The following is a 57,269-nucleotide window of genomic DNA, read 5'->3' on the forward strand; positions in this document are numbered from 1 at the left end:
CCCGGCGCCGGGGTCGTGGTGCCCGTCGCGGTCCTCGCGCACATCGGCAGCCAGGCCCGCTTCGAGCCCGAGCCGGGCTTCCGGCCGCAGTGGGCGCTCGCGGTGGCCGGCGGTGCCGCGCTCGCGGCGCTGTTCCTGCTGGTCACGGCGGTCGCGGCCGCGTTCGCCTGGCGCCGCCGCGCGTTGGCCGTGCCCGAGCCGGCCGCGCCCCGGCCGGGCTCGCTGGCCGCCGCCGTCGGCGGGTCGCTGGGCCGGTGGCCCACCCTGCTGCTCGGCAGCAGGCTCGCCCAGGCGGGCACCCGGCGCGGCGTCCCGCCGGTGATCACGGTCTTGGCGGCCACGGCCGCGGTCGCCGGGATCGTCGCCACGGTGACGGTCGGGGCGAGCCTCGACCGGCTCGTCGCGAACCCGGACCGGTGGGCGGGCGGCGCCGACATCACGATCGCCGACAGCCGGGAACCCGACGTCCTCGCGCTCGTCGAGGACCCGCGGGTCGCGGCGCTGGCGATCACCGACACCTCGTACGCCCGGCTCGCCTCCGGCGACCCGCTCGGCATCGTCAGCATCACCGCCCGCAAGGGCGCCCCGCCCGTCGAGCTGGTGTCCGGGCGACTGCCGGCCGCCCCGGACGAGGTCGCCGTCAACCCCCGGGTGGCCGCCGAGCGCGGGCTGTCCGCGGGGGAGTGGATCGACACGCTGGGAACGGACGGCGCCCCGCACGCGATGACCGTCGTCGGGATCGCGGTGGTGCCCAACGAGAACCACGGCCCGCTCGGGCAGGACCTCCTCGCCACCGGCGACGGGCTGCTCGCGGTGAGCCCCGAGCGCAACCACCCGCTGCTCACCACGCACGTCTACGCCCGGCCCGGCACGGCCGCCGCGCTCGCCGCCGAGCTGGGCGGCCGGCTCGAGCTGTCCCCGCCGACCGTGCCCGAGGCGATCCGCAACCTCGGCGACCTCGGCCGGCTGCCGGACGTGCTCGCGGTGGTGCTCGCCGTCGTCGCCGGGACGGGGCTGGCGCACTCGCTGCTGGTCGGCGCCCGGCGGCTGGCGCGCGAGATGGCCGTGTTCGCCGTGCTCGGGGCCACCCCGGGCCAGGTGCGGACCACGCTCGGCGTGCTGGCCGCGTCGACCGCGGTGCCCGCCGTGCTGCTGGGCGTGCCGGTCGGGCTCGGCGTGGCCCGGCTGTTCTGGTGGCAGGTGGCGTCGACGATCGGGGTCGGCGGCGACATCGACGTGCCGGTCGGGCCGATCGCGCTGCTCATCGCGGCGGTGCCGCTCGGGGCCGCCCTGGTCGCGGCGGTCCCGGCGCTGCGGGCCCGCACCCCCGCGGTCTCCTCGCTGGCGGCCCTCTGATGAGCGGGGCGGGCTGGCACGGGATGCGGGCCGTCGCCCGGGCGGAGCTGCGCTCGGGGTTCCGCGCGCTGCTCGTCCTCGGCCTGATCGCCGGTGTGGTCGGCGGGCTCCTGCTCGGTGCCGCCGTCGTCGCGGACCGCACCGGCAGCGCCTACCCGCGCCTCGTCGAGCGCACCGGGCTCGACGACGCCCGCGCCTACCTCCCCGCCGACCTCCCCGAGGTCACGGCCGGGTTCGCCGGGCTGCCCGGCGTCGAGGAGAGCTGGACCGCCTACGCGTGGATCGCGCAGATCGCCGGGCCCACCCTGCAGTACACCTCGGTGATCGCCGGCCCCGAGCGGCCGGACGACCTGGTCACGCCGGTGATCGTCGCCGGGCGCGCGCCGCGCGTCGAGGCGGCCGACGAGCTGCTCGTCGGCGAACCCCTCGCCGCCGCGGCCGGGCTGCGCGTGGGTGACCGGATCACGCTGAAGATGCTGACCCTGCGCCAGGTCGCGCGGTTCGACGTCGGGTTCGGCGAGCCGGAGGGTGCCACCCGGCGGATGACGGTCGTCGGCATCGGGCGGATGCCGTCGTGGAACGGCCCCCTCGGCGACTCCATGTCGACGCCCGCCTTCGCCGCGCAGAACGCCGGCGCCGCGGGTGGTCGCTCGGGGTTCGCGCGGCTCGCCTACACCGGCGACGCGGCGGCCGACGCCGCGCTGCGGGACCGGTTCGTCGCCTCCCTCGCCCGCAGCTACCAGGGCCAGCCGCGGCCGTTGATCGTCGGCAACTACGTCCCGGAGATCCCGGTCTTCCCGACCACGGACGCCGATCCCGCGGTCGCCGCGGCCGAACGCGTGCTCGGCATCGGGCTGTGGGGGTTCGCCCTGGTCGTGGCGGTGGGCGGGTGCGTCGTCGTCGGGCAGGGGCTGGTGCGCCACCACGCCCGCGGCGCCGTCGACCAGCGGGTGGAGAACGCCCTGGGCATGACGGTGGCCGAGCGCATCGGGGCCCGGGTGCTCGCCGCCGGCGTGGGCGCGGCCGCGGCGGCGGTCGTCACGGCCGGGATGACGCTGGCCGCCGGCGCCATCGAACCCATCGGCAGCCAGGCCCGCTTCGAGCCCGACACCGGCTTCCGGCCCGTCTGGGGCACGATCGCCGGCGGCGGCGCGGTCGTGCTGCTCTGCTTCCTCGCCCTCGCGGCCGGCAGCGCGGCGCTGGCCGGGCTCGAGGCCGTCGCCCGGCCGCCGGCCGGCCGGCACCGGCCCGCCCGCTGGGCCGTGCGCTGGCCGCCGCTGTTCGTGGGGCTGCGGCTCGCCCTGCGCGGCCGCACGGTGCCCGGGACCATCGGCCTGCCCGCCGCGATCACGGCGACCGGCATCGCGGTGACGGTCGCCGGGATCGTCGCGTCGACCATGCTCGGCGCCAGCCTGCAGCGGCTCGTCGACACCCCCGCCCGGTACGGGTTCACCTCCGACCTCACCATCGCCGACGCCCGCGAGCCGGACATGGCCGCGCTGGCCGCCGATCCCCGCGTCGCCGGGCTGACCGAGGTCGAGACCGGGCGCGTGACCATCGATCCGGCCCGGTCCCGGCAGATCGACGCCTACGCCCACGTGCTGCGCAAGGGCGACATCCCGGTCTCGCTGGTCGACGGCCGGCTGCCGGCGGTGCCGGGGGAGGTGGCCGTCGGGGCGCGGGTGGCGGTGCGCGAGCAGCTCGGCCTCGGCGACTCCGTCGAGGTCACCTCGTCGGACGGGCGCACGGCCCGGCTCACCGTGACCGGCGTGGCCGTCCCGCAGCCCGAACGCGGCGCGCCGCTCGGCGAGGGCCTGCTGATGACGCCGGACCAGCTGCGCGAGCTCTTCCGGCAGCCGCTGGCGTCGGCGCACGTCCTGGCCGCGCCGGGGCAGGCGGGCGCGCTCTACGGCGACCTCGCGCAACGGCTCGAGGTGCACCTGCCGGGCATGCCGCCGGAGATCGACACCCTCGCCGGCCTGCTCCGGCTGCCCGAGATCCTGGCGACGCTGCTCGCCGCCGTCGCCGTGGCGGGGCTGGTCCACACGCTGATCAGCGCGGTCCGCCGGCACACCCGGGACGCCGCGCTGCTGTCCGTGCTGGGTGCGACGCCGGGGCAGGTGCGCGCCGCGCTCGGGGTCCTGGCCGGCACGACCGTGGTGCCCGGCGTCGCGTTCGGCGTGCTGCTCGGGCTGGGCGGCGGCCGGCTGCTGTGGTGGCAGGTGGCGAGCCAGACGGGCGTGGCGCCCGACGTCGCGGTGCCGGTGTGGCCGATCGCGCTGATCATCCCTGCGGTGCTGGTCGGGTCGCTGGTGCTCGGTGCGGTGCCGGCGGTGCGGATGGCCCGGGAGCCCGTCGCCGCCTCGCTCCGGGCCGGGTGAGTCCCCGGCCGCGGGCCGGATGCGCGGCTACGCCGCGAGCCGGTGCGCGGCTACGCCGCGGTGCTGATCCGGTTCCAGAGGTCGAGCAGCACGGGGGCGCCGAGCTCCTCCTTGTGCAGGTAACCCGCGATACCGGGACCGCCGGGGTCGATCCGCAGGTCCTCGAGACGGTAGGTCGAGCACAGCACGGTCCGGGTGCCCGGCGCGGCGGCGGAGACCCGCGCGGCCGCCTCGGCGCCGTCGATACCGGGCAGGTTGACGTCCATCAGCACGAGGTCCGGGTGCATCTCGGCGACGGCGTCGACGGCGGCCTCGCCGGTCTCCGCGACGCCCGCGATCTCCCACCCGGGCATCCGCCGGATGACCGCGGCGGCGGCGAACCGGAACGGCCGGTGGTCGTCCACCACCAGCACGCGCACCCGCGCCGTCGACGCGGCTCGTTGCTCCATGCGGGACAGTGTGCCCCGCCTGCGTCCGGTCCGCCGAGGATGCGGCCCGGTGGCCGCCCGGGGTGTCCACCGCCTGGAGTGACTGTGGTGCTGGCCCCACCCCTGTTCACGGGTTGAACCCCTCGTCGCCGCGGGCCCCGCGGCGGGACAGTTCCCCTCGTCATCCACCGGGCCGGTCACGGCCCCCGGGCGAGGGCCGACGGGCCCGGACCGCCACATCCCGAGAGGACCACCCATGACCGGCACCATCGCCCGAGCCGCCGCCGCCGTCGCCGTCGCGGCCTCGGTCACCCTCGCCACGGCGGGCACCGCCCTGGCCGCCGAGCCGGGCGCGCCGCCCGGCCCCGGGGCGTCGCCCCAGCAGGCCACGCCGACCGAGAAGGCCGCCGCCGAGGTACGCCCGGCGATCGTTTACCTCACCGAGACCTTCACCGCCTACGTCGGTGACGGCACCGGCCTGTACTACAACAACGGCCAGCCGCTCACGCTCAACGCCACCTGCACCGGTTTCGGCGTGAACCCGCAGGGCTACATCGCGACCGCCGGCCACTGCGTCGACACGACCAGCCCCGACGGCGTCCGCGCGGACTTCATCGCCATGGTCGCGCAGGACCTCGCCGCCCGCACGCCCGGTGTGACCGTGCAGGACGCCATGACCTACGGCATGGCGAACTGGACCGTGGAGGGCCAGGCCAAGGGCTCGCCGATCGACGCGCAGTACTCGGCCGTGATCGGCTCCGGCACCGGCAGCGGCACCAAGGGCGAGGTCGTGCCGGCCCGCCTCGTCGACTTCCGCCCGCCGGCCCAGGGCGACGTCGCGCTGCTGAAGATCGAGAGCTCGGACCTGCCGTCCGTGCAGCTCGGGACCGACACGGACGCGGCCATCGGCACCCCGGTGCTGTCGATCGGCTACCCGGCCGCCGCCGACGCCGTCACCGACACGACCCTCGAGCCGTCCAACAAGGACGGCCAGATCAGCACCAAGCGCACCATGGGCAGCGTCCCGTACTACGAGACCTCCGCCTCCCTCTCGCCCGGCATGAGCGGCGGCCCGACCGTCGACATGGACGGCGACGTCCTGGGCATCAACAGCGCCCACCTGCCCAACGACCAGGCCTTCAACTTCATCGCCCCGGCGGGCGGGCTGAACGAGCTGCTGGCGCGCAACGGCGTGCAGAACCAGCTGGGCCCCAACGACACCCTCTACCGTGACGCGCTCGCGAACTACTACGCCGGCCACTACACCGACGCGATCGCGGGCTTCGAGCGGCTGCTGCTCGTCGACCCCGACCACGGGCAGGCGCAGCAGTTCAAGACCGAGGCCGCGAAGGCCAAGGAGCGCTTCGGCGACACCCCGGTCGTCCCGGTCGCGCAGCAGAGCGACGACACCGGCCCGTGGGGTCTCGCCCCGTGGCTGTTCTGGACGATCGTCGGCGGTGCGGCCGCGCTGGTCGTGGGCGGGATCGCGCTGCTGGTGGCGATGCTCCGCCGGCGCAAGGGCCGCGGCGAGGGCGTCGTGGCGGACATCCCGGCCCCGCGCGACCCGCGCCTCGACGGCTACGCGGACTGGACGTCCGGCGCGCAGGCCCCGCGCATGCCGCAGGCACCGTGGGGGAGCACGCCGATGCCCCAGCCGGCCCGGCAGGCCCCGCAGGCGCCGGCCTGGCAGCAGCCGGCCCGGCCCACCGGACCGACCGGTCCTGCCGACGGCCCGACCACGGTCGTCACCCCGGCCGACATCATGGCCTCGCAGCGCCCCGCGCCGGCCGCCCCGTTCGTGAGCCCCGGTGCGCCGGTCACGCCGGTCACCCCGCAGCCCCCGGCGGCCCCCACGCCGCCGCCGGCCCCGGCCGCCCAGCCGGTCAACGGGTCGGGTGAGGAGGCCGCCGCGCCCACCGCGGTCGTCTCGATCCCGAAGGCCGGGAGCTGCACGAACTGCGGCTCGACCGTCACCCCCGGCGCGGTCTTCTGCGCCACCTGCGGGACCCGCCAGAGCTGACCCCGCAGCACGGACCCGCTGCACCGACCCGAGGGCCGGCCCGGACATCCGGGCCGGCCCTCCGGTCGTCCGGCGAAAAAAATCTTCCGCGGCCGTGTCGAAAAGGCGGGTGCCTCTCCGACCACTCCGAGAGCGGCGCCCACGAGGGCGCCCCGGATGCGGGAGGAACCGCCGTGCGCACCCTGATCCACTTCGTCCACACCTCGCTCGACGGCCGCATCCAGGGCCCGCAGGGCGAGTTCGACTGGCCCGAGATGGGCCCGGAGCTGTCGGCCTACTCGATCGAGCTGAACGACCAGCTGGACACGCTGCTCTACGGCCGTCGGGTCTGGGAGATGATGGCCGCCTACTGGCCGAACGCCGACAAGGTCTCCGACCACCCGCACGACCGGGCGTACGCGCCGCGGTGGCGGGCCACGGACAAGGTCGTGGTGTCCCGCACCCTCGAGCGGGTCGACGCCGAGAACACCACCCTGATCCGGGACGACGTGCTCGCCGAGGTGGCGGCGCTGAAGGAGCGCCCCGGCAAGGACATCGTGCTGATGGGCGGGGCGGCCCTCGCGGGTTCGCTGGCCGCGGCGGGCCTGGTCGACGAGGTGCGGATCTGCCTGCACCCGGTCGTCCTCGGCGGACCGCACGCGGTGCTGGACACCGGCGGCACCCGACTCGCCTTCGACCTCGTCGGCACCCGGGTGTTCGACGGCCGCGTGGTCGAGACGACCTACCGCACGCGGCGGTGACCGTCGACCCCCCTGGTCAGGTCCGACCGCCGCGATCCTCGCCTCGCTGCCCGTCGACACCCGGGGACGCGCGGTCGTCGAGGTCCCGACGGCGGAGGACCGGCAGGAGCTCGCGGGCCTGCCGGGCGTCGAGGTCCGGTGGGTCGTCCGCGACGACCCCGCAGCCACGCCCGGCCGGGAACCGGATCACGCTCCCCGGCCGCCCGCCCGTCGTCGGTCCGGGGACCTGGCAGGCCGCCCGGGACGAGCTCCTGGTCCGCGAGAAGGCCCACACCCGCGCGGGCGACGCCCTCGCCGCGGCCCGCCGCCGTGCCCGGAACGAGGGTTCCCGGGCCTACGAGGCGCGGGCGTCGGGCTCCGGCGGGCGATGCCCGGGCCGCCGATCGGGCCGGGAATGCTCGGAGCGGTGATCAGGGCGGTGCTCGGTGCGCTGGTGCGCCGGATGCGGCCGGCGGGCGACGAGGACCGTCGCCGGCGGGAGGTTGCGCCAGACGACCGGCATCGCCTCGACCTCGGCGAAGCGGGCCGCGAAGGCCCGGCGCAGCTCGCGCGCCCGGTTCGGCAGCGCGGTGCGGGTGAGGACGGCGGTCGCCATCCCGTCGGGGGTGAGGGCGGCTGCGATCGCGTCGAGCACGGCGTCGCGCCGGTGGGCGGGCAGGAGCGTCCACGGCAGCGACGTCACGACCGCCTCGGCGCGTGTGATGCCGGCGTCGGCGAGCAGCGCCGGGAGCCGCTCCGCGTCGCCCTGCCGGACGTCGACGCCGGGCAGGTGCGCGGCGAGGTGCCGGGCGAGCACCTCGTCCAGCTCGACCGCCAGCAGTCGCGATCCCGCCGGCAGCCGCTCGTGGATCTGCCGGGTGAGCGCCCCGGTGCCCGCGCCCAGCTCGACGACGGTCGGGGTGCCCGAGTCGGGCAGCAGGCGGGCGAGCTGCGCGGCGAGCGCGCGGCCGGACGGCGCCGGGGAGCCGAACAGGTGCGGGCGGCGGATCGCCCGGCAGAGGAAGGCCCAGCCGGCGCGGTCGTGGACGCGGCCGGACGAGATCCGGGAGGTCATGCGCGCAAAATGCACCATCCGCGGCGTTCCCGCAGCGCGGAGGGCGGAACGATCACCTGTTCTGCACATAGACACTCCGGCGCCGAGACCAGGACAATGACCAGCGGGGACAGCCGGCGCATGATCACTCGGGCCGTCCCTGGGCCGTCCGAGCCTGCTCAGAGGCCTCCTGGCCCGTGCTCCACGCCGCGTCGACGGCCTTCCGCGTCCGGTCCTCCGACCCCGGCAGGAGGTGCCCGTACGTCGTGAGCACGAGTGTCGTGTTGTCGTTCCCGAGCCGCTCGGCAACGGCCACCACGGATTCACCCGCAACAGCGGCACGCTCGCGTGGTGATGAGGTAGTACGTGCTGAGGGGATGCGGGACCTGGCCGAGGACCTCGGCAGATGTTGAGGAGCCGATGAGCGGCTGGCCCGTCTGGAGAGAGTCGACCGATTGACGTCGTGGACCGGTGGACCCACGACGTCCCCACTGCCTGTCGATCCGGGCAACTGGCCACGCTGACCACCCGGGCTCGGGCAATACGTAGTTGTACGCATACGCCCCAATCGGGCAGGACAGGACAAACCTGCATCAAAGAGGCACTTCTTCTGGTTCGCCAGCGTGACGATCACATGACCTGGAGCGAACACTCTGACGCGCTCGCAGACGCGAGTCGCAGTCCTCAATGGAGAGGTCGTCCATGAAGCTCTCGCGTACCTTGCTGGCGACAGCCGTGGCCCTGCTCGGTGCCTTCGCCTTCACCGGCACGGCACAGGCCGCTGAGGTGACCACTTTCCACCTGCAGGGAAGGAACACCGCGGGTGACAACGGGTACTGCTCATTCCCCGTCACGATCCTCTACACCAGTAACCAGAAGCTGCGGCCGGGCCCCAACGGTCTGGTGACCGGAAACGCCACCGCCAAGGTCACCAACGACATAAGCGGCAAGACGCTCACCTACAATGTCAGCGGACCCTCAAGGACCACCATCAATTCCGATGGGACCTTGACCGCCGTCGCAGGCGGGCCGAACCTCCTGTTCACCACCGTCGCCAACAGCTACCCAGGGGTGCCGCAACTGGCGTACAGCACCGGCCGCGTGCAGTTCACGCTCACCCCGCCTGCCGCGCCTGGCTCGCCCCCGGAGGGCAATTTTGGAAGGACCACGAGCTACAGCCTGAGCGGCTCCCGGACGGATGTCTGCGCTGCTCTTGCGTAGGTGACGAGCGTCATCCGACCGCCAAGCCGCGCTTCTGAGTGAAGTATGGCGGGGTCGGCCCGGAGGTCTTCGAGGGCCGACCCCGCCTCGCGATCGAGGATGTCACGCAGCGGGATAGCGATAGCCGTCGGCGAGGGCGGCCGCTACTTCGTGGAGGAGACGCACGCGATCGTGCGGCCGTAAGAACCTAGTCCTCGTTGGGCCGATCGCCCTCGCGGTCCTTCTGAACCGGCCTGGCTCCGTCGGAGGCGTGGTTCAGGCCACCTCGGGTGTCGAGGCAGCCTCGTTCAGGTCACGGTAGCGCTGTTCGAACTCCGCGGCGGGACGTGTCCGAGCGCGGAGTGCAGTCGGGCGTGGTTGTACTAGTGCACCCACTCCGCGGTCGCGCGCTCGAACTCGGCCCGTCCGCTCCAGGAGCGGGGGGTGGCGCTCGACGAGCTCGGTCTTGAACAGCCCGATGGTGGACTCCATGAGTGCGTTGTCCAGAGCGTCGCCGACGGTGCCGATGGAGCCGGCGATCCCGGCCTCGCGCAGGGCTTCGTGAACGCCAGAGACGTGTATTGCGACCCAGCATCGGAGTGATGGACCAGTCCGGTGGCGGTGAATTCGGCATTCGCTCGTCTGCGGGGTGAACAGGGCCTGCTCGAGCACCGACAGCAACAGCGGCGTGCCCTTCGAGGTGCTGACTCGCCAGCCCAGTATGCGCCGGGAGTAGACGCCGGTGAGCAACGCGACGTAGCAGAACCCGGCCAACGTCCACACGTAGGAGAAGTCCGCCACCCACCACTGGTCCGACTTGGAGGTGGGCAACGTGTCCTATGTGGAACCGCTCGGGTCATCCCTGGGCCGCAGCAGGCTGCGTCACCGCCGGACACGCCGGGACGGATCAGGGCATCTTGTGGTCCAGAAATCGGCTAATCAGGCAAGTCGACTAATGAGTCGAGGTCCAAACCTCAACCCCGAATGCTAGTTACCTGTTCTGCAGGTAGACCAGCACCGCGGACACCCGGCGGTTGAGGTCGCGCTCCTCGGAGAGCCCGAGCTTGGAGAAGATCGAGTTGGTGTGCTTCTCGATCGCCCGCTCGGACAGCACGAGCGCGGCGGCGATCGAGGCGTTGCTCTTGCCCTGCGCCATCTCGCCGAGGACCTCGAGCTCGCGCGGGGTGAGCGCGTCGAGCTCCGACGGCTTCGCCCGCTGCGCCGCAACCAGGCCCTCGATCACGGTCGGGTCGATCACCGAGCCGCCGTCGGCGACGCGGCGCACCGCCTCGGCCAGCTCGTCCCCGTCGGCCACCCGCTCCTTGAGCAGGTAGCCGCGCCGGGCGGTGCCGTCGGCGAGCAGGGTCAGCGCGTACTGCGCCTCCGCGTACTGCGACAGCAGGATCACGCCGGTCTCCGGCTTGCGGACGCGCAGGTCCGCGGCCACGGAGAGGCCCTCGTCCGAGTTGGTCGGGGGCATCCGGATGTCGGTGACCACGACGTCCGGGTCGTGCTCGTCGATCAGCGCGGTGAGCGTCGGCAGGTCGGGGGCCGCACCGACGAGCGAGAGGTCCTCGGTGCCGTCGATCAGGCGCACCAGTCCGTGCCGGAGCAGGGCGTTGTCCTCCGCCAGGACCACTCGGATCTTCACACGCCCAGCCTAGAGGGGGCCCCGCGCGGCACGGGGGTGTGCCGACCACACCGTTGCCGGGCAGTGACCACCCGCGCGGACGCAGGGTGACACCGGTGCCCCGGCGGCGTCGTCCCGCGAGGGTTCCCGTCGAGCGATCCGAAGGAGCCGACGATGTCCCTGCACCTCTCGGCCGACGACTACGCCGGCCACACCCTCACCGCGCCCGCCCCGGCCGTGCCGCCCGCGACGGGCTTCCGGCGGCGTGCTGTCGGCCTCTCGGCGGCGGTCGGTGGCCTGCTCGTCACCGCGGGCTTCGCGACGACGGTCTGGGAGACCGGCGAGGGGACCCTCGCCTACCTGGACTCCCTGAGCGTGGACCCGCTGCGCAGCCAGGTCGCGGCGGTCCTGCTGTTCTTCGGCTACATGGGGATCACGCCGACGCTGCTGGCGCTCGCCGCGATGACCCGCCGGCGCGGGCGGGTGCTCGGCAGCCTGGCCCTGATGCTGTCCTGGATCGGGACGCTGGCCCTGCCCGGCCTGCTGGTCACGGACTTCTACGACCTGTCCATCCGCCAGCACCTCGCGCCCGACGTGGCCGTGCAGGTGTCCGAGGGCGCGCAGAACCTGCCGCTGGCGGCGTTCCTGGGCGGGCCGACGATCATGCTCGTGTTCCTCGGCCTGGCGCTCGGTGCGGTCGCGGGCCGGCGGGCCGGCTTCCTGCACTGGAGCCTCGCCCTGACGATCGTCGCATCGGTCGGCCTGATCATGGTGCCGGCGCTGCGCTACAGCGCGGCGGCCAACATCGTCGGCGGCGCGCTGCTCGGCCTGTACCTGCTGGTCGTCGGGATCCGCGCGCTGCGGATGAGCGACCGCGAGTGGGTCACCGGCACCCGTGAGTGCCGATAGTCGCTCTGGCGACCATTCGCACTCACGACCGGATCAGTGCAGGCCCAGCACCGGCTCGCGCGGGCGCTCCGCGCGGGCCGGGGGCACGGCCGCGAGCACGAGCGGCGGCACCCGCCCGCCGGAGCGCAGCGCGCGGCGCCGGGAGCGCAGGTAGAGCCACGGCCCGGAGAGCAGCGCCCGGTGCCGCCGGCCGGAGCCCGGTGCGGCGGGCTCGGCGCCACCCGTCACCCCGGCGTCGCGGTCGGCGATCGCGCCCAGCCGGCGCACGGCCGCCGGGATGCGGCGCAGCGCTGCGGCCCGGCCGCGCGGCGAGAGCGCGACCTTGGTGAGGAAGCCGGCCAGGCCGACCGCGTAGCCCTCGACCTGCTCCTGCAGCCCGACGAGGTCGCTGCGGTGGTGGTGGCGCACCCAGGCGGCCGGCTCGTAGGCCAGCACGTGCCCGGCGAGCACCAGCCGCACCAGGAACTCGCAGTCCTCGCCGCTGCGGGTGGGGGAGCCGGGGCCGAAGGCCTCGTCGAACCCGCCGATCTCGCGGGCGACGTCCGCCCGCACGGCCAGGTTCGCGCCGATCCCCAGCAGGCCGGGGGCGAACGGGAAGATCGCCGAGTCCGCGGGCGGCGCGGCGAGCGAGAAGGTCCGCGGGCGGAAGCCCTTGGCCCAGCCCAGCGTTGCGTCGGCGAGGAGTTCCTGCTCGGTGTCGAGGCGCGCGGCGAGCACCGGCCCGCTCACGCAGACGACCTCGGGGTCCGCGGCGAACGCGCCGGCGAGCCGGCGGGCCCAGGCCGTGTCGACCTCGGTGTCGTCGTCGGTGAAGGCGACGAGCCGGGTCTCCGCCTCGGCCAGCCCGCGGTTCCGCCCGGCGGACGTGCCCCGGCGCGGCTCGCGCAGGTAGCGGACCCGGGGGTCGCCGATGGCGGCGACGACCCGCTCGGTCGCGTCGTCGGCCGGGTCGTTGTCGACCACGAGCACCGTGACGGCGGGGTGGTCGCCGGCCAGCACGGCGCGCACCGCGCGGCCCAGGCTCTCGGCGCGCCCGCGGGTGGCGATCACGACGGTGACCGGCTCGACGGAGCTCGGCACCGGCCGCGGCTCCGGCAGGGCCCCGAGCTGCTCGCGGACCGCGTCGGCCACGGTCACGGCGTCGGCCACGCCGGCGCGCAGCGGCACGGTCACCTGCCCCACGGCGTCGCCGTGCGCGGTGACCAGCAGCCTCGCGGCGGTGTAGCGGGGCTCGACGTGCAGGCCCGCGACGTCGTCGACGTCGGTCTCGCCGACCCACGTGGGTCCGTGCTCGTCCGTCATCTCGCGTCCCTTCCGTCCCGGCCCGGCTCCCGGCGTTCGGGCGTCCCGGGTGGGACGAACACCAGTCTCCGCACGCACGCTGTGACCACCCTGAGAACGAGCACATCCCCAGGTCAGTGACGTCCTTGCGGGTGCACCACCGGGTGGTTCACGCGGTTGCGATCACGCTCCGTGTCGATCGCCGATCGACGCGCCCGGGCCGGGGTAGGGTCCTTGCGTGGGTGAGGGATCGAGGGTCCGCCGGCCGCGCGCCGGCATCGTCGTGACCGGGAGCGAGCTGCTCACCGGCGCCGTCCGGGACGCCAACGGGCCGTGGGTGGCCCGCGAGCTGGGCGAGCTCGGGTTCGAGGTCGCACAGGTCGTGCTCGTCGGGGACCGGCCGGAGGACCTGGCCGCCGCGCTGCGCCAGGTGACCGAGGGCGGCGTCGACCTGGTCGTGACCAGCGGGGGCCTCGGGCCGACCGCGGACGACATCACGGTCGAGATCGTCGCGGCGTTCGTGGGTGCGGAGCTGGAGCTCGACACCGCGATGCAGGAGACGATCGGCCGCCGGGTGGCGCGGTGGGCGCGGCGCACCGGGTTCGCCGGGCCCGCCCTCGACGAGGCCACGCGCAAGCAGGCCATGGTGCCGCGGGGGGCCGTCGCGCTGGAGCCGGTCGGGACCGCGCCCGGGCTCGTCGTCCGGCGCCCGGACGGGCCGCTCGTCGTCGTGCTGCCCGGGCCGCCGCGCGAGCTGCAGGGGATGTGGCCGGCCGTGCTGGAGGCGGCGCCCTTCGCGGAGCTGCTCGCCACCGTGCCGCGGGCCGAGGCGAGGTCCCTGCGCTTCTTCAACCTGCCCGAGTCCGAGATCGCCGAGACGCTCCGCGACATCGAGCGCGCCCGGGACCTGTCCGACGTGGAGGTGACGACCTGCCTTCGCCGCTCGGAGCTGGAGGTCGACCTGCACCCGTTGCCCGGCGCCGAGACGGTCGCGGCCGAGCTGGCCGACGAGCTGATCGCGCGGCACCGCAAGCAGCTGGTCAGCGCGGTCGGCGCGACCACGGACGAGCTGCTCGCGGAGGCGCTGCTCGAGCACGGGCTCACCGTCGCGACGGGGGAGTCGTGCACCGGCGGGATGCTGGCGTCGCGGCTGGTCGACCGCGCCGGCTCGTCGGACTACGTCGACGGCGGGGTGGTCGCCTACTCGAACGAGGCCAAGACCTCGCTGCTGGGCGTGCCTGCCGAGATGATCGCGGAGCACGGGGCGGTGTCGCCGGAGGTGGCCCGCGCGCTGGCCGACGGGGCGCGGGAGAAGTTCGGCGCCTCGATCGGCGTCGGGATCACAGGGGTGGCCGGGCCGGGTGGCGGGACGGAGGCCAAGCCGGTCGGGTACGTCTGCTTCTGCGTCACGACGGCCGACGGGCAGGTCCTCGCCCGCGACCCCGTCCTGCCCGGGTCGCGGGGGGACATCCGGGAGCGCTCCACCGACCTCGCGATGCACCTCCTGCTCCGCGCCGCAGGCGGCCTCCCGCACTGAGTCCCGGCACCGCGAGTCGGGCTCCGGCACCGCGAGTCGGGAGTTCTGGCACCGCGAGTCGGGAGTTCTGGCACCGCGAGTCGGGAGTTGTGGCACCGCGAGTCGGGAGTTGTGGCACCGCGAGTCGGGAGTTCCGGCACCGCGAGGCGGGAGTTCCGGCCTCCGGCGAGTCGGGGTGTGGGTTCCCGTGATACGGGGCCGGGCCCGGGGGTGCGGGCCCGGCCCGGCGGCTCAGCTCGCCCGGGCGGCGGCGAAGCGCTGCTGCGCGTCCGCCCAGTTCACGACGTTCCACCACGCCTTGACGTAGTCCGGCTTGACGTTCTTGTACTGCAGGTAGAAGGCGTGCTCCCACATGTCCAGCAGCACGATCGGGACCTGGCCGGCCGGCAGCTGGGACTGCTGGTCGTAGAGCTGGTGCACCAGGAGTCGCTTCCCGAGCTGGTCCCAGCCGAGGATCGCCCAGCCGGAGCCCTGGATCGTGGTGGCCGCGGCCGTGAAGTGGGCCTGGAAGGCGTCGAACGAGCCGAAGTCCTCGTCGAGCGCCGCGGCGAGCTCGCCGTCCGGCTTGTCGCCGCCCTCGGGGGAGAGGTTCTGCCAGAACGCCGAGTGGTTCACGTGGCCACCGAGGTTGAACGCCAGCGTCTTCTCCAGCCCGACGATCGCGTCGAAGTTCCCGCCGGCGCGTGCCTCCGCGAGCTTGTCGAGGACGCCGTTGAGGGCGGTGACGTACGTGTTGTGGTGCTTGGAGTGGTGCAGCTCCATGATCTCCGGCGCGATGTGCGGGGCGAGGGCGCCGTAGTCGTAGGGCAGGTCGGGCAGCGTGTACTGGGCCACGAGGGGTGCTCCGTTCCGTGTCGGGGTCGGTCGTGATCGACGCTATCCCTTGTTGCAACTTCTTCGCAGGTCGAAGTCATCTGCGATAGAGTGATCCGCGTCCGCCCGATGCGGACCCCGGCGTAGGTGATCGTTCTGGCAGCTCGACATCCGTGCGCCACGAGAGGGCCGTCCGGCACGTCCGGCGGCCCTCTCGTCGTTCCGTTTCCGTGTCGGACCGGCTGGTCGCGCTGCCCCGGACCTGCGACGATTCCTGCGTCGCCACCGGCGCTCCCCGCGGTGGCGGGGGAGGTGGACGACGTGGACGACGGCAGGATCTTCGGCGACGGCCTGGCCGTCGGTCCCGATCTCCGCGGAGCCGCGGAGGTCGCGACCGCAGAGGCGCTGGCCGGTTTCGAGGGGCGCGCACCCGATCTGCTGGTGGTCTTCGTGGCCACCGGGCGCGGCGGCGATCCCGACGCGGCGGCCGCGGCCGCCGTGCGCGCCATGGAGATGGCGGGCGCCCGTGCCGCGATCGGCACGACCGCCCACGGCGTGATCGCCGACGGGCGCGGCGTCGAGCAGGAACCGTCGGTCTCGGTGTTCGCCGCGGCCCTGCCCGGCGTCCCGCTCGACACGTTCCGGCTCGGCGCGCGGCGCAGTTCCGGTGGCATCGAGGTCACCGGCACGCCACCCGCGGCGGCCGCAGCCGCCGCGGAGGCGGCGATCCTGCTGGTCGACCCGTTCTCGTTCCCGGTCGGCGGCTACCTCGAGCGGTCCGCCGAGCTGCTCCCGGGCCTGCCGTTGATGGGCGGGCTGGCGAGCGTCGGCGCGGCGCCCGGCGGCAACCGACTCGTACTCGACGGCGAGGTGCTCGACGGCGGCGCGGCCGGCGTGCTGATCGGCCGGGGTGCCGGGGTCCGGACCGTGGTGAGCCAGGGCTGCCGCCCGATCGGGCCGCCGATGATCGTGACCGCGGCGGAGGCGAACCTTCTGCTGGAGCTGGCCGGCGAGCAGGCCTACGCGAAGCTCGGCGCGATCGTCCAGGCGCTGCCGCCGGAGGAGCGGCACCAGGCGGCGCAGGCCCTGCATCTGGGCGTCGCGATGGACGAGTACGCCGACGAGCACGGCCGCGGCGACTTCCTCATCCGTGGCGTGATGGGCATCGACCCGGAGGCGGGCGCGGTGGCGGTCGGCGACGTCGTCGAGGTCGGACGGACCGTGCGCTTCCAGGTGCGCGACGCCGCCGGCGCGGGCGAGGACCTCGCCCACCTGCTCGACGATCTCCCGCAGGTCCGCGGCGCGCTGCTGTTCTCGTGCAACGGCCGCGGCGCGGGCATGTTCCCCGACGCCGACCACGACCCGCGGATCGTCCGGACCGAGCTCGGCGAGATCCCGGTCGCCGGGTTCTTCGCCGCCGGGGAGATCGGGCCGGTGGGTGGGCGGAACCACCTCCACAGCTTCACCGCCTCGGTGCTGGCGTTCGAGTAGTCGGCGGCGCAGCGCTCGAAGCGTCGTGCTCGGCGGGTGCGGGGGTGCTCGGCGGGAAGCGTCGTGTTCGAAGGGGTGCGCGGCGCTCGAACGGGTGTGGCGCGCGTGAGCGCGGGCGCGGCGGTCCGCCGAGGTGCGTCGATCGGGGCGGGTAGAGGCGCCGGAAGTCTCGCGGCTCGTTCGGCCGCCCAGGTCGCCCGGCACAACCGCAGGGCGAGGTCCCACCCCCCGCCGGCCGCCTCGAGCGTCGACACGACCGATACGGCGCGGTCTCACACCCCGGAGGTTGCTCGCACAGGCCGTCGACGGGAGGTGTCACGTCCCGGCGGGTGTGCCGGCACCCGCGGGCGAGTCGAAAGATCCGGAGCACGTCGCCCGGCGCGAGGTTTCGTCAGGAAGATCGACTCACTCGAACGTGCGCAACCGGACCGCTACCGACCACGCTCGGTCAGCGCACCATCCGGAAGAAGGTCCGCACCTCGTCGACGAAGGTCTCCGGCTGCTCCAGGGACGCGAAGTGCCCGCCCGCCACCGGGTGCGAGAAGTGCCGCAGGTCGGTGAACCGGCGCTCGAGCCAGTGCCGCGGCAGCCGGCTCATCTCGTGCGGGAACACCGTGGCGCCGGTCGGCACCTCCACAGTGTCCATGCGGGGTTTGCGGAAGCTCTCCCAGTACAGCCGCGCGCTGGAGGCGGCGCTCGCGGTGAGCCAGTAGATCATCACGTTGTCCAGCAGGCGGTCCCGCGGGATCGTGTTCTCCGGGTGCCCGGCGCAGTCCGTCCAGTCCCAGAACTTCTCGACGATCCAGCACGCCTGCCCGACGGGCGAGTCGGTGAGCCCATAGCCCAGCGTCTGCGGCCGGGTGGACTGCTCGGCCGAGTAGCCGGTGCCCGTGACCTTGAAGCGCTTGGCGAACATCAGCGCCTCCTTCTCCTCGCGGGAGAGGGAGCGGCGCTCGTCCTGGGGCGGGGCCTCGGCCAGCGGCATCGTGAGGTGGATGCCGGCGAGGGCCTCGGGCATCCCGGTACCCAGGGCGGCGGTGATCATCGAGCCCCAGTCGCCGCCCTGCGCGCCGTAGCGGTCGTAGCCGAGGCGGTCCATCAGCTGCGCCCACGCGGTCGCGATCCGCTCGACGCCCCACCCGGACACCGAGGGCTTGCCGCTGAACCCGAAACCGGGCAGCGACGGGATGACGACGTGGAAGGCGTCGGCGGGGTCCTCCGGCTTGGTCAGCGCGTCGATCAGCCCGACGTACTCGATCACCGACCCCGGCCAGCCGTGCGTGAGGATCAGCGGCAGGGCGTTCTCGTGCGGGGACCGGACGTGCAGGAAGTGCACCTCGACGGTGTCGTCGCCGCCGCCGTCGAGACCCGTCGTGAACTGCGGGTACGAGTTCAGCTCGGCCTCGCAGCGCCGCCAGTCGTACTCGTCCGCCCAGTACGCGACGAGCTCCTTCGCGTAGTCGAGCGGCACGCCCTGCGTCCAGCCGCCGACCGTGGCCGGCTCCGGCCAGCGGGTGCGGCGGAGCCGGTCGCGCAGGTCGTCGAGGTCGGCCTCGGGGACGTCGATGCGGAAGTCGCGCACGGCCCTACAGTTGCACGCCGCGTGTGAGGGCGCCGTCGGCCACCAGATTGGTCCCGCTGATCCGGCTCGCGCGCGGGCTCGCCAGCATGACGACGGCGTAGGCGGTCTCCTCGGGCGTTCCCATCCGGCCCGTCGGGTTCAACCCCATGGCCTCGGCGAAGAACTCCGGCTGCGTGCGCTCGATGTTCTGCCAGACCCCGCCGTCGAAGTAGACGTTGCCGGGGGAGACCGCGTTGGCGCGGATGCCCTTGGCAGCGAGGGTGAAGGCGAGCCCGGACATGTAGTGCACGATCGCGGCCTTCATCACGCCGTAGGAGCCGCCGGCGAAGTCCGCCTCGCGCCCGGACACGCTCGACACCGCGACGATCGCCGGCACGTCGCTCTTCTCGAGGTACGGCATCGCCGCCTCGACCATCCGCACCGTGTGCATCAGGTCGACCTCGAAGGAGTTCTTCCAGTTCTCCTCGCCCGGCCCGATGGCCAGGGCGCTGACGTTGGCGATCACGATGTCGATCCCGCTTGCCTCGCCCTCGTCGCGCACCCAGGCGGTGAGGGCCTCCGCGTCGGCGACGTCCAGGGCCCGGCCGCTCGCCCCGGTCGCCTTCGCCTTGGCCGCCACCTCGTCGGCGTTGCGGGCGCAGAAGGCGACCGTGGCGCCCTCTTCCACCAGGAGGTCGACGACGGCGCCGCCGATCCCCTTCGTCCCGCCGGTGACCAGGGCCTTCCGGCCGCTGAGCTGCAGGTCCACGCGTCTCTCCTCTAGATCGTGCGGGCCGTGTCGCGCAGGTGGGCGTGCATGCCCCCGTACGCCGACCCGGCGGGCAGGAGGTTCTTGGCGATCTTGGTGACCGCGCTGTAGTTCGTGTCGACCACGTTGGCCAGCGGCGACTCGGAGATCTGGGTGAGCAGCTGGTAGGCGTCGAGCCGGTCCAGCCCGTACAGCTCGCCCAGCCAGGCGATCATGCCGATCTGGCTGGCCCGCCAGGCGTCCTCCAACGGCCGGGCCGAGCCGACGACGGTGTAGTGCGTGTCCGACTCGATCCGCGGCCAGACCGTCGGCGTGTCCTTGATCAGCTCGACGATCAGCGTGACGTCCATGGCGCCCTCGACGGCGGTGCCGCAGCTCTCGCCCTCGCCCTGGCGGTAGTGCCCGTCGCCGACCGAGAAGAGCGCACCCTCGACGTTGACTCCCAGGTAGCAGGTCACGCCCGGCTTCATCTCCGGCGTGTCCATGTTGCCGCCGAACAGGTCCGGCACCAGGCTCGACCGCACCTCGCGCCCTGCCGGGGCCACGCCGACCGTGCCCAGCATCGGGTTGCACGGCAGCTCGAGCTCCAGGTCGACGCTCTGCGCCGCGAAACGGACGACGCCCCGCGCCCGGTCGAGCTCGTAGATCCAGGTCCGCTCGGGCAGCGGGTCGTGCAGCAGCGCGGTGCGCTCGGTGGTGGAGAGCGCGCCGAAGAACGGGATCGTCGACGACGCGCCCCAGTCCCGCGCCGGCGTCATGTCGACGAAGTGCAGCGCGAGCGTGTCGCCCGGCTCCGCGCCCTCGACGAAGAACGGGCCGGTCTGGGGGTTGACCTCGGCCATGTTCAGCACGGCGCTGGGGCGGTCGCTCGTGGAGGTCAGCCGCCCGGAGAAGGCGTCCTCGGTCCAGAGCCGCAGCAGCGTGCCCGGCGTGATCCGGTGCGACGGCGCCACCCCGCCGAAGGTCCAGACGTACTGGTCACGCGTCGGCCGGTACTCCACCACGTCCATGCCGGCGATCGTTGCGCCTTCACCCAGCGCGCCACAACCCCGGACGGGGTCACGGCTGCGTGGCGAGTGCGGACGCGCCGAGGGCCCGCGAGATGCCGCGCGCGGCGGCCAGCACCGCGGGCACGTAGGCGTGCGGGTTCGCCTCGATCGGGACCACGATGGACAGTGCGGCGACGACCCGGCCCTGGCCCGCCCGGATCGGCGCCCCGACCGACTGGGAGACCATCTCGATCTGCTGCTCGCTGATCGCCACGCCGGTGCGGCGGACCTCCCCCAGGAGGTGCCGCACCCGGTCCGGCTCGGTCAGCGTCCGCTCCGTGAAGCGGCGGAAGGGCGCCGCCAGCACCTTCTCGACGTGCTCGGGGTCGGCGTGCGCGAGCAGCGCCAGCCCGACGCCCGTGGCCGTCGCCGGCAACCGGGACCCGGCGCGCGACCGGATGCTCACCGCGTCCCGGGCCGCGAGCCGCTCGACGTAGACGACCTCGGCGCCGTCGAGCACGGCGAGCTGGACGTTCTCCCGGGTGACCTCGTGCAGGTCCTCGAGGTACGGCATCGCCCGCTCGCGCAGCCCGAGCCCGCGCGGGGCCAGCGCACCCACCTCCCAGAGCCGCAGCCCCACCCGGTAGAGCCCGCCCTCGCCGCGCTCGAGCGCGCCCCACGCGGCCAGCTCGCCGACGAGCCGATGGGTCGTGGTGAGGGGGAGCCCGGTACGCCTGCTGATCTCGGTGAGGGAGAGCTCCGGGGTGGCTGCGGTGAAGGCCCCGAGGACGTCGAGGACCCGCGCCGTCACCGTCGACCTGCCCGCCACGAGCGGGCATTCTTCCGCACAACGGAAGGCTGGTCGAGCGGTGAGGGCTCCGTGCCCCACAGTGCTGGGCGACGCGCCGACAGGCACCGTGCAGCGAGACGCTCGGAGAGGAGCGATCGATGACCCTGGCCCATCCCCGGCCCTACCTGCAGCCGAGGGACACCCACCCGCCGCTGGACTTCGCGGGGTACAAGAGCACCGGGCTGCGGGCCCCGACGCAGCGGCCGATCGTCGTCCCGCAGCGGTTGACCGAGGTCACCGGCCCGCTGCTCGTCGGCGAGATCGGGCCGAACGACCACGACCTGACCCGCCAGCACGAGGGCGAGCCCCTCGGCCAGCGGATCACCGTGTCCGGCCGCGTGCTCGACTCCGACGGCCGCCCGGTCCCGGACACGCTGGTGGAGGTCTGGCAGGCCAACGCCGCCGGCCGCTACGCGCACAAGCGCGACAACTGGCCCGCCCCGCTGGACCCCAACTTCTCCGGCGGCGGCCGTGTGGTCACGAACTCGCTCGGCGAGTACTCGTTCACCACGATCAAGCCCGGCGCCTACCCGTGGGGCAACCACCACAACGCCTGGCGGCCGGCCCACATCCACTTCTCGCTGTTCGGGCGGGCCTTCACCCAGCGGCTCGTGACGCAGATGTACTTCCCCGAGGACCCGCTGTTCGCGTTCGACCCGATCTTCCGGTCGGCGCCGGAGGGCGCCCGGGAGCGGATGATCTCGACCTTCGACATGGACACCACCCAGCCCGAGTGGGCGCTGTCCTATCGCTGGGACATCGTGCTGCGCGGCCGCGAGCAGACCCCGTTCGAGGAGCCCCATGAGTGAGCAGCTGCCGCTGACGCCGTCCCAGACCGTCGGGCCGTACCTGCGGCTCGGGCTGGACTGGCCGAAGGGCGCCGACGTCGTTCCGCCCGGCACCCCGGGCGAGATCGTGATCTCCGGGATCGTCTACGACGGCGCCGGCGTGCCGATCACCGACGGGCTGATCGAGACCTGGCAGGCCGACCCGGACGGCCGCTTCGCCCACCCCGACGACCCGCGCGGGGCCGTCGAGCCCTCCGTCCCGGGCTTCCTCGGCTTCGGGCGCAGCTGCACGGACGAGACGGGCCGCTGGAGCGTCCGGACCGTGCTGCCCGGCGCGTTGCCGGCGCTGGACACCGAGGCCCAGGAGGCGCCGCACCTCGACGTGTCGGTGTTCGCGCGCGGCCTGCTCGACCGCGTCGTCACCCGGATCTACCTCGCCGGCCAGCCCGGCAACGACGCCGACCCGCTCCTCGCCGCCGTGCCGGCCGAGCGGCGGGACACGCTGGTCGCCGAGAAGGTCGGGGAGGCGGAGTACCGCTTCGACATCCACCTGCAGGGCGACCGGGAGACGGTCTTCCTGCAGGTCTGATCCCTCGTCAGGGCACGTTCGCGAAGCTCACCGAGCGGAACGTGTAGTCGCCGGAGCCCGGCGACACCGAGTCCGGGGAGGTCCAGCGCGCCGCCTGATGCGCGGCCGCTGCGGCCTCCCCGCTCGTGTTCTCGGCGTCCTCCTGCTGCTGCGCGCAGGTCTTCGCGGACAGCAGGGCGACCTTGTCGGTGCGGTTCACCGACTCCGTCCAGTCCGCGCCGGGGCCGGTGGCCAGCGACGTCAGGTCGTAGCAGTGCCCGACCTTCGGGTCGACGAGCGTGTCCGACTGGGGCGACCAGGAGCCGTCCCACGCGGTCCCGTTCTGCGCCAGGTAGTAGCCGTGCGCGACGGCCGGATCATTCGTCGGGGCCGCGGAGGCCGCCGTGGCGGCCGCGACGCCACCCGTCGCGACGAGCGCGATGACCGCGAGTGCCAGTGCCGTCCGACGCATGTCCGGCCGTCCCCCTGTCGATGTCCCGGCCCGCCACCCGGACGGGTGGCGATCGACCTCACACAGTCAACGCGCGTGCCACGGACCGGTGACGGGTAGAGCTGATCACGACTCCGTCACGGATCTCCCCGTCGGGATGAAAGATCGTCCCTCACAGCGTTTGCACAGCTGAGGAAGGGCGTAGACCCAGGCGGGGATGCGACAAAGGTACCGGTCACGGGGATCGGCGGAAGAGGTGGACGGGTGACGGCGAGCAGGGCGGTCGGGGTGACGCACCCGGGGCACGTACTCGCCGAGCTCACCGCCGGTGCCGTGGCGGGACTGGGCCGTGGGGCCGCTGCGTTCCGGGCGCGCTTCCCGCTGCTGGCGCAGCTGGTCCGGTACAGCGTGGTCGGCGGGCTCGGCACCGCCGTCAACGCCCTGCTCTACCTGCTCATGCGGCTGGTCCTCGACGCCGTGCCGGCCAACCTCGTCGCGCTGCTGCTCAGCACCGCGGTGAGCACCGAGATCAACCGACGCTTCACCTTCCAGGGGGCCTCGGCCCACCGCTGGCGGGTCTACATCCAGGACGCGGGGACCGTCGCCTTCTACGCCGGCTACAGCACCGCCGTGTTGCTGGTCCTGCACGAGATCGTCCCCGGCGCCACGCCGCTGGAGGAGACGGCGGCGGTCACACTGGCCAGCGTGCTCGGCGGGCTGATCCGGTTCGCCGTGCTCAAGGCGTGGGTGTTCGAGACCCGGTCCGGGGACGCCGAACCGGCTGCCGACGGCGATCGGCCGGGCTACGGTCCGGACCATGGCGGACACGACGGGGTTCACGTCCTTCGACGTCACGGTCGACGGGGTCAGGATCCACGGGACGCGCGGCGGCGAGGGCCCTCCGGTGCTCCTGCTCCACGGCTTCCCGCAGAGTCACGTGATGTGGCGACCGGTGATGCGCGAGCTGGCCGAGCGGCACACGGTCGTCGCGACCGACCTCCGCGGGTACGGGGAGTCCGACCGTCCGCCCTCCGGTGAGGACCACTACGGCTACTCGTTCCGCGCCATGGCGACCGACCAGGCCGGGGTGATGGCCGAGCTGGGTTTCGAGCGGTTCGCCGTCGTCGGGCACGACCGGGGCGCCCGCGTGACCCACCGGCTCGCCCTCGACCACGCCGACCGCGTGGAGAAGCTGGCGCTGCTGGACATCCTGCCGACGAGCTACGTCTACGAGCACGTCGACCGCGCGCTCGCCCAGGCCTACTACCACTGGTTCTTCTTCATCCAGCCCGCCGACGTGCCCGAGCGTCTCATCGCCGGCGACCCCATCTACTACCTGCACCGCCTGCTCGGCAGCTGGGGGAGCGGGCTCGCGGCCCACGACGCCGAGTCCCTGGCCGCGTACGAGAAGGCCTTCGCCGACCCCGAGGCGCGGCACGCGATGCTCGAGGACTACCGGGCCGGCGCCACGATCGACCTGGAACACGACGCCGAGGGCGCGACGCTCCGTGCGCCGACCCTGGTCCTGTGGGGCGAGAAGGGCGTGGTCGGCCGCAACCCCGAACCCCCGACCGAGGTCTGGCGCCGCCACGCCGCCGACCCCGCCCTCGTCACCGGCCGGGCGATCCCCGACGCCGGGCACTTCCTGGTGGAGGAGAACCTGCCCGCCACCCTCTCCGCCCTGCGCGACTTCCTGTGAGCGGCAACTGCCGCTAGAGGGGCAGTTGCCACTCACGACCCGCGGTGAGCTGGGCTTTTGCCCTCACCGGGGTGGGAGCACGCAGAACTCGTTGCCCTCGGGATCGGCGAGCACGACCCCCGGATGGCCCTCCGCCTCGTCGAGCACCCGTGCGCCCAGGTCGACCAACCTTGCGATCTCCTCGCCCTGCCCCGTGCCCTCCGGCGGCGCGAGGTCCAGGTGCATCCGGTTCTTGCTGGACTTCTCCTCGGGCACCGGCTGGAACAGCAGCGCCGGCTCGCCGGGAAGCTCGACGTAGGTCGTGCCGGTGGCGTCGTCCCAGGTGAACGGCTCGCCGCGGCCGAGCGCGGCGGACCAGAAGCGGGCGAGCTCCGCGGCGTCCCGGGCGTCGACGGCCACCGCGAGCACCCGGCTCGTCACGACCGCACCTCCCCGTCCCACAGCTCCAGCAGGGCGGCGCGGCGCTCCCCCCGGTCCAGCCCGCGGAGGTCGGCGACGCCCCGGTCGGTGACCACCACCTCGACGTCGTGCGAGGCCGTGGTGACCGGACGGGAGAGCCGCTCGACGAGGGTGGGCCGCTCCTTGACCGTCGAGGGCATCGCGATGACGGAGAGCCCGGAGCCCCGCACGCCCGCGGCGCAGAAGTCGGGGTGCCCGCCGATCATGCCGGCGCTCGCGCGGCCGACGCCCTCGACGTTGACCTGGCCGTCGAGGTCGATCTCCAGGGCGGCGTTGAGGCCGATCAGAGGCGGCGCCCCGGCCGCCGACAGCCGCCCGATGTCGTGGGTGACCTCGATCGGGTGCAGGATCCGCCGGCCGTCGGCCCACTCGTAGAGCCGCCGCGTGCCGCAGAGGTAGGCGGCGACCGGCTCGTCGAGCAGCAGGCCCTTGGCGTCGAGGTCGACGACCGGATCGGGCAGCAGCCCCGAGTCGATCCGCACCGGCACCTCGAGGGCCCCGACCATCGCCTGCGCGAGCCGCCCGGGTCCGACCTGCACGCGCGCGCCTTCGGGGACGAGCCCGGCGACGTGCCGCGCCACGATCTCGTCGGCCGGGGTGGGGACGGCGTCGGGGATCTCGATCGGGGGCGCGTCCGTCTCGCCGAGCACGGTGACCTGCTCCTCGGGGATCGGCGGGCCGACCTCGGCGAGCGGCGCGGCGGTGGAGACGACGGCGGCCACCGGCACCCCGGCGTCGACGAGCCCGCGCAGGTAGGAGGCCTCGGCGCCGAGGTGCAGGCCGTCGGGGCCGCGGACCAGGGTCGCGACGAGCAGGTCGGGCCTCAGCGCGCCGGCCATCAGGGCCGGGACGGCGGACAGCCGGCAGGGGACGACGTGCGCCTGCCCCGCCTCGACCATGCGTCGGACGCCGGGCCCGCCCATCAGCACCCGGATGTCGGCGAAGGCTTCGGGGTCCAGGTCGGGCGCGAGGCCGGGCATCCAGCCGACGACGAGCCGGACCCCCTTGCCCTCGGCCGCCCGGCTCAGCGGGCCGTGCAGGGCGAGCGGCGTGCCGCACCCGTCGCCGAGCGCCACCCGCATCCCGGGGCGTACCAGATCCGACAGCTCCGTCGCGGCGACCATGGTCGGATTCGACCACACGGCGGGACGGGCCGGGAGGACCTAGATTCCAGGTATGGCCGACATCGCAGGCGCCGCCCAGTCGAGCACGGACGAGTTCGTGCGGGAGCCGCTCGGCGTACAGGAGCGGATCACCTCGGACGGGTCGTCGCCGTGGCCCGTCGAGCCGGACCGCTACCGCCTGGTCGGGGCGCGGGCCTGCCCGTGGGCGAACCGCGCGATCATCTCGCGCCGCCTGCACGGCCTGGAGCCGGTGATCTCGCTGGGCATCGCCGGCCCGCTGCACGACGACCGGAGCTGGCGTTTCCACCTCGACCCCGACGACAAGGACCCGGTGCTCGGGATCGAGTACCTGCGCGAGGCCTACGAGAAGGCGGTGCCGGGCTACGACCAGGGCGTGACGGTGCCGGCGGTCGTCGAGGTGGCCGGTGGGAAGGTCGTGACCAACGACTACAAGGCGCTCGAGTTCGACTTCGCCACCCAGTGGTCGGCGTACCACCGCCCGGGCGCGCCGGACCTGTTCCCGGACAAGTACCGCGACGAGATCGAGGAGATCTCCGAGCAGATCTTCCACGATGTCAACAACGGCGTGTACAAGTCCGGGTTCGCCAAGGGACAGGGGGCGTACGAGCGGGCGTACACGGCGCTGTTCGACCGCCTCGACGAGCTCTCCGACCGGCTCGCGGACCAGCGCTACCTCGTCGGCGACACGATCACCGAGGCGGACGTGCGGCTGTGGGTCACGCTCGTCCGCTTCGACGCCGCCTACCACGGCCACTTCAAGTGCAACCGGCAGAAGCTCACCGAGATGCCGGTGCTGTGGGCCTACGCGCGGGACCTGTTCCAGACCCCGGGCTTCGGCGACACGATCGACTTCACCCAGATCAAGCAGCACTACTACGGGGTCCACAAGGAGATCAACCCGACGGGCATCGTGCCGGCCGGCCCGGACCTCTCCGGCTGGCTCACCCCGCACCACCGCGAGGAGCTGGGCGGGCGCCCCTTCGGCGACGGCACCCCGCCCGAGCCGCCGCCGGTGGGGGAGCAGGTTCCCCCGCTCGGCTGAGCCGTGTCGCGACGCGCGGGGCGGGGGTGTGCGGGACGGCCCGGCGCGGCAGGGACACTGGGGTGCGATGCGGATCGAGAGCTTCCCTCCCGGAGACCTGGCGCCCGAAGCCCCCGAGCGGCCGCGCCCGCCGCGTCGGCGCCGCCGGGCGGTCTCGGTCCTCAGCGCCGGGCTCGTGGTGGGCGCGCTGCTGGCGGGGATCGGCGTGATCACCGGGGCGGCGCCGGACGTCGCGCTCTCCGCCCGCGCTGAGCAGACGCCTCAGCAGCAGGTCGCGCCCGACCCGCAGGCCGCGCCCGACCCGCAGGCCGCGCCGGAGCCGGCCGACCCACGCCCCACCTGCGTCTCCATGGTCGAGGCGCTCAGCCCGCGCGACCGCCTGGCCCAACGGCTGATGGTCGGCGTCGAGGCCGCCGACCCCGCCGGTGCCGCGAAGATCGTCCGGGACTCGCACGTCGGCGGGATCTTCCTGGGCGGCAACGCGAACGCCCTGCTGCAGAACAAGGCGCTCGACGCCGTGCAGGAGGCCGGGAACCTCCCGGTCGCCGTGGCCGTCGACGACGAGGGCGGCCGCGTGCAGCGCATCGACGACCTCGACGGCGAGCTGCCCAGCGCCCGCGCGATGGCGAGGAAGACCCCCGAGCAGGTCCGCGCCCTCGCCGAGGAGCGCGGCCGGCAGCTGGCGGCGCGCGGCGTGACCTGGGACCTGGCGCCGGACGTCGACGTCAGCGACCAGCCGGCCACCTCGGTGATCGGGGACCGCTCCTTCTCGAACGACCCCGCGGTGGTCACCCGCTACGCCGGCGCCTTCGAGGAGGGACTGCGGCAGGCCGGGGTCTACGGCGTGCTCAAGCACTTCCCCGGGCACGGGCACTCCAGCGGCGACTCGCACCAGGGCCGCGTCTCCGTGCCGCCGCTCGACCAGCTGCGGCAGGCGGACCTGAAGCCGTACACCGACCTGCTGGCGCAGTTGGACCACGATCGGGTCGGCGTGATGGTCGGGCACCTCGACGTCCCGGGCCTCACGGACGACCTCCCCTCCTCGCTCACCCCGGCGACCTACACGCTGCTGCGCGACGAGTACCGGTTCGACGGCGTGGTCATGACGGACGACCTGGGCGCGATGAAGGCCGTCAGCAACCGGTTCACGCTGCCGCAGGCGAGCCTGACGGCGCTGGCGGCGGGCGCGGACGTTGCGCTGTCGTCGAACGTCGAGCCGGTCGCCCCGATCCTCGACACCCTCCAGCAGGCCCTCGACTCCGGGAAGATCGCCGCCGTGGACAACGACCGCGCGGTCGAGCGCATCCTCGCCGCCAAGAACCTCTGCCGGCGGTAGAGAACGCCGAACGGCGTCCCCGCGCGGGAGGCGGGGACGCCGTCCGTGGTCACCGGGCCGGTGCGTGACCACCCGGTGTGGCCCGGTGACGGGCTCGGGGGTCAGGCCCGGCCCATGAAGATCACGGGGTCGGAGAAGACCTCACGGGTCCACTCGGCCTGCAGCTCACCGGTGCCGGAGCCGACGGCGAAGGCCTTCTCGTACGTGTAGCTCTTGCCGGGCAGGACGGTGGCGGACTCGGCGAGCTGGAGCTGGTCGAGGTCCGTGATCTCCTCGGCCTTCGCGCCGTCGAAGGTCACATTCGGCCCGTTGCCGAAGGTGTTGACGTCGTAGTTCTGCGTCGTGCCGTTCTGCACGGTCACGGTCAGCAGGACCGCCCGGTCGACGTTCTGCGGCGCGGCGAACCGCGACGGGGTGAAGTCGGCCGGCGCCGCGATCGTCACCGCCAGCCCGTCCTTGTAGGTGTACGTCTGCCCGAAGCTCACCGTCTGCGCTGCGGCCGGTGCGCCCGCAGCGGCCGTCGGGGCCGCGCCGGACACCGTGCCCGAGGACGTCGAGGTCTCGCTGACCGCGCTGGCGAAGGCGGTGGCCCACAGGATGCAGACCAGCAGGGCGATCGCCGACAGCGCGATGCCCGCGACCGAGAGGCCCTTGTTGTCGGCCTTGCCGCTGGTGACGCGCTGCAGGCCGAAGCCCGAGAGGATCAGGCCGAGGATCGACAGCGGCCAGCCGATCACGCCGACGAAGGGGATCCAGGCGAACAGCAGGGCCAGCAGGCCGAGCACGAAGCCGGCGGTGCCGAGGCCGTTGCGCGGCTGCGGCGCGGACGGCGGGACCGGGGCGTACTGCTGCGGTACCTGCGCCCACGGCTGCTGCGGGGCGCCGTACTGGCCGTACTGCGGGTACTGGCCGTACTGCTGCGGCGGCCCGTACGGGCCGGGGTACTGGGGCTGCCCGCCCTGCGGCGGCTGCGAAGAGGTGGTCACGTTGGGCCTTTCGGCGCAACCTGCTGCTCCTGTTACCGCTCCCGCCGGCGATCGTCAGAACTGATGAGAGAACGCGAACGGCGCTCTCGCTCACCGGGAACGAGCGAGAGCGCCGTTCGCCTGAGCAGGGAGTTACATGTCCAGCCCGCCGTTGACCGCGACGACACTGCCGGTGATGTAGCCGGCGTCGTCGTCGAGGAGGAACTGGACGGCGCGGGCGATCTCGTGCGCCTGGCCCAGCCGCCCGACCGGGACGTTCGCGAGCAGCTTCTCCAGCACCTTCTCCGGGACCGCGGCCACCATCTCGGTCTCGATGTAGCCCGGGGCCACGCAGTTGACCGTGATCCCCTTGCGCGCCACCTCCTGCGCCAGGCTCTTGCTGAACCCGAACAGGCCGGACTTCGACGCCGCGTAGTTCGCCTGGCCCACGGCGCCGGACTCGCCGATCACCGAGCTGATGTTGACGATCCGGCCAAAGCCGTTGCCGGACATGTGGTCCAGCACGGCCTTGGTCATGTAGAACGCGCCGGAGAGGTTGATCCGCAGCACCGCGTGCCAGTCCTCGACGGTCATCCGCCGCACCGTCTTGTCGACGGTGATCCCCGCGTTGTTGACCAGGTAGTCGATCTTCCCGTGGGCCGCGAGCACCTCGTCGGCGTAGCGCTGGCAGTCCTCCGGGGAACCGACGTTGCCCTGGTGCACCGAGACCGAGCAGCCCTCGGCGCGCAGCTTCTCGGCCAGGTCGTTGGCGGCCTTGGAGTTGGAGCTGTAGCCGGCGGCCACGTGCACCCCGGAGCGGGCCAGGGCGGTGGTGATCGCCGCCCCGATCCCGCGGGCGCCACCGGTGACGAGGGCGACGCGGGGCTCGGGGTGGGTGTCGGTCGCGAGCGGAGCGGGGGCGGCGGAGGTCATGATCAGGTCTCCAGTTCCTCGAGGGTGCGTGCGATGCCCCGGCGGACGGCGTCGACGAGGTACGGCCGGAGCTGGTGCGGATCGACGATCTTGTGGACGGACCCGACGCGCTGGGCCCGCTGGATCGAGTGGGTGCTGTCGAACTCCTCGGCGACGGCGCCGAGCTTCTCCGAGCGGACGGCGGCCCGAACCGAGGCGAGCTCGGCGCGCAGCCGGGAGGCCTCGGCGTCGGACCCGGCCTCGACGGCGGCGGCGATGCGCGCCTCGAGGGCCGTGACCCGCTCGTCGGCGGCGGTCCGCTTGCGGACCTCGCCGGCGAACACCACGGCGGCGGCCGGCGCGCCGCCCAGCACGGAGGCGTACGAGCCCTCGACGGCCGCGACCTCCATGTGGTCGTTGAGCGTCGCGGAGAAGACCACGAACGCCCCGCCGTGGTAGCGGGAGACCACGCAGAACACGATCGGGCCGTCGAAGTTGACGATCGCCCGGCCGATCTCCGCGCCGTACTCCAGCTGCAGCGAGCGCAGGGACTCCGGCGAGCCGTCGAACCCGGAGAGGTTCGCCAGCACCACCAGCGGCCGGTTGCCGCTCGCCGCGTTGATCGCCCGCGCCGTCTTCTTCGACGAGCGCGGGAACAGCGTGCCCGCGGTGAACTGCTCGGGCCCGTCGACGGGCAGCACGCCCCGCCGCGGGATCGGCTTCGACTCGATGCCGAGCAGGGACACGGGCTGGCCGCCCAGGTGTGCGTCGAACACGACGACGGAGTCCGCGTCGTGCATGTCCGCCCACCGCTCGAGCGGGGCGTGGTCCAGGTCGGCCACGCCGCGCATCACGGAGCGGATGTCGAAGGGCTTCTTGCGCCCCGGGTTGGTCTCGGGCGAGAAGATCTCGCCGAGCGTGGTGAACTCCCCGCCCTCGTGCGGCGCGGTCGTGACGTCGCGCTGCACCGGGTCGTTGGTCGGGGCCGGCCGCGGGAACCGCTCGCCGGGCACCCGGTAGGTGTGCTCGTAGTGCCGGAACAGGACGTCGACGGCCCCGGCCAGGTCCGGCGCCCAGTACTGCGCCTGCCCGTTCGGGCCCATGATCCGGTCGTAGCCGCCGATGCCGAAGTTGTCCTCGGCCGAGACGCCGCCGGAGTAGTCCAGGCTCTGCTTGCCGGTGAGCACCATCGCGCTGTCCGGCGTCATGACCAGGATGCCCTTGGTGTGCGTGAGCATCGTGGCCTCGGCGTTCCAGTAGGGCTGGGCGCCGACGTTGATCCCCGTGACGACGACGTTGACCTCGCCGCCCACCTGGGTGAACTCGATGATCGCCCGCAGCGCACGCGAGATCCAGTCCATGTTCTCCGTGCCGGAGTCCATGGCGATCTTGGCGCCCGACGACACCGCGAACCACTCGAGCGGCACGTCCAGCTCGCGGGCGAGCCGGATCGCCGCGCACACCCGCGCGCACTCGGGCTCGGCCAGCGCGCCCAGCCCCCGCGTCGGGTCGCCGAGCAGCACCACCCGCGTCATGCCCTCGGGCTGATTCGCCGTGGGCATGGTGACCGTGCCGAGCACGATGTTGGCCGTGTTGCGGCCGGGCTCGCGCTCGACCGGCTCGGCCACCGGGTCGACCCCCGAGCCCTCGACCAGGTCGTACTCGACGAACCGGCCGTCGGGCCCGGTCAGCATCGGGATGATCTCGTACGGGTAGACCGCACCGCGGCGCTGCGCCTTGATCACGTTCTGGGCGTAGGCGTCGAGCTCGCGCATGAGGCCCGTCGGCGGCTCGTCGAGCCGGACGGTGAGGCCCGCGCCCGGCGGCCGGGACAGCCGCAGCAGGTACTCGTGCGGGCCCCCCTCGTTCGACCCGGCCTCGCCCGGGCGGTCCGCGCGGAACTGCACCAGCACCTGCTCCAGGCCCAGCGACCCGGTGCGGGCGGCGAGCCGCCGGACCACCGTGTCGAGCTCCTCGAACGGGATGTCGACGACCGGCCAGACGTGCAGCAGGATCCGGTTCCAGCCCAGCTTGGCCAGCTTCGGGTCCCGGCTCCGCGCGCTGCGCAGGCTGTCGAGGCAGGCGTCGATCGCCCGCTCCAGCTCGGGCAGCGACCGGATGACGCCGGCGTCGTCCCGCAGCACGGTGAGCCGCCGGACGTCGGACAGGGCCAGCAGGCGCTGGTCCTCGCGCACGTTCTTGCCGGTGGCGTGGAACAGGTGCACGTCCGGCTCGGCCGGCAGCCGGCGCAGGTCGAAGTTGCCGAGCCGCCACAGCCCGAGCCGCTCCGCGACGAGCGGGTGCAGGCCGCGCAGCGTGCGGTCCTCGACGAGCGTGCCGTCGGACTCCGGGCGGAAGGTGAACCAGACCGGGCCCGGGTCGGCGAGCGCGTCCGGCGCCCCGGACGGGTTCGGCCGCACGGCGACGGCGACGCGGGCCACCCGGCCCGCCGGCACCGCCCCGATCGCGGCGCGGACCCGGTCGGCACGGGCGTCCGGGTCGCCCCGGTCGTCGGCGTGCGTGGACGTCACGTACAGGTCCACCAGCGCCGTGCGCCCCTCGGGCAGCTCCTCGACCAGGCGCCGCATCTGGTTCGCCGCGGCCAGCGCGCGCCGCGGGTCGTTGTTGTCGATCACCGTGGCGAGGACCGAGTGGTCGTTGCCGCGGTGCGTGTAGGACGCCGTGAGCACCGGCTGCCCGATGCTCTCGCTGATCCGCAGGTCCTGCAGCGGCCGGATCCGGTAGTAGCGCCGGGTCATGACCTCGAGCAGGGCGGCATTGTGCCGCGTGCCGAACACCCCGAGGATCGGCTCGGACGAGGCGACCAGCGCCTCGATCCGCCGGGCGCGGTCCGGGGTGTCCGGGTGCTCGGCCAGCTCGTCGAGCTGCACGCGGACCTCGCGCTGCACACGCTCGCGCTCCGCCTCGACGGCCGGGGCGTCGAACGAGTGGTAGCGGACCCGGCGGGCCAGGTCGCCGACGACGGGATGGCGCAGCTGGGTGGCCAGCACCAGGCCGTCGAGCGTGCGCAGGTACTCCTCGCGGGTCGCCGCCGGCAGCCCGGTCAGGGACTCCGGGTGCGCGAGCCGCCACTGCAGCAGGTTGAGGATCACCGGCTCGTGCGCGGTGGCGCGGCGGTGCGCCAGGAACATCCAGTACAGCGCGGGCTCGAGCTGCGTGCCGGAACCCTCGAGCTCCACGCCGTAGTGCGCGAGCGCGCGGCGCAGCTTGGCGCGGAAGGACTCCGGCAGCTGCTCCTGCTCGACGTCCCGGGACCGCAGGTAGGCGTGCAGGTACTCCTGCGGGTTGCGGCCGGACTCGCCGTTGCCGTTGCCGTTGCCGTCGGAGGGCTCGTCGGACTCGCGGCGGTTGCGGGACAGCGCGGACAGGTCGGTGAAGATCCGCAGCACGGCGGTCTCGCCGGCGAGCACGGCCGGGTCGTCCCCGGGCAGCGCGGCGCGCGCGGCGTCGAGCCGGGCGAGCAGCGGGCGGGACTCCCGCTCGTCGACGTCGAAGCCGAGCACCTGCCAGCGCAGCGCGGTGAGGGCGTCGGCGGCGGTGGCGGCCGGGTCCTCGTCGGTACCGGTGCCGAGCAGCGCGGCGAAGTCGGCGCGGTCGCCGCCCGCGGCGGGGCCGGCGGCGTCGGCCGCGGGCTCCAGCCGGACCAGCTTCGTGCCGCCCTCGACCTGCGTGTTCGACGGCACCAGGACCTCGGCGACCGTGCCCGCGAACGGGGCCCGCAGCGCGGTCTCCAGCTTCATCGACTCGACGATCGCGACGACGTCGCCCTCGGCGACCTCCTGCCCGGCGATCACCGGGACGGCCACGACCATGGCCGGGGCGGGCGCGCGGACCATGCCGGCCTCGCCACCGGAGATCCGGTGCACGGCGCCGTCGACCTCGACGAGGTAGTCCGTGTCCTGCGGCGCCGACAGCACCGAGTACGTGGTGCCGCCGACGGTGAGCCGGCGCTCGAAGCGCCCGGAGCGCTCGACGTCGACGTCCACGGCCTGCGGGGCGCCGCCGGGCACCTCGAGCACCACGCGGTAGCGGTTGGCGCGGGTCCGGGCGACCCGCAGCCGGTAGGACTCGCCGGCCGCGCGGACGTCGGTCTGGTGCCAGGTCTCGGCGCCGACCTCGGGCCGGCCGCGCTCGGCGGCGGTGAACAGCCGCTCCTGCTGGCGGGCGACGTGCCCGTCGTGCGCCTCGACGGCGGTCGCGAGGAGCGCGACGTCGAGCCGGCGCGGCGGGGTGTAGCCCTGCGCCATCAGCCCGTCGAGCCAGGTCGTGTCGGTCTCGCCGGCGATCAGCTCGGGCCGCTGCAGCAGGTCGAGCAGGAAGGCCTTGTTGGTGGTGCCGCCGTCGATGACCGCGGCGGTCTGGCGCAGCGCACGCAGCAGCCGGGCGCGGGCCTCCTCGCGGTCCCGGCCCCAGGCGATGATCTTGGCGATCATCGAGTCGAACTGCGGCGGGATGACGTCCCCGGTCGCGACGCCGGTGTCCACCCGGATCCCGGGGCCGGCGGGCAGCGCGAGGTGCTCGATGACGCCGGGGGCGGGCGCGAAGCCGCGCTCCGGGTCCTCGGCGGTGAGGCGGGCCTCGATCGCCCAGCCGGTGCCGCGCGGGGGCTCCGGCGCGATGTCGGCCAGCTTGCCGCCGCCCGCGACGTGCAGCTGCAGCTTGACGATGTCGACGCCGGTGCACGCCTCGGTCACCGGGTGCTCGACCTGCAGCCGGGTGTTGACCTCGAGGAACGACAGCAGCCGCTCCTTGGGCTCGTAGAGGAACTCCACGGTGCCGGCGTTGACGTAGCCGGCGGCGCGGGCCAGCTCGGCGGCGGAGGAACGCAGCAGCTCCTCCTGCTCGGCGTCGAGCGCGGTGGAGGCGGACTCCTCGATGACCTTCTGGTTGCGGCGCTGCACGGAGCAGTCGCGCACGCCGAGGGTCCAGACGTCGCCGGTGGCGTCGGCGACGACCTGCACCTCGACGTGCCGCCCGCCGCTGATGGCGCGCTCGAGGAACACGGTCGCGTCGCCGGCGGTCTTGCCCGCCTCGGAGGAGGCGCGCTCGAAGGCCTCGGCCAGCTCGTCCGGCGTGGTGACCTTGCGGATGCCGCGGCCGCCACCGCCCGCGGTGGCCTTGACCATCAGCGGGTAGCCGATCGTCTCCGCCTTCTCCCGCGCCTCGGCGAGGTCGGCGACCGGGCCGCCGGACCAGGCCGCGAGCGGCACGCCGACGCGCTCGGCGAGCTTCTTCGCGGCGATCTTGTCCCCGAGGTCGCGCATGACCTCGGGCGACGGGCCGATGAAGGTGATGCCGAGGTCCCGGCACAGCTCGGCGAACTCCGCCTTCTCGGAGACGAAGCCCCAGCCCGGCCAGACGGCGTCGGCGCGGGCCACCTTCAGGGCGCGCTCCAGCTCCGCGTAGTCGAGGTAGGGCGACGGACCGAGGTGGTCGGGGTCGTCCGGGCCGATGAGCACGGCCTCGTCGGCCTCGCGCACGAACATCGCGCGACGGTCCACGGCGGTGTGCAGCGCGACGGTCCGCAGCGGGGATCCACCCGCGGCGTTCCACTCGCGTACGGCGTGGATGAGCCGCATGGCGGGCTCACCACGGTTGACGATCGCGATCCGGGAGAAGCTGCTCACGAGGGCCATCCTGCTACGCCCCGAAGGCCGCGTGGACATCCTCCACCGAGGTTCCGGCGACCGGATTCCGCGGTAACACCGTTGTCGACCGGTCCCGCACGGCGGGCGGCAGCACGACCTCCGGCGCCATGATGGCGGGGTCGACGGTGAGGACGGCGTAGCCGCCGACCGCGCCGGCCCCGAAACCGGGCGCGAAGACCCGCGTCGGGCGGTCGATGACGCCGTCGCGGACGGCGTCGAACAGCGCGATCGGGATCGACGCGGCGGACACGTTGCCCATGTCGCCGATGTCGAAGTACAGCTGGTCGGCGCTCAGCCCCGCCTTCTCGGCCAGCTGCACGATCATCGTGCGGTTGGCCTGGTGCGGCACGATCAGCTCGATCGCGTCGAGCAGCTTCCCGCCCGCCGGGCCGGGCAGCGCGTCGAGCTCGCCGATCATCTGCTCGAGGTAGCGGGCGACGAGCGCCTTCACCTCCGGCCCGTAGACCGTGATGTCGTTGTCGAACTCCGGGTTCGGCCAGATGATCGAGTTGACCTGGGCGGGCGGGCCGCTCGCGTAGGTCTGCAGGACCTCGACGTCGCCCGCGGACCCCTCCGCCGCGGGCGCGACGACGAGGGCGGCAGCACCGTCCCCGAAGATCATGCGCGAGGTGCGGACCCCGCCGATCTTGTCGCTGAACTTCTCGACGCAGACCAGCAGCACCGGTCGCCCGACCTCCTGCAGCTGGCGCACCGCCTCGGCGAGGCCGTAGGGCAGGCCGGCACAGGCCGCCACGATGTCCGCCGAGCAGTGGGTCTGCAGGAGGCCGAGCTCGCCGGAGAGCCAGGTGGCCAGCGACGGGATGAGCCGGTCGCTGGTGCAGGTCGCCACGAGGACCGCGCCGATCTCCTCCGGCTTGCGGCCGGAGTGGGCGAGGGCGGCGTCGGCCGCGGCGAGCGCGAGGTCGCCGATGTCGTGCTCGGAGTAGCGCCGCCGCTCGATCCCGGTCTTCGCCGTGATCTCCGCGGCGCTCATCGGCGACCAGGAGAAGCTGGTGTTGCGCACGACGTCCGTGTTCTCGCAGACGTGCTCGCCGCGCACGACCGCCAGCGACTCGATCGCCGGCCTGACCGCGAACGTCTCGGCGACCTTCACCGGCTCGAGCGGCGTGGCCGGCGCGACGGGCGTGACGGCGGGCCGGGAGGGGCGGGTCCGGACGGGCGCTCCGTTGCGGACCCGGTCCAGGAACGCCGCCACCTCCCGGGTGCGCGGGTGGAACGCGATGACGACATCGTCGTCGCCGATCGCCGACGCCTCGCGCAGCTCGGTCCGCGACCGGGTCCACGGGTACTGGTTGTGCAGCACCATCGCCCAGCGGGACAGGGCCTCCAGCTCGGGGGCCTCCTCGTGGGCGTCGAGGATCTCGGTCGGGGAGAAGGTCGGGTAGTCCGGCTCCAGGTCGGGCAGGACGAAGGTGAGGGCGCCGGGCTCCGCGAGGAACTCCGCGACGGTCGGCTTCACGGGCTCGAGGTCCGTCGCGTGGTGCTTGCGGTTGCCGTACACGTCGTTGAGCAGGCCGAACAGCCGCTCCTCGACCTCCGGGTACCGGCCCTCGGGCAGCGCCTGCCAGGCCTCGACGACGGCGGCGGCCTTGCGCTCGGCGTCGACCCACGGGGTGACGACGGGCAGGAACACGTCGTCCCGGGTGCGCGGCAGGTCGCGCCAGCGGGTGGGGCGCTTCTCGTACATGGTGAGCGCCCAGCGGTTGACCCAGAACAGGTTCTGGCCGAGGTCGCGCAGCAGGTCGTACCGGCGGGTGTACGCGCCGCGGGCCACGCGCTCGGCGATCTCGGTCCCGGTGGGGGCCTTGGACTCGAAGTCCCGGCCGATGACGGCGGCCGCGCCGTCGAGCGTGTCCAGCACGGAGAAGTCGAGATCCGGCGAGAAGTTCGCAGGGAACACGAGGCGGCCGTGGCGGTTGACCACGAACGGCTTCATACGGTTGCCTCCAGGCGGCGACGCTGATCGAAACGTGGGCCGAACAAGGCGGAAACACAGGTCGGCGCGGCGGGCGGCGGCGCGACGACCCGGATGGTTTCGTGCTTCGGCGGTGAGAGAACCGTAGCGGGAATTGACCGGAGATCGGAACGTGACCTGGCTCTTCACCCGTCTGCTGATCCCTATTGTTGGGTATCCGAGGAAATGTTACCCGCGAGTTCTACTCAAGGGTTTTACCAGTGGGTTCGCTGTGCGGACCCGGAGTCCGCGCAGATCATCGACGTGTCACCGTCCGGTGTGGACGACGCCGGCCGCGGGCGGACGCGGGGTTCTGGCACCGGGTGCCGATCCGCTCTAGGGTCCTGGGGCATGGCCCGTGTCACGTACCTGACCCCCGAGACCGCCCCGCCCGCCGTCGCCTCGACGCTGGCGAAGATGCCCCAGCTGCACGTCTTCCAGATGGTCGCTCACGCCGAGACAGCCTTCCGGCCGTGGCTGAAGTTCGGGGGCGCGGTCCTCGCCGATCTCGCGATCGACCCGTTGCTGCGCGAGCTGGTCATCCTCCAGGTCGGACGGCTCGCGGCGCGCTACGAGTGGGAGCAGCACGTGCCGATCGCGCTCGCCGCGGGCGGCACCGCCGAGCAGATCGAGGCCCTCGACCGGGGCGAACTAGGGACTTTCGACCCTGGTAGCCGGGCGGCGTTGGAATTCGCCGCGGCACTCGTGCGTGACGGGGAAGTGTCGGACGAGAACTATGCGGCACTCGCGGCCGAGTTCTCGGAACGGGAAATTGTGGAGATCGCGCTCACCGCGGCGCATTATCTCGGCCTCGCGCGCATCATGACCGCGCTCCGGATCGACCCCGACGCGCCCGCGGGGCCCGACGGTCTGCCCGCGGCACGCCTGGAACGGCCCTCCGCTGGGTAGGCTCGCCGAGATGGAGATCCTCGCCGGACGGGTGCTGCTGCGCCCGGCCGACCCGGACGTGACCACGGCCTTCTACCGGGACGTGCTCGGGCTGGCCGTCTACCGGGAGTTCCCCGGCGGCACCGTGTTCTTCCTCGGCGGCGGGTTCCTGGAGGTGTCGGGACACGCCGCCGAGCCTCCCGCGGAGCGCACCGGCGTCGCGCTCTGGATGCAGGTGCGGGACATCGCGGCCGCGCACAAGGAGCTGGCGGACCGGGGCGCCACCATCGTCCGGGAGCCGCGCCGCGAGCCCTGGGGGCTCGACGAGATGTGGCTGACCGACCCCGACGGCGTGAAGATCGGGATCGTGGAGATCCCCCCGGAACACCCCCTCCGCCGCGACACCCGGGGGGAGTGAGGGCGCCGGCCGACGGAGTGTGGCTGAGGGAGTGCGCCTTGCCTGAAGGGGTGTGCTCGGGCCGTACTGCGCCTCAGACCGAGCGGAGTCGGGCGCCCGGGCCCGGGTCGGAGGTGAGCTTGGTGCGGGGCTCGATGAGGTGCCCCGCCTCGCAGCGCAGCTCCGCATGCACCTCGGCGCCGCAGTCGGCGTGCCGGATCACCATGGGCTGCCCCGCCTCGCCGGCGAGGTGCCGGTCGCCCCAGTCCCGCAGCGCCGTCATGACGACGCGCAGGTCCTTGCCGGCGGGCGTCAGCCGGTACTCGTGGCGCTCGCGACGGCCCGGTTCGCGGTAGGGCACCTTCTCCACCAGGCCCGCGTCGACGAGGCCGGCCAGCCGGCGGGTCAGCACGTTGCGGGCGATGCCGAGGTGCGCGGCCAGGTCGTCGAACCGGCGCACGCCGTTGAACATGTCCCGCAGCACGAGCACGGTCCAGGCGTCGCCGATCAGCGCCGCCGTGCGGGCGACGGAGCAGGTGCCGCTGTCGAAGTCGGTCCAGGCCGATCCGGGCGACGGTGCAGACGCTGCGGACGTCATGCGCGCCAGGGTAGCCGCGCGGCTGGGTTGCCGCCAGAAACCCGGGTGAGACGTCAGGCCGCTGCCCGGCTCGCCAGCGCGGGGTCGTCGCGCGGGTCGGTGACGCCCTCGGGCGCCGGCGTGACGGCGGCGATGGCCATCGCCAGCACCGCGGCGACCGCCGCGGCCAGGAAGACGACGGTGTAGGCCGTGCCGGCGGGCCGCGTCTCGCCGCCCACGTCCATCACGAGCGCGGTGCTCACGGCCGCGACCACCGCGGTGCAGGTCGAGGTGCCCAGCTGGCGCATCAGCGTGTTCAGGCTGTTCGCCGCGGCCGTCTCGGTCTCGGGGACGGCCCGCATGATGAGCAGAGGCAGCGCGGAGTAGGCGAGGGTGGCCCCGATCGCACCGATGGTCGCGGTGCCGATCAGCAGCAGCTCCGACGACGGCAGCAGGGCGAACCCGACGTTGCCCACCGCCAGCAGCGCGGTGCCGAGGATCAGGGTGGTCCGCGGCCCGCGGATCCGGGAGATGATCGCCGAGGCGGACGAGAAGACGACCATCGACCCGCCGATCGGCAGCAGCACCACGCCGGCGACCAGCAGCGACAGCCCGAAGCCGTACCCGGTCTCGACGGGCGCCTGCAGGATCTGGGTCGCGAGCATGAAGGTCGCGAACATCGAGAAGCCGATGAGCACCGTGGCGCTGTTCGTCATCAGCACCGCGGGGCGGGCCGAGACCCGCAGGTCGACGAGCGGGGCGCGGCGACCCAGCTCCCAGCGCGCCCAGATCGCGAGCAGCACGGCGGCCGCGCCGAACAGGCCGAGGACGGTCGGGCTCGTCCAGCCCCACTCCGTGCCCTTCGAGATGCCGAGCAGCAGGCAGACCAGGGCGGCGGCGATCCCGACGGCGCCGACGGCGTCGAACCGGCCGCCGGTGCGCACCCGCGACTCGGGGACCAGTCGCGACACGAGCAGCAGCTGGATCACCGCGACCACGGCAGCGCCGGCGAACAGCCAGCGCCAGGAGGTGAACTGCGCGACGAGCCCGGTGATGGGCAGCCCGATCGCGCCGCCGACGCCGAGCGAGGAGCTCATCAGCGCGACACCGCTGCCGACCCGCTCGGGCGGCAGCACGTCCCGCATCAGGCTCATCCCGAGCGCGATGACGCCGAACGACACGCCCTGCAGCACCCGGCCCACGATGAGCAGCACGATGTTCGGCGCCGCGGCCCCGATGACCGAGCCCGCCAGGATCAGCGCGATCGAGATCAGCAGCATCCGCCGCTTGCCGTACATGTCGCCGAGCCGGCCGAGCACCGGCGCGGACACCGCGCCGGCGACCAGGGTGGCGGTGACCAGCCACGCCGCCGTCGACGGGGAGACCGACATGAGCCGCGGGAACTGCGGCAGCAGGGGCACGACCATCGTCTGGATGAGCGACACCAGCAGACCGCAGGACGCGAGCACCAGGATCGCCACGGTCGGGCGAGCGGGCGGTGCGGTTGCGGCGGAGGCGGGCGATTCGGCCAGATCGGCGCTCACGAGGTGTGGGTCTCCGTCCACGAGAGGATGCCTGATCAGGTGACCACGACCCCCGACTCCGTGGCAAGGCGAAACCTTGCCTTTGCCAAGTAACTCACGCTGAACGGTCGTCGGGGAATACGGAGGGCGCTACGGTTCCGGCATGGCGGACCTCGTCCTCCCGCTCGGCGCGTCCGGGGCGACCGACCTCGCGACGGCCGGCGGCAAGGGGGCCTCGCTGGCCCGTGCGGTGCGGGCGGGGCTGCCGGTGCCGCCGGGCTTCGTCGTCACCACGGCCGCCTACCGCGGCTACGCCGCCGGGCTGCCGGAGCGGCCGCGTCCGGAGGACTTCACGGCCGCGTTGCCCGACGACCTCGCCGCCGCCGTCCGGGCCGCCTACTCCGCCCTGGGCGGCCCGCCGGTGGCGGTCCGGTCGTCGGCGACCGCCGAGGACCTGCCCGGGCTGTCGTTCGCCGGCCAGCAGGAGACCGTGCTCGACGTCCGCGACGCCGACGGGGTGCTCGACGCCGTCCGGCGCTGCTGGGCGTCGCTGTGGGCCGGGCGGGCCGTCGCCTACCGCGACCGCGCGGGGATCGGCGGCGCCGAGATCGCCGTCGTGGTCCAGGAGCTGGTCCCCGCCGAGTCGGCCGGGGTGCTGTTCACCGCCGACCCGGTGACCGGTGACGAGGACCGGATGCTGGTCGACGCCGCGTGGGGCCTCGGGGAGGCGGTCGTGGGCGGGCTCGTCACGCCGGACGCGGTCGTCGCCGACGCCGCCACCGGTGCCGTGCGCGAGCGCCGCACCGCGGACAAGGCCGTGCGGACCGTGCGGACCGACGCCGGGACGGTCGAGGAGCCCGTGCCCGCGGAGCTGCGTCGCGTCCCCGTGCTCGACGACGCGCGCGTGGCCGAGCTGGTCGCCCTCGGCCGCCGGGTCGCGGCCCTGTACGGCGGCCCGACGGACGTCGAGTGGGCGTGGGCGGGCGGACGGTTCGCCCTGCTCCAGGCCCGCCCGATCACCACGGTCCGCGACCCGTGGAACGACTCGCGCGGCCGCGACCACCTGTGGACCAACGGTAACCTCGGCGAGGCCGTGCCGGGCACCATCACCCCGCTGACCTGGTCCTTCCTGGAGATCTTCACCGCGCACGCGATGACGACCTCGGCGCTGCCGGGGCTGCGGGCGTACGGCCGGATCGGCGGGCGTGCCTACATGGACCTGTCGACGGCGTCGGCGCTGGCCGGCCTGGTCGGCGTCCCGCGCGGGCTGTTCGTGCGCCTGGTCGGCAGCGCCTTCGGACGGATCCCGGCCGGGGTTCGGGTCCCGCGCGCCGTGCTCGACCGCCGGGCGGCGCGACGGGCCCTGCTGCCCGCGGTGCGCGAGGTGCTGCGGACCGTGCGCCGGGAGAAACCGCACGTCGCCGCGTACGTCGAGGGCAACCCGGCCCGTTGCGCGGCGCTGGCGGCCCGGGTCGCCGGGCTCGACGCGGCGGGGTTGCGGACGGCATGGACCGCCGAGCTGCAGCCCCTCCTGGTCCGCGCCAGCGCGATGCTGCAGGTGGCCGGCCGCAGCGACCCGCGCGCGCTGCTCGGCGCCCGCGCCCGGCTGGAGCGGCTGCTCGGGCCGGCCGACGCCGCAGCCCTCGCGACCGGCGGGGAGCTGGAGAGCCTCGGCCCCGTCGTCGGGCTGGCCCGGGTCGAGGTGGGGGAGCTGTCCGAGGCGGAGTACCTGCGCCGGTGGGGGCACCGGGGCCCGCGCGAGTTCGAGGTCTCGGCGCCGCGCCCGGCCGAGGACCCGGAGTGGGTGCGGCGCGAGCTGGGGCGCTTGCGGGCCGCCGGCGCCGGCCCCGCCCAGCTGCTCGAACGCCAGCGCGTCGCCCGTGAGGAGGCCTGGGACCGGCTGCGCCGCGAGCAGCCGCGGCGGGTGCGCGGCGCGCGGAGGGCCGTCGACCGCTGGATCCGCGCCGCCGGCGGCCGCGAGCGCACCCGGTCGGAGGTGGTGCGGGTGTTCGGCGTGCTCCGGGCGTGGGCGCTGCGGGCGGGTGAGGTGACCGGGCTCGGCGACGCCGTGTTCTTCCTCGAGCTCGACGGCCTGCTGCGGGCCCTCGAACCGGGCGCCGACGCGCCCGCCGCCCGCGCCGCGCGGAACCGCGCCGTGTTCGAGGCCTACGACGCCCTGCCGCCGTACCCCGCCGTGATCCGCGGGGCGTTCGACCCGTTCGCCTGGGCCGCGGACCCGCACCGGCGGGCCGACCTGTTCGTCGAGGGCCGCCCGCCCGTGTCCGCGGACGGCGCGGACGGCGCGGTCACCGGGTTCGGCGGGGCGGCCGGGGTCGTCGAGGGCGCCGTGCGGGTGCTCGCCGACGTGGCCGACGGGGCGGCGCTGCGCCCCGGCGAGATCCTCGTGACGACCGTGACGAACGTGGGCTGGACCCCGCTGTTCCCGCTGGTCGCGGCCGTGGTCACGGACGTCGGGGCGCCGCTCTCGCACGCCGCGATCGTGGCCCGCGAGCTGGGAATCCCCGCCGTCGTCGGCTGCGGGGACGCCACCACCCGGCTGCGCACCGGCGACCGGGTCCTGGTGAACGGCTCCGCGGGGACGGTCACCCTGCTGGGCCGCCCGTGACCTCCTGCACGAGCGCCACCAGCCGGGGCACGGCCGGGTGCGTGGGCGGGTCGGTCCAGACCAGCCACACCGGGACGGGCGGGGCGTCGGCCAGGGGCACGTAGGCCACGCCCGGCAAGCGGTGCAGCTGCGAGGTCGCGGCCGGGGTGACGCCGACGGCCCCGCCGGAGGCGATCCGCACCAGCCAGTCCTCCGTGGTGGCCACCCAGGAGATCTCGAGCCGGGAGGCCGCCGGCCAGAGCGACGCGGCGGTGGTGCCGGTGACTCGGTTGATCGCCACGGTCCGGCCGACGAGGTCGGCCAGGGCGAGCGACGCGCGGGCGGCCGGCTCGTCGCCCTCCGGCACCGCCGCCACCCGCGTCTCGTCCGGCAGCCGCGCCGCGCGCGTGCCGGGGATGCGCACCCGCCCGCGGAGCACCGCGGCGTCGACCGGGACGCACGCGCGGCGACCTGCTCACCGTCCTCGGCTACGGGCTGGCGCTCGGCGGCATGAACATCTGCTTCTACGAGGCGATCGCGCGGAGCCCGCTCGGGGCAGCCGTGACGCTGGAGGGGCGCGTCACCTTCGCCGTGGTGATGAGCCTCTCACCGGCCGTCGCCGCGCTCGCCGGGGCGCTGGTGCTGGGGCAGGCCGTCACCCCGGTCGGCGCGGTCGCGATCGCGCTGGTGGTCGTGGCCTGCGCGGGCGCGGTCCGGTGGGGCGGCCGGCGGGCGGCACCCGTCGAGGCATGATGCGGGCGTGACCGCACGCCCCCTGCGCACCCGCCTCGCCCCCGACGTCGTCTCCGCGGACTTCTGCGCCTTCTGGACCGAGCGGCACCTGGGCACCCTGGTCACGTTGCGGAAGGACGGGACGCCGCACGTCGTGCCGGTCGGCGTCACGATCGACGTCGAGGAGGGCCTCGCCCGGGTGATCTGCCGCGGCGGCTCGCAGAAGGCCCGCAACGTCGCGGGGGCCGGGCCGGAGGGCGCCCGCGTCGCGGTGTCGCAGACCGACGGCCGGCGCTGGTCGACGCTCGAGGGGGTCGCCGTCGTCCGGGACGACCCGGAGTCCGTGCGGGACGCCGAGCAGCGCTACGCCGCGCGCTTCCGCGTGCCCCGGCCGAACCCCGAGCGGGTGGTCATCGAGATCCGCGTCGACCGCGTCCTCGGTATGGTCTGAACCGATCCCGTAGCACGGACCTGTCGGATCGTGTCCGGATCGGGCACGCTGGACGCACTTTCCGGGTCAGGAGTCCCCACCGTCGCGGGCCGGCCCGTCCGGCACACCGTCACGATCCGGTGCCGGGCAGCGCAGGACAGCACGCAGACCACGCACCAGCACGCGAGGACCGAGGGACACGGTGAGCAGCGCACACGAACCTGCCGCGAGCACGGCCGACGCGACCGGCGACGGGGCGATCACGGCCGGCGCGCCCGACGCGCCGGACAACGTCGTGCACTTCTCGCGGACGCAGGCCGTCACACAGGCGGACCTGGAGATCCGCAGGCTCGGCACGAGCCGCATCGACTCCCCGATGCTCGACCTGCTCGACGCGCGGCAGACCACCGAGCACTACGTCGACGAGGACGACCGCGTCCTGCTCGACGACACGATCGCCCGGGTGACCGCCCGCGGTGTGCCGATCGACCAGCTGCCGGGCCTGGAGCCCTGCGGGCCGCGGCGCAAGATCTACTTCGACCCGTCGAAGACCCGCGCCGGCATCGTGACCTGCGGCGGGCTCTGCCCGGGGCTCAACGACGTCATCGCCGGCCTGGTCCGCACCCTGACCTACCACTACGGGGTCCGGCGGGTCGTCGGCTTCCGCAACGGCTACCAGGGTTTCATCTCCCGCTACGGCTACGACGAGGTCGAGCTCACCCCGCAGTACGTCCGCGACATCGCGGTCGACGGCGGCACCGTGCTGGGTACCTCCCGCGGCCACCAGGACCCCGAGGAGATCGTCGACTGCCTCGAGCGGATGCACATCAACATCCTGTTCGTGATCGGGGGCGACGGCTCCATGCGGGGCGCCATGGGCATCGCGCGGGTCATCGCCGAGCGCAACCTCAAGATCGCGGTCGTCGGGGTGCCGAAGACGATCGACAACGACATCCCGTACATCGACCAGAGCTTCGGCTTCCAGACGGCCTTCTCCCGGGCGTCGGACTCGATCCGCGCGGTCACCGTCGAGGCCAAGTCCACGGCCAACGGCATCGGCCTGGTCAAGCTGATGGGCCGGCACTCGGGCTTCATCGCCTGCTACGCCGCGCTCGCGCGCAGCGACGCGGACGTCGTGCTGATCCCGGAGGTCCCGTTCGCCCTGGAGGGCGACACCGGCCTGCTGGCCCACCTGCGCAGGCGGGTGGAGCAGCGCGGGCACGCGGTGGTCGTCGTCGCGGAGGGGGCGGGGCAGGAGCTGCTGGAGGCGGCCCAGGCCAGCCGCTCGACCACCGACGCCTCGGGCAACCGCAAGCTCGGCGACATCGGCCGCTACCTGCGGGACCGCATCGAGGACCACTTCGACGGGGCCGGGATCGAGACGTCGGTGCGCTACATCGACCCCAGCTACGCGATCCGCTCCGTGCCGGCCAACCCGTACGACAGCGTGTACACGGTCCGGCTGTCGCAGGCGGCGGTGCACGCGGCCATGTCCGGGCGCACGGCGATGGTCGTCGGGCGGGTGCGGCGCCGCTTCGTGCACATCCCGATGCCACTCGCGGTGAGCAAGCGCAACCAGGTCGACCCGCACGGCGACCTCTGGCAGGCGGTGCTCGAGTCGACCGGACAACCCGTCCGCTTCGGGGCCTGATTCCCCCTACTGTGGCGGGCGTGCAGCACCCGGCCCTGCGCTTCCTCGGGCACTCGACCACCCGCCTGGAGCTGGGCGGGCGCGTCGTCCTCACCGACCCCGTCCTCACCCCGCGGGTGTCGCTGCTGCGCCGCGTGGTGCCGCCGCTGCGCGCCGAGGACTGGGTCGACGCGGACCTCGTCCTGATCTCCCACCTGCACGGCGACCACCTGCACCTGCCCTCGCTGCGGCTGCTCCGTCCCGACACCCGGGTCGTGGTGCCGCGCGGGGCGGCCGAGTGGGTGCGCAGGCGCGGCGTGCGGCGCGTCGAGGAGATCGACGTCGGGCAGGAGATCCGCGACGGCGGGGTGCGGGTCACCGCGGTGCCGGCCGCGCACAGCGGGCACCGGTGGGGCCCGCGTTCCACCCGCGGGCCGCAGTCGCCGGCGCTCGGGCACGTCCTGGAGGCCGACGGCCTGCGCATCTACGCCGCCGGCGACACCGACCTCTTCGACGGGATGGCCGACCTCGGGTCCCTCGGCCTGGACGTCGCCCTGCTGCCGGTGTGGGGCTGGGGCCCGAATCTCGGCCCGGGGCACCTCGACCCGGAGCGGGCCGCCGAGGCCGTCGACGTGCTGCGGCCCCGGCTCGCCGTCCCGGTCCACTGGGGGACGCTGGCCGTCGCCGGGCTGACCCGCGCACCGGCCGGGCACGGCGCACGGATGCGGGCGCTGCTGCACGACCCACCGCACCGGTTCGCCGCCGCGGCGCGGGAGCGGGGCAGTACCAGCACGATCACGATCGCCCGGCCGGGGCAGGACGTGCCGCTCGACGGCGAGGGGCACCGGGAATGATGTCCGCGTGACGGGCACCTTCGCGGCGGACTGGACGAACCCGCAGGCCATCGGCTACCCGGTGCTGATCGGCGGCGTCCTGCTCGGGTCGGTCGTCCCGGTGGTGCCCACGGGCGCGGTCGTCGGCGCGGCCGCCGCCGTCGCGATGACGACCTCGCACCTGTCGCTCCCGCTGGTGCTGCTGGCCGCGACCCTGGCCGCGTTCGTGGGCGACGTCGTGACCTACGGGGTCGCCCGGCTGGGTGGTGGGGCGGCGGTGCGCTTCGTCGCCCGCGGCCAGACGCCGGAGCAGCTCGCCCGGGCCCGGGCGCGGTTCAGGCGACACGGGTGGCAGCTGATCGTCGTCGGGCGGCTGGTGCCGGCGGGGCGGATCCCGGCGCTCGTGGCCGCGGGCACCCTGGGCTACCCGTGGCGCCGGTTCCTGCCGTCGGCGCTGGTCGCGTGCCTGCTGTGGGCGGTCGCGTACGCCCTGCTCGGCATCCTCTCCGGCGGGCTGTTCGACGACCCGCTCGTGGCCACGCTCGGTGCTGCGGTGCTCGTGCTCCTGGTCGGCGCGCTGTCCGCGGGGATCGCCCGGCTGGTGCGACGACGGCGCGCCCGGCGTGCCCCGGACGTCGTCCCCGACGAGCCGGGGGAGATGATCGATCCCGCGGCCGGCCCGGCGCGGCGCGGCCCGCTGCCGCCGCCCACGCCGACCGACCAGGAGCGCCCGTGAACCGGACCGGCCCGATCGTCCGCGACTACCGCGCGACGCCCGTCGAGCGCGGGCCGCTGCTGCGCGGCGGGCGCGTGGTGGCCCGCGTGGTGCTGGTGTGGGCCCTGGTCACGGCCGCGCTGCACCTGCTCGACGTCTGGCTCACCGGGTTCGCCATGGCCGGCTGGTGGCAGCCCACGGTCTGCGCGCTGCTGCTCGGCCTGCTCACCGCCGTCGTCTGGCCGTTGGTGCTGCGGGTCGCGCTGCCGCTGGCCCTGTTCACCCTCGGCCTCGGCAGCTTCGTGCTGCTCGCGGCTGCGGTGCTCGCGATCTTCTGGCTCGTGCCGGGTGTGGAGCTGACGAACATCCGCACCGCGTTCGTGGTGGTCGTGGTGATGACGGTGGTCAACGCCGTCGCCACGAGCCTGCTGGCCGTCGACGAGGACGAGCTGTTCTTCCGCCGCGCGGTCCGCCGCAGCCGGCGGTCGGCGGCCCCGGAGCAGCAGACGCCCGGGGTGCTGTTCCTGCAGATCGACGGGCTGGGCCACGACACCGCGCGCCGCGCCGTCCGCGACGGGACCATGCCGACGCTGGCCCGCTGGCTCGCCGAGGGCAGCCACACCCTGCAGCACTGGACCACGGACTGGAGCTCGCAGACCGGCGCCAGCGTCTCCGGGATCCTGCACGGCAGCAACCACGACATCCTCGGGTTCCGCTGGTACGAGAAGGACCGCGACCACGTCATGGCGTGCGCGCACCCCGCCGACGCCGCCGAGATCGAGGGCCGGCACTCGGACGGGCGCGGCCTGCTCGCCGTCGACGGGGCGAGCCGCGGCAACCTCTTCACCGGCGACGCCCCGCACTACAGCCTCACGATGAGCACGGTGACCGTGCTCGGCGGCAAGCGCTCGGCGCGGCGGCGCGACCACGTCGGCGGCGGGTACTGGGCCTACTTCGCCAACCCGGTCAACGGCATCCGCACCTTCGCCGGCGCGCTGGTCGACGCGGTGCGCGAGGTCGTCGAGGCGTCCTCCCAGCGGCGGGCGGACGTCCGGCCGCGCACCCACCGCGGCGGCCTCTACCCGCTCGCCCGGCCCGGGACCACGGTGATTGCGCGGGACGTCGTGGTGTCCGCGCTGATCGAGGACATGCTCGCGGGCCGGCCCGTCGCCTACGCGGACTTCCTGGGCTACGACGAGGTCGCCCACCACTCGGGCATCGAGCGCTTCGACTCGCTCGCGGTGCTCCGCACGATCGACCAGCAGATCGGACGGCTGCACCGCGCCGCGCAGCTCGCGCCGCGGCCGTACCTCGTCGTGTGCCTGTCCGACCACGGGCAGACGCAGGGCCAGGCCTTCGCCGACCGGTTCGGCGAGTCGATCGAGCAGTACGTCGGCCGGCTGTGCGGGGCCCCGCCGCCGCGGCCGCGCCGGCGGCTCTTCGGCCGCACCCCCGCCGAGCGGTCCACCCGGCGGGCCGCGGAGGGCTGGCAGGTCGGGGCGGCGCTGGCCGAGGCCTCGTCGGGCGGGGGGTTCGTGGCCAGGCGGCTGCGGGCGCGCGTGGAGAAGGCCGGGGCCTCGCCCGCGAAGCACCGCACCGAGTCCGGGAAGCCGGGCGAGGTGGTGCGGGCGGCGCCCGGGGTCGTGGTGTGCGCGTCCGGGCACGTGGCGATGGTGTCGTTCACCGAGCACGAGGGGCGGGTGGAGCTGGAGACGATCGAGCGCGAGTTCCCCGACCTGCTGCCCTCGCTCGTCGACCACCCCGGGATCGGGTTCGTGCTGGTCCGCAGCCGGGAGCACGGCGCGGTGGTGCTCGGCCGGGACGGCGTGCACCGGCTCGCGAGCGGCGCGGTGGTCGGCGACGACCCGCTGGCGGACTACGGCGAGCACGCCCCCGACCTCGTCCGCCGGGTCGACACCTTCCCGCACTGCCCCGACATCATGATCAACAGCCGCTACGACCCGGCGACCGACGACGCGTCGCCCTTCGAACCGCACGTCGGCTCGCACGGCGGGCTCGGCGGTCCGCAGAGCCGCGGCTTCCTCCTCGCCCCTGCGGAGCTCGCCGACCCCGGCGAGATCGTCGGCGCCGAGCACCTGCACCGGGTGTTCCGGGGCTGGCTCACGGACCTCGGCCACCCCGAACCGGCGACCGACCGCCCGGCTCCCCAGGTCGCCGACGTGGCGGAGGAGCGGGCCGCCCGGGTGCGGTGATCGTTCCGAGCGTGACAGGAGCGCCGGTCGGGGAGCGGTGGTGTGACGCTCGCGTTCCCCGCAGCGGTGATCCTTCTGAGCGTGACAGGAGCGTTGGGTGGGGTGCGGTGGTGTGACGCTCGCTTTCCTCGCGGCGGTGATCCTTCTGAGCGTGACAGGAGCGTTGGTCGAGGGACCGTCATGTGCCGCTCGCGCCGATCATGCTGCCGGTGATTCTCCCGAGCGTGACAGGAGCGCTGCGCCGACAGCAGTGCAGTGACGCTCGCCCTCGCCCGGGCCGCGGTGGCAGGCTGGGTGAGCGGGTCGCGAGGGGGCGGGTGCGATGGGTGAGCAGATCGTGCTGGTGCACGGGCTGTGCCACGGCGGATGGTGCTGGCGCCCGGTGGCGCGACTGCTCCGCGAGGCGGGGCACGAGGTGTTCACCCCGACCCTGACCGGCCTGGGGGAGCGCGCCCACCTGCTCACCCCGGAGGTGGGCCTCACCACCATGATCCGCGACGTCACGGCGGTGCTGGAGGCCGAGGAGCTCACCGACGTCCTGCTCGTCGGGCACAGCTTCGGCGCGCTGCCCGTGCTGGGGGCGGCCGAGCGGGCCCGGGACCGGATCCGGCGGCTCGTGCTGCTCGACGGCCTGGTGGTCGAGGCGGGGCGGCGCGCGTTCGACGCCCTGCCCGAGGACGTCGTGCTGCAGCGGGAGCTCGACGCGAAGCGGCGCGGCCACGGTCTCGCGCTCCCGCCGCCGCCCGCCGAGGCCTTCGGGGTCACCGACCCGGACGACGTCGCGTGGGTCGAGCGCCGCATGACCCCGCACCCGCTGCGCAGCTACCGCGAACCGCTGGCGCTCGACGGCCCGCTCGGTGCCGGCCTGCCGGTCACCTACGTCCACTGCACGCAGCCCGTCTACCCGGCGCTGGCGTCGTCCCGCCAGGTGGTGAAGGACTTGGCCTGGGAGTGGCGGGACCTGCCCACGGGGCACGACGCGATGGTCACGGACCCCGAGGGCACGGTCGCCGCCCTCCTCGGCTGAGCGGGGGCGCCGGGCCTACACGTCCGCCGGCGGCTCGACCTCGCGGCGGAGGATCTTGCCCGTCGGGCCCTTGGGGAGGGCGTCGACCAGCCAGACCGCGCGCGGGTACTTGTAGGCGGCGAGCCGGTCCCGGACGAAGTTCTTCAGCTCCTCCGGGTCGGCCTCCTCGCCCGGCTTGAGCGCGACCGCGGCGCCGATCTCCTCGCCGAGCTCGGCGTGCTTGATCCCGACGACGGCGGCCTCGGCCACGGCCGGGTGCTCGTAGAGGGTCTCCTCGACCTCGCGGGGGTAGACGTTGTAGCCGCCGCGGATGATCAGGTCCTTCTTGCGGTCGACGATGGTGTAGTAGCCGTCGGCGTCGCGGGTGGCGATGTCGCCGGAGCGGAACCAGCCGTCCGGGATGGCCGCCTCGGTCGCCTCGGGGCGGTTCCAGTAGCCCTTCATGACGTTCTCGCCGCGGATGGCGATCTCGCCGGGCTCGCCGTCGGGCACGTCGCGGCCCTCGTCGTCGACCACGCGCATCTCGCAGCCGCGCACCGGGAAGCCGATGGTGCCGGGCTTGCGCGGGCGGCCGGGCTGGTTGAACGAGGCGACCGGCGCGGTCTCCGACAGCCCGTAGCCCTCGAAGACCTCGCAGCCGAAGGTGGACTCGAAGTTGCGCAGGATCTCCACGGGCATGGCGGAGCCGCCGGTGATGCACGTGCGCAGCGAGGACATGTCCGCGTTCGCGGCGTCGGGGGAGTGCAGCATCGCCGCGTACATGGTGGGCACGCCCTCGAACACGGTGACCTTGTCCCGGGCCACGACCTGCAGCGCCTTGGACGGGTCGAACCGCGGGATCAGGGTCAGCGTGGACCCGGCGACCACGGCGGCGTTGAGCCCGCAGGTCAGGCCGAAGACGTGGAACAGCGGCAGGCAGCCCATGATCACGTCGTCGGCGCTGATCTCGATGAGCGTCTCGACCGTGGTACGGGCGTTGGAGTCGAGGTTGTGGTGGGTCAGCTCGGCGCCCTTGGGCTGCCCGGTGGTGCCGGAGGTGTAGAGGATGACGGCGGTGTCGGAGTCGGCTCGCTCGACGGCCTCGGGCGCGGGAGTGCCGCCCAGCTCGGCCGGGCCGGTCGCGGGCACCACGATCCCCGGGATCCCGACGGCCTTCGCGGCCTCGGGCACCACGTCGCCCGAGCCGTCCCAGCCGTAGACCAGGGACATCCCCGAGTCGCCCAGGTAGTACTCCACCTCGCGCGCCTTGAGCAGCGGGTTCATCGGCACCACGACGGCACCCGCCAGCAGCGCGCCGTAGAACAGCACCGGGTAGGCGGGAACGTTGGGCAGCACGAGCCCGACCCGGTCGCCGGGGTTGATCCCGCGCTCCTTCAGGTCCCCCGCGACGGCGGCCGCCGCCTCGTGCAGCTGCCGGTAGGTGAGGACGTACTCGTCGAGCTTCACGGCGGTGCGGTCACCGTGCTCGCGCGCGGTCGCGACGAGGTTCGCGGCCAGGTTGGTCATCGTCGACTCTCCGGGGTTACGGGCGGGTAGCTTGCCGGGACACTACCGGCCTCTCCTCCCAGGGGCGCACACTCGGGTGGCGTGCGCAACCGGACGATCCGGGCGCCACCGTGATCGGTGACGGCGCCCGGTCCGCCCCGATATCGTCCGCGCATGACGCCGCCCGCCCTGGAGATCGTCGTCGGCGGGCGGCGGCTGCCGGTCGCGCCGGGCCGCCCGTTCGTGATCGGCCGCGGCCCGGAGGCGGACCTCGACGTCGGGCACCCGCGAGCCTCGCGCCGGCACGTGATCGTGGAGCACACCCCGCAGGGCTGGACGCTCACCGACGCCTCCCGCAACGGCACGTGGGTCGACGGCCGGCGGGTCACCACCCTTCCGCTCGCCGGCCCGGTCTCGGTGAGGCTCGGCGACACCGCCGACTCCGCGGTCGTGCAGGTCCTGCCCGTGAGCGCACCCCCGGCGCCACCGGCGGTCCCGGCGCCGGCCGATGTCCTGGCCCGGCAGGGCGGGCAGACCTCGGTCCGGCACGTCCTCACCACCCGGCTCACGGTGGGGCGCCTGCCGGACAACGACGTCGTGCTCGACGACCTCCTCGTCTCCCGCCGCCACGCCGAGCTGCACCGCAGCGGCGCGGGCTGGCGGATCGTGGACCTGAACAGCGGCAACGGCACCTTCGTCAACGGCGTGCGGGTCACCTCCGCCGAGATCACCCCGCGGGACGTCGTCGGCATCGGGCACGCGCTGCTGCAGCTGCAGGGCGACCGGCTCGTCTCCGCCGAGGACACCGGCGACGTCGGGTTCTCCGTCCAGGGCGCCTCGGTCACCACCGACTCCGGCAGGACGCTGCTCCGGGACGTCTCCTTCGCGCTGCCGGGCCGGAGCCTGCTCGCCGTCGTCGGGCCGTCCGGGGCGGGCAAGTCGACCCTGCTGCGCGCGCTGACCGGTTCCCGCCCGGCCGACGTCGGCGAGGTCCGCTACGCGGGCCGCGACCTCTACGCCGAGTACGACGAGCTGCGCCACCGCATCGGCCTCGTCCCGCAGGACGACGTGCTGCACCCCCAGCTCACCGTCCGGCGCGCGCTGCGCTTCGCCGCCCGGCTGCGCTTCCCCGCCGACGTCCCGGAGGCCGCCCGCGAGCGTCGCATCGACGAGGTGCTGGCCGAGCTGAACCTCACCGAGCAGGCCGGGCAGCGGATCGACACGCTCTCCGGTGGCCAACGCAAACGCACCTCCGTGGCCCTCGAGCTGCTGACCCGGCCGAGCCTGCTGTTCCTCGACGAGCCGACGTCCGGCCTCGACCCGGGCCTGGACAAGTCCGTCATGCAGACGCTGCGCGGGCTGGCCGACGGGTCCGACACGCGGTCGGGCAGCGGCGGCCGGACCGTCGTCGTGGTCACCCACAGCGTGCTCAACCTCGACCTCTGCGACCGGCTGCTGGTGCTCGCGCCCGGCGGGCACGTCGCCTTCTTCGGGCCGCCGCGGGAGGCGCTGGAGTACTTCGGCGCGCCGGACTACGCCGAGATGTTCCTGCTGCTGGAGCGGGTGCCGGGGGAGACCCTCGCCGCCCGGTACCGGGAGTCGCGGCAGCACTCGCGGTACGTCGCGCAGCCGACGGCGGGGATGCCGCGGGTCGTCGAGCGGGCGGCGCCGGAGGTGGCGCCGCGCCAGCAGGGCTTCGGCGCGCAGCTGGGCGTGCTGTGCCGCCGCTACCTGGCCGTGATCGCCGCCGACCGGCAGTACGCGATCTTCCTCGTGGCGCTCCCGCTGGTCCTCGCGGCGCTGGCGCGGCTCGTCCCCGGCGACTCCGGGCTGAGTACGACACGGGCGCTGGAGCTGCAGGAGGTCCAACCGAGCCAGCTGATGCTGGTCCTGGTGCTCGGCGGGGCGCTGATGGGGGTCGCGGCGGCGATCCGCGAGCTGGTCAAGGAGCGGCCGGTCTACGTCCGGGAACGCGCGATCGGGCTGTCGATGCCGGCGTACCTGCTGTCGAAGCTGCTGGTGCTGGGCGTGGTCACGGGGCTGCAGGCGGCGGTGTTCACGCTGCTCGCGCTGGCGGGACGACCCGGGCCCGACTCGGCCGTCGTGCTCGGGTCGGGCCTGCTGGAGGTGCTGCTGGCGGTCGTCGGCGTGACCGTCGTGACCATGCTGGCCGGGCTGGTGATCTCGGCGGCGATCGGCAACGCGGACCGCGGCATGCCGCTGCTGGTGCTGGTCCTGATGCTGGAGCTGGTGGTCAGCGGCGGGCTCTTCCCCGTGGCGGGCTACGCCGGGCTGGAGCAGCTGGCCTGGCTCGTCCCGTCGCGCTGGGCCTTCGCGATGGGTGCGGCGACCGTCGACCTGAACCGGGTCGCGCGCGGCGGCCCCGACCCGCTGTGGACGCACGACGCCGCGCACTGGCTGCTCGGCGCCGGGGTGCTGGTGGGCATGGCCGGGGTGCTCGCCGTCGCGACCGGGCTGGTGCTGCGGAGGCTGGACCCCGTGCGCCGACGCCGGTAGCCCGCACACCGGGTGTGGTGCCAGCACACCTCCGCCGGCCCCGCGCGCTCCCTAGCGTTCCCCTCACCGCTTCACGAGAGGAACGACGACCATGGTCTGGTTCGGGATCATCCTGCTGCTGGCCGCCGGCGGCTGCCTGTGGGGGGCCGGCCGGTCCCGGCGCAAGGTGCACGCGATGACGGCCGCGGAGACGCTCTCGGTGCCCGAGCTGCTCGAGCTGCAGGGCATCTCGGCCGAGCTCACCGGGCCGGGGCAGTTCCGCAAGGTGTGCGAGGTCGTCGGCGAGACGGCGGCGGCGCCGGTGGGCCTGCTGCGTTCCGAGCTGGCCGGCGTCGACTGCGTGTGGCACGCGCACCGCGTCCAGCGCCGCTACAAGCACTACGACCGGGACTCCGACGGCGACACCCGCGTCACCACCCGCACCGAGACCGTCGCCGAGATCAGCTCCCCGCACGGCTGGGCGCTGCGGCGCGACGGGCACACGATCGGCGTCGACCACGGCGGCCGGCGGCCCGACGGCGTCGAGACCGTCGTCGACCGGTTCGAGCCCGCGCACGACCACCGGCCGCAGGGCGCGCTGGCCGGGGCGATCTCGGTGCTCGGCGCGCTGGCCGGCGGCGACCGCGACGAGACCATCGGCTACCAGCACACCGAGTGGGTGCTGCGGCCCGGCACGCGGATGTACGTGCTCGGCGAGGTCGACGACCGGGACGGCCCGCTCGTGGTCCGCGCGCCGCGCGACGGCTCGCCGTTCGTCATGTCCACGAAGACCGAGGAGGAGCTGACCGATTCCGCCCGAACGGGTCAGCGCATCTGGGCCTGGATCGGCGCCGGCCTCGGCCTCGCCGGCCTCGCGCTGGTGGTGCTCGCGGTCCTGTAGCGGTCCTGCAACCGTCCGCCCGGCCGTGACCTCGCGTCGCGCCCGGGCCGGTATCTAGAGTCGGGCCGTGGCTGATCTCCCCCCGCTCGACCCCGACGAACCCACGCCGACCGGCCCGCTCGCCGGGGTGGTGGTGGCCGACTTCTCCCGGGTCCTCGCCGGCCCCTACGCGACGATGCTGCTCGGCGACCTCGGCGCGACCGTGGTCAAGGTCGAGGGCCCGACCGGCGACGACACCCGCACCTGGCAGCCGCCCACGGTCGACGGGCCCGACGGCCCGGTCGCCACCTACTACCTGTCGATCAACCGCAACAAGCATTCGGTGGTCCTCGACCTGAAGGACCCCGAGGACCTGGCGGTCGCCCAGCAGCTCGCGGCCCGCGCGGACGTGCTGATCGAGAACTTCATGCCCGGCTCCACCGCGAGGTGGGGCCTGGACGTCGACACCGTGCGCGGGACCAACCCGTCGATCGTCTACTGCTCCATCAGCGGGTTCGGCGACGCGGGCGGCGCGAAGCTCGGCGGCTACGACCTGCTGATCCAGGCGACGTCCGGCCTGATGAGCCTGACCGGCGACCCGGACGGCACGCCGTACCGGGCGGGCGTCGCGGTGTTCGACGTGATGACCGGGCTGCACGCCGCCGTCGCGATCCTGGCGGCGCTGCGGCACCGCGACGCCACCGGCGAGGGCCAGCACGTGAAGACGAACCTGCTGTCCGCGGCGCTGTCGAGCCTGGTCAACCAAACCTCGGCGTACGTCGCGGGCGGCGTGGTGCCGAAGCGGATGGGCAACGCCCACCTCTCGCTGTTCCCCTACGAG

Annotated in this window: 48 protein-coding genes and 2 pseudogenes (1 of these 50 running past the window's edge); 29 read left to right on the forward strand and 21 right to left on the reverse strand. The window is 74.2% G+C overall.

The annotated features are described in order from the left end of the window. Positions 1–1,356, forward strand: a 1,356-nt coding sequence (locus tag PKE99_RS29365; RefSeq protein ID WP_271214939.1) for an FtsX-like permease family protein, incomplete at its 5' end; no start/stop codon positions are given. After that, the gene (locus tag PKE99_RS29370) at positions 1,356–3,737 is read left to right on the forward strand and encodes an ABC transporter permease (RefSeq protein WP_271214940.1); all 2,382 of its coding nucleotides are present in this window, start codon (positions 1,356–1,358) and stop codon (positions 3,735–3,737) included. The genes PKE99_RS29365 and PKE99_RS29370, both read left to right, overlap by 1 nt. 50 nt (positions 3,738–3,787) lie before the next feature. Here the strand turns inward: PKE99_RS29370 and PKE99_RS29375 are convergent, their stop codons facing one another. Then, positions 3,788–4,186 carry a response regulator transcription factor gene (locus PKE99_RS29375; RefSeq protein WP_037049243.1) on the reverse strand — a complete coding sequence of 133 codons (399 nt, stop codon included), beginning with the start codon at positions 4,184–4,186 and terminating at the stop codon, positions 3,788–3,790. Positions 4,187–4,421: 235 nt separating this feature from the next. Between PKE99_RS29375 and PKE99_RS29380 the strand changes: the two genes are divergently transcribed. From PKE99_RS29380 to PKE99_RS29395, 4 genes and pseudogenes are all read left to right on the forward strand, one after another. Further along, a complete protein-coding gene (locus tag PKE99_RS29380; protein ID WP_037049241.1) occupies positions 4,422–6,185 on the forward strand; it encodes a S1 family peptidase in 1,764 nt (587 codons plus the stop codon). A 173-nt stretch (positions 6,186–6,358) separates the two neighbouring features. Continuing rightward, on the forward strand, positions 6,359–6,925 hold the full coding sequence (locus tag PKE99_RS29385) for a dihydrofolate reductase family protein (protein WP_037049238.1): 567 nt from the start codon (positions 6,359–6,361) through the stop codon (positions 6,923–6,925). Between the two features lie 46 nt (positions 6,926–6,971). Beyond that, positions 6,972–7,028: pseudogene (locus tag PKE99_RS39650) on the forward strand (hypothetical protein); the annotation flags it as partial. Between the two features lie 82 nt (positions 7,029–7,110). Further along, positions 7,111–7,236 (forward strand): annotated as a pseudogene (locus PKE99_RS29395) (DUF899 family protein); the annotation flags it as partial. A gap of 23 nt (positions 7,237–7,259) precedes the next feature. On the opposite strand, the gene PKE99_RS29400 reads toward PKE99_RS29395, so the two are convergent. After that, positions 7,260–7,979, reverse strand: coding sequence for a class I SAM-dependent methyltransferase (locus tag PKE99_RS29400; RefSeq protein WP_051737837.1), 720 nt, complete (start codon positions 7,977–7,979; stop codon positions 7,260–7,262). A 681-nt stretch (positions 7,980–8,660) separates the two neighbouring features. On the opposite strand from PKE99_RS29400, the gene PKE99_RS29405 reads away from it, so the two are divergent. Continuing rightward, positions 8,661–9,179, forward strand: a complete 519-nt coding sequence (locus tag PKE99_RS29405; protein ID WP_156067780.1) for a hypothetical protein — start codon at positions 8,661–8,663, stop codon at positions 9,177–9,179. A gap of 255 nt (positions 9,180–9,434) precedes the next feature. On the opposite strand, the gene PKE99_RS29410 is transcribed toward PKE99_RS29405, so the two are convergent. Further along, a complete protein-coding gene (locus PKE99_RS29410; protein WP_081924449.1) occupies positions 9,435–9,989 on the reverse strand; it encodes a DDE-type integrase/transposase/recombinase in 555 nt (184 codons plus the stop codon). A gap of 160 nt (positions 9,990–10,149) precedes the next feature. After that, on the reverse strand, positions 10,150–10,803 hold the full coding sequence (locus tag PKE99_RS29415; protein WP_197040748.1) for a response regulator transcription factor: 654 nt from the start codon (positions 10,801–10,803) through the stop codon (positions 10,150–10,152). Positions 10,804–10,962: 159 nt separating this feature from the next. Between PKE99_RS29415 and PKE99_RS29420 the strand changes: the two genes are divergently transcribed. Next, positions 10,963–11,697 carry a hypothetical protein gene (locus PKE99_RS29420; protein ID WP_037049232.1) on the forward strand — a complete coding sequence of 245 codons (735 nt, stop codon included), beginning with the start codon at positions 10,963–10,965 and terminating at the stop codon, positions 11,695–11,697. A gap of 33 nt (positions 11,698–11,730) precedes the next feature. Here the strand turns inward: PKE99_RS29420 and PKE99_RS29425 are convergent, their stop codons facing one another. Beyond that, the gene (locus PKE99_RS29425) at positions 11,731–12,999 is read right to left on the reverse strand and encodes a glycosyltransferase family 2 protein (RefSeq protein ID WP_051737836.1); all 1,269 of its coding nucleotides are present in this window, start codon (positions 12,997–12,999) and stop codon (positions 11,731–11,733) included. Between the two features lie 217 nt (positions 13,000–13,216). Between PKE99_RS29425 and PKE99_RS29430 the strand changes: the two genes are divergently transcribed. Beyond that, a complete protein-coding gene (locus PKE99_RS29430; protein WP_037049230.1) occupies positions 13,217–14,515 on the forward strand; it encodes a competence/damage-inducible protein A in 1,299 nt (432 codons plus the stop codon). A gap of 231 nt (positions 14,516–14,746) precedes the next feature. On the opposite strand, the gene PKE99_RS29435 is transcribed toward PKE99_RS29430, so the two are convergent. Next, positions 14,747–15,349, reverse strand: coding sequence for a superoxide dismutase (locus PKE99_RS29435; protein ID WP_037049226.1), 603 nt, complete (start codon positions 15,347–15,349; stop codon positions 14,747–14,749). A 300-nt stretch (positions 15,350–15,649) separates the two neighbouring features. On the opposite strand from PKE99_RS29435, the gene PKE99_RS29440 reads away from it, so the two are divergent. Beyond that, complete coding sequence (locus PKE99_RS29440) at positions 15,650–16,819, forward strand: FIST signal transduction protein (protein WP_231498325.1); 1,170 nt, start codon at positions 15,650–15,652, stop codon at positions 16,817–16,819. Positions 16,820–17,267: 448 nt separating this feature from the next. Here PKE99_RS29440 and PKE99_RS29445 read toward each other — a convergent pair whose 3' ends face one another. From PKE99_RS29445 to PKE99_RS29460, 4 genes are read right to left on the reverse strand one after another with little or no spacing between them, the layout of a single operon-like run. Beyond that, entirely contained in the window at positions 17,268–18,401 is a 1,134-nt protein-coding gene (locus PKE99_RS29445) for an epoxide hydrolase family protein (RefSeq protein WP_037049224.1), read from the reverse strand. A 4-nt stretch (positions 18,402–18,405) separates the two neighbouring features. Continuing rightward, entirely contained in the window at positions 18,406–19,149 is a 744-nt protein-coding gene (locus tag PKE99_RS29450) for an SDR family NAD(P)-dependent oxidoreductase (protein WP_037049222.1), read from the reverse strand. An 11-nt stretch (positions 19,150–19,160) separates the two neighbouring features. Then, positions 19,161–20,159, reverse strand: coding sequence for an acetamidase/formamidase family protein (locus PKE99_RS29455; RefSeq protein ID WP_037049220.1), 999 nt, complete (start codon positions 20,157–20,159; stop codon positions 19,161–19,163). A gap of 49 nt (positions 20,160–20,208) precedes the next feature. Then, positions 20,209–20,967: an IclR family transcriptional regulator gene (locus tag PKE99_RS29460; RefSeq protein ID WP_037049219.1), complete on the reverse strand. Its 759-nt coding sequence runs from the start codon at positions 20,965–20,967 to the stop codon at positions 20,209–20,211. Positions 20,968–21,086: 119 nt separating this feature from the next. Between PKE99_RS29460 and pcaH the strand changes: the two genes are divergently transcribed. Both pcaH and pcaG read left to right on the forward strand, forming a co-directional pair. Then, positions 21,087–21,797 (forward strand): protocatechuate 3,4-dioxygenase subunit beta, encoded by a 711-nt coding sequence (gene pcaH, locus PKE99_RS29465; protein WP_037049218.1) that lies wholly within the window; start codon positions 21,087–21,089, stop codon positions 21,795–21,797. Next, positions 21,790–22,365 (forward strand): protocatechuate 3,4-dioxygenase subunit alpha, encoded by a 576-nt coding sequence (gene pcaG / locus PKE99_RS29470; protein WP_037049217.1) that lies wholly within the window; start codon positions 21,790–21,792, stop codon positions 22,363–22,365. The genes pcaH and pcaG overlap by 8 nt, the downstream gene beginning before the upstream one ends. Before the next feature lie 7 nt (positions 22,366–22,372). Here the strand turns inward: pcaG and PKE99_RS29475 are convergent, their stop codons facing one another. Beyond that, positions 22,373–22,816 carry a hypothetical protein gene (locus PKE99_RS29475; RefSeq protein WP_037049215.1) on the reverse strand — a complete coding sequence of 148 codons (444 nt, stop codon included), beginning with the start codon at positions 22,814–22,816 and terminating at the stop codon, positions 22,373–22,375. Positions 22,817–23,059: 243 nt separating this feature from the next. On the opposite strand from PKE99_RS29475, the gene PKE99_RS29480 reads away from it, so the two are divergent. Continuing rightward, on the forward strand, positions 23,060–23,833 hold the full coding sequence (locus tag PKE99_RS29480) for a GtrA family protein (RefSeq protein ID WP_081924447.1): 774 nt from the start codon (positions 23,060–23,062) through the stop codon (positions 23,831–23,833). After that, entirely contained in the window at positions 23,751–24,494 is a 744-nt protein-coding gene (locus PKE99_RS29485) for an alpha/beta fold hydrolase (RefSeq protein WP_271214942.1), read from the forward strand. The genes PKE99_RS29480 and PKE99_RS29485 overlap by 83 nt, the downstream gene beginning before the upstream one ends. 63 nt (positions 24,495–24,557) lie before the next feature. Here PKE99_RS29485 and PKE99_RS29490 read toward each other — a convergent pair whose 3' ends face one another. Together PKE99_RS29490 and PKE99_RS29495 are read right to left on the reverse strand one after the other, a co-directional pair. After that, positions 24,558–24,914, reverse strand: coding sequence for a VOC family protein (locus tag PKE99_RS29490; protein WP_037049209.1), 357 nt, complete (start codon positions 24,912–24,914; stop codon positions 24,558–24,560). Beyond that, positions 24,911–26,077, reverse strand: coding sequence for an acetyl-CoA hydrolase/transferase C-terminal domain-containing protein (locus PKE99_RS29495; protein ID WP_037049207.1), 1,167 nt, complete (start codon positions 26,075–26,077; stop codon positions 24,911–24,913). The genes PKE99_RS29490 and PKE99_RS29495 overlap by 4 nt, the downstream gene beginning before the upstream one ends. Positions 26,078–26,129: 52 nt before the next feature. Here PKE99_RS29495 and PKE99_RS29500 point away from each other — a divergent pair, with 52 nt between their 5' ends. Together PKE99_RS29500 and PKE99_RS29505 are read left to right on the forward strand one after the other, a co-directional pair. Continuing rightward, positions 26,130–27,140 (forward strand): glutathione S-transferase family protein, encoded by a 1,011-nt coding sequence (locus PKE99_RS29500; RefSeq protein ID WP_037049205.1) that lies wholly within the window; start codon positions 26,130–26,132, stop codon positions 27,138–27,140. Positions 27,141–27,207: 67 nt separating this feature from the next. Further along, entirely contained in the window at positions 27,208–28,476 is a 1,269-nt protein-coding gene (locus PKE99_RS29505; protein ID WP_051737834.1) for a glycoside hydrolase family 3 N-terminal domain-containing protein, read from the forward strand. A gap of 101 nt (positions 28,477–28,577) precedes the next feature. On the opposite strand, the gene PKE99_RS29510 is transcribed toward PKE99_RS29505, so the two are convergent. From PKE99_RS29510 to PKE99_RS29525, 4 genes are all read right to left on the reverse strand, one after another. Next, positions 28,578–29,462 carry a DUF4190 domain-containing protein gene (locus tag PKE99_RS29510; protein WP_051737833.1) on the reverse strand — a complete coding sequence of 295 codons (885 nt, stop codon included), beginning with the start codon at positions 29,460–29,462 and terminating at the stop codon, positions 28,578–28,580. A 132-nt stretch (positions 29,463–29,594) separates the two neighbouring features. Then, positions 29,595–30,374 carry a beta-ketoacyl-ACP reductase gene (locus PKE99_RS29515; RefSeq protein ID WP_037049203.1) on the reverse strand — a complete coding sequence of 260 codons (780 nt, stop codon included), beginning with the start codon at positions 30,372–30,374 and terminating at the stop codon, positions 29,595–29,597. Positions 30,375–30,376: 2 nt separating this feature from the next. Beyond that, the gene (locus PKE99_RS29520; RefSeq protein ID WP_425566423.1) at positions 30,377–36,001 is read right to left on the reverse strand and encodes an ATP-binding protein; all 5,625 of its coding nucleotides are present in this window, start codon (positions 35,999–36,001) and stop codon (positions 30,377–30,379) included. A 13-nt stretch (positions 36,002–36,014) separates the two neighbouring features. Then, positions 36,015–37,979 carry a 3-oxoacyl-[acyl-carrier-protein] synthase III C-terminal domain-containing protein gene (locus tag PKE99_RS29525; RefSeq protein WP_037049200.1) on the reverse strand — a complete coding sequence of 655 codons (1,965 nt, stop codon included), beginning with the start codon at positions 37,977–37,979 and terminating at the stop codon, positions 36,015–36,017. Positions 37,980–38,348: 369 nt separating this feature from the next. On the opposite strand from PKE99_RS29525, the gene PKE99_RS29530 reads away from it, so the two are divergent. Together PKE99_RS29530 and PKE99_RS29535 are read left to right on the forward strand one after the other, a co-directional pair. Beyond that, complete coding sequence (locus PKE99_RS29530) at positions 38,349–38,906, forward strand: carboxymuconolactone decarboxylase family protein (protein WP_051737832.1); 558 nt, start codon at positions 38,349–38,351, stop codon at positions 38,904–38,906. Between the two features lie 10 nt (positions 38,907–38,916). Then, positions 38,917–39,303: a VOC family protein gene (locus PKE99_RS29535; protein WP_037049199.1), complete on the forward strand. Its 387-nt coding sequence runs from the start codon at positions 38,917–38,919 to the stop codon at positions 39,301–39,303. Positions 39,304–39,376: 73 nt separating this feature from the next. On the opposite strand, the gene PKE99_RS29540 is transcribed toward PKE99_RS29535, so the two are convergent. Together PKE99_RS29540 and PKE99_RS29545 are read right to left on the reverse strand one after the other, a co-directional pair. After that, on the reverse strand, positions 39,377–39,880 hold the full coding sequence (locus PKE99_RS29540; RefSeq protein WP_037049196.1) for a winged helix-turn-helix transcriptional regulator: 504 nt from the start codon (positions 39,878–39,880) through the stop codon (positions 39,377–39,379). A 53-nt stretch (positions 39,881–39,933) separates the two neighbouring features. Beyond that, positions 39,934–41,403: an MFS transporter gene (locus PKE99_RS29545; protein ID WP_231498322.1), complete on the reverse strand. Its 1,470-nt coding sequence runs from the start codon at positions 41,401–41,403 to the stop codon at positions 39,934–39,936. 142 nt (positions 41,404–41,545) lie between these two features. Between PKE99_RS29545 and PKE99_RS29550 the strand changes: the two genes are divergently transcribed. Next, positions 41,546–44,008, forward strand: a complete 2,463-nt coding sequence (locus PKE99_RS29550) for a PEP/pyruvate-binding domain-containing protein (RefSeq protein WP_037049194.1) — start codon at positions 41,546–41,548, stop codon at positions 44,006–44,008. Here PKE99_RS29550 and PKE99_RS29555 read toward each other — a convergent pair. Continuing rightward, positions 43,986–44,426 (reverse strand): type 2 periplasmic-binding domain-containing protein, encoded by a 441-nt coding sequence (locus PKE99_RS29555; protein ID WP_051737830.1) that lies wholly within the window; start codon positions 44,424–44,426, stop codon positions 43,986–43,988. The genes PKE99_RS29550 and PKE99_RS29555 overlap by 23 nt on opposite strands. A gap of 71 nt (positions 44,427–44,497) precedes the next feature. On the opposite strand from PKE99_RS29555, the gene PKE99_RS29560 reads away from it, so the two are divergent. The 7 genes from PKE99_RS29560 to PKE99_RS29590 all read left to right on the forward strand — a co-directional run bounded on the left by PKE99_RS29560 (position 44,498) and on the right by PKE99_RS29590 (position 51,567). Further along, positions 44,498–44,740 (forward strand): hypothetical protein, encoded by a 243-nt coding sequence (locus tag PKE99_RS29560; protein WP_037049192.1) that lies wholly within the window; start codon positions 44,498–44,500, stop codon positions 44,738–44,740. 7 nt (positions 44,741–44,747) lie between these two features. Further along, positions 44,748–45,170, forward strand: a complete 423-nt coding sequence (locus PKE99_RS29565) for a TIGR03618 family F420-dependent PPOX class oxidoreductase (RefSeq protein ID WP_425566422.1) — start codon at positions 44,748–44,750, stop codon at positions 45,168–45,170. Positions 45,171–45,444: 274 nt separating this feature from the next. Beyond that, a complete protein-coding gene (locus PKE99_RS29570) occupies positions 45,445–46,800 on the forward strand; it encodes an ATP-dependent 6-phosphofructokinase (protein WP_037049377.1) in 1,356 nt (451 codons plus the stop codon). Between the two features lie 20 nt (positions 46,801–46,820). After that, positions 46,821–47,633, forward strand: coding sequence for an MBL fold metallo-hydrolase (locus PKE99_RS29575; protein WP_037049375.1), 813 nt, complete (start codon positions 46,821–46,823; stop codon positions 47,631–47,633). Between the two features lie 7 nt (positions 47,634–47,640). Continuing rightward, a complete protein-coding gene (locus PKE99_RS29580) occupies positions 47,641–48,348 on the forward strand; it encodes a DedA family protein (protein WP_051737829.1) in 708 nt (235 codons plus the stop codon). Beyond that, a complete protein-coding gene (locus PKE99_RS29585) occupies positions 48,345–50,540 on the forward strand; it encodes a phage holin family protein (RefSeq protein ID WP_231498321.1) in 2,196 nt (731 codons plus the stop codon). The genes PKE99_RS29580 and PKE99_RS29585 overlap by 4 nt, the downstream gene beginning before the upstream one ends. Before the next feature lie 322 nt (positions 50,541–50,862). Further along, positions 50,863–51,567, forward strand: a complete 705-nt coding sequence (locus PKE99_RS29590) for an alpha/beta fold hydrolase (protein WP_037049190.1) — start codon at positions 50,863–50,865, stop codon at positions 51,565–51,567. 15 nt (positions 51,568–51,582) lie between these two features. Here the strand turns inward: PKE99_RS29590 and PKE99_RS29595 are convergent, their stop codons facing one another. Continuing rightward, positions 51,583–53,073 carry a long-chain-fatty-acid--CoA ligase gene (locus PKE99_RS29595; protein ID WP_037049188.1) on the reverse strand — a complete coding sequence of 497 codons (1,491 nt, stop codon included), beginning with the start codon at positions 53,071–53,073 and terminating at the stop codon, positions 51,583–51,585. Positions 53,074–53,226: 153 nt separating this feature from the next. On the opposite strand from PKE99_RS29595, the gene PKE99_RS29600 reads away from it, so the two are divergent. The 3 genes from PKE99_RS29600 to PKE99_RS29610 form a co-directional block, all read left to right on the forward strand. Next, the gene (locus PKE99_RS29600; RefSeq protein ID WP_037049185.1) at positions 53,227–55,569 is read left to right on the forward strand and encodes an FHA domain-containing protein; all 2,343 of its coding nucleotides are present in this window, start codon (positions 53,227–53,229) and stop codon (positions 55,567–55,569) included. Between the two features lie 91 nt (positions 55,570–55,660). Next, the gene (locus PKE99_RS29605; protein ID WP_037049182.1) at positions 55,661–56,449 is read left to right on the forward strand and encodes a GIDE domain-containing protein; all 789 of its coding nucleotides are present in this window, start codon (positions 55,661–55,663) and stop codon (positions 56,447–56,449) included. Between the two features lie 67 nt (positions 56,450–56,516). Next, on the forward strand, positions 56,517–57,269 hold the 5' portion of the coding sequence (locus tag PKE99_RS29610; RefSeq protein WP_037049180.1) for a CaiB/BaiF CoA transferase family protein. The gene runs 426 nt beyond the window's last position; 753 of the gene's 1,179 nt are visible here — the first part of the coding sequence; its start codon is at positions 56,517–56,519; the stop codon falls past the right edge of the window.

It is taken from the genome of Pseudonocardia halophobica (genome assembly GCF_027922425.1).
GTDB lineage: Bacteria > Actinomycetota > Actinomycetes > Mycobacteriales > Pseudonocardiaceae > Pseudonocardia > Pseudonocardia halophobica.

Excerpts from the sequence above, each read along its gene's own strand:
- PKE99_RS29370 (WP_271214940.1), top strand. The coding sequence starts at position 1,356 with ATGAGCGGGGCGGGCTGGCACGGGATGCGGGCCGTCGCCCGGGCGGAG.
- PKE99_RS29375 (WP_037049243.1), bottom strand. The coding sequence starts at position 4,186 with ATGGAGCAACGAGCCGCGTCGACGGCGCGGGTGCGCGTGCTGGTGGTG.
- PKE99_RS29380 (WP_037049241.1), top strand. The coding sequence starts at position 4,422 with ATGACCGGCACCATCGCCCGAGCCGCCGCCGCCGTCGCCGTCGCGGCC.
- PKE99_RS29400 (WP_051737837.1), bottom strand. The coding sequence starts at position 7,979 with ATGACCTCCCGGATCTCGTCCGGCCGCGTCCACGACCGCGCCGGCTGG.
- PKE99_RS29405 (WP_156067780.1), top strand. The coding sequence starts at position 8,661 with ATGAAGCTCTCGCGTACCTTGCTGGCGACAGCCGTGGCCCTGCTCGGT.
- PKE99_RS29420 (WP_037049232.1), top strand. The coding sequence starts at position 10,963 with ATGTCCCTGCACCTCTCGGCCGACGACTACGCCGGCCACACCCTCACC.
- PKE99_RS29425 (WP_051737836.1), bottom strand. The coding sequence starts at position 12,999 with ATGACGGACGAGCACGGACCCACGTGGGTCGGCGAGACCGACGTCGAC.
- PKE99_RS29455 (WP_037049220.1), bottom strand. The coding sequence starts at position 20,159 with ATGGACGTGGTGGAGTACCGGCCGACGCGTGACCAGTACGTCTGGACC.
- pcaH (WP_037049218.1), top strand. The coding sequence starts at position 21,087 with ATGACCCTGGCCCATCCCCGGCCCTACCTGCAGCCGAGGGACACCCAC.
- pcaG (WP_037049217.1), top strand. The coding sequence starts at position 21,790 with ATGAGTGAGCAGCTGCCGCTGACGCCGTCCCAGACCGTCGGGCCGTAC.
- PKE99_RS29475 (WP_037049215.1), bottom strand. The coding sequence starts at position 22,816 with ATGCGTCGGACGGCACTGGCACTCGCGGTCATCGCGCTCGTCGCGACG.
- PKE99_RS29485 (WP_271214942.1), top strand. The coding sequence starts at position 23,751 with ATGCGCGAGCTGGCCGAGCGGCACACGGTCGTCGCGACCGACCTCCGC.
- PKE99_RS29495 (WP_037049207.1), bottom strand. The coding sequence starts at position 26,077 with ATGGTCGCCGCGACGGAGCTGTCGGATCTGGTACGCCCCGGGATGCGG.
- PKE99_RS29500 (WP_037049205.1), top strand. The coding sequence starts at position 26,130 with ATGGCCGACATCGCAGGCGCCGCCCAGTCGAGCACGGACGAGTTCGTG.
- PKE99_RS29505 (WP_051737834.1), top strand. The coding sequence starts at position 27,208 with ATGCGGATCGAGAGCTTCCCTCCCGGAGACCTGGCGCCCGAAGCCCCC.
- PKE99_RS29515 (WP_037049203.1), bottom strand. The coding sequence starts at position 30,374 with ATGACCTCCGCCGCCCCCGCTCCGCTCGCGACCGACACCCACCCCGAG.
- PKE99_RS29525 (WP_037049200.1), bottom strand. The coding sequence starts at position 37,979 with ATGAAGCCGTTCGTGGTCAACCGCCACGGCCGCCTCGTGTTCCCTGCG.
- PKE99_RS29530 (WP_051737832.1), top strand. The coding sequence starts at position 38,349 with ATGGCCCGTGTCACGTACCTGACCCCCGAGACCGCCCCGCCCGCCGTC.
- PKE99_RS29535 (WP_037049199.1), top strand. The coding sequence starts at position 38,917 with ATGGAGATCCTCGCCGGACGGGTGCTGCTGCGCCCGGCCGACCCGGAC.
- PKE99_RS29540 (WP_037049196.1), bottom strand. The coding sequence starts at position 39,880 with ATGACGTCCGCAGCGTCTGCACCGTCGCCCGGATCGGCCTGGACCGAC.
- PKE99_RS29550 (WP_037049194.1), top strand. The coding sequence starts at position 41,546 with ATGGCGGACCTCGTCCTCCCGCTCGGCGCGTCCGGGGCGACCGACCTC.
- PKE99_RS29560 (WP_037049192.1), top strand. The coding sequence starts at position 44,498 with ATGAACATCTGCTTCTACGAGGCGATCGCGCGGAGCCCGCTCGGGGCA.
- PKE99_RS29590 (WP_037049190.1), top strand. The coding sequence starts at position 50,863 with ATGGGTGAGCAGATCGTGCTGGTGCACGGGCTGTGCCACGGCGGATGG.
- PKE99_RS29595 (WP_037049188.1), bottom strand. The coding sequence starts at position 53,073 with ATGACCAACCTGGCCGCGAACCTCGTCGCGACCGCGCGCGAGCACGGT.
- PKE99_RS29600 (WP_037049185.1), top strand. The coding sequence starts at position 53,227 with ATGACGCCGCCCGCCCTGGAGATCGTCGTCGGCGGGCGGCGGCTGCCG.
- PKE99_RS29605 (WP_037049182.1), top strand. The coding sequence starts at position 55,661 with ATGGTCTGGTTCGGGATCATCCTGCTGCTGGCCGCCGGCGGCTGCCTG.